49 protein-coding genes (1 of these 49 running past the window's edge) are annotated in these 57,344 nt (G+C 71.1%); 9 read left to right on the forward strand and 40 right to left on the reverse strand.

The genetic code is table 11. The annotated features are described in order from the left end of the window. Positions 1–841, forward strand: the 3' end of a protein-coding gene (locus RBJ65_RS25195) for an AAA family ATPase (protein ID WP_372341258.1). Its footprint begins 2,165 nt before the window's first position; only the last 841 of its 3,006 coding nucleotides appear in the window; the start codon falls outside the window, past its left edge; the stop codon is at positions 839–841. A gap of 49 nt (positions 842–890) precedes the next feature. Here the strand turns inward: RBJ65_RS25195 and serA are convergent, their stop codons facing one another. The 6 genes from serA to RBJ65_RS25225 all read right to left on the reverse strand — a co-directional run bounded on the left by serA (position 891) and on the right by RBJ65_RS25225 (position 10,800). Next, positions 891–2,492, reverse strand: a complete 1,602-nt coding sequence (serA, locus tag RBJ65_RS25200; protein ID WP_306318818.1) for a phosphoglycerate dehydrogenase — start codon at positions 2,490–2,492, stop codon at positions 891–893. A 254-nt stretch (positions 2,493–2,746) separates the two neighbouring features. Continuing rightward, positions 2,747–3,748, reverse strand: a complete 1,002-nt coding sequence (gene ilvC / locus RBJ65_RS25205; protein ID WP_306318819.1) for a ketol-acid reductoisomerase — start codon at positions 3,746–3,748, stop codon at positions 2,747–2,749. A gap of 99 nt (positions 3,749–3,847) precedes the next feature. Continuing rightward, entirely contained in the window at positions 3,848–4,372 is a 525-nt protein-coding gene (gene ilvN, locus RBJ65_RS25210) for an acetolactate synthase small subunit (protein WP_306318820.1), read from the reverse strand. Between the two features lie 33 nt (positions 4,373–4,405). After that, positions 4,406–6,256: an acetolactate synthase large subunit gene (locus RBJ65_RS25215; protein WP_306318821.1), complete on the reverse strand. Its 1,851-nt coding sequence runs from the start codon at positions 6,254–6,256 to the stop codon at positions 4,406–4,408. A 265-nt stretch (positions 6,257–6,521) separates the two neighbouring features. Then, positions 6,522–9,383 (reverse strand): putative bifunctional diguanylate cyclase/phosphodiesterase, encoded by a 2,862-nt coding sequence (locus RBJ65_RS25220; RefSeq protein WP_372341259.1) that lies wholly within the window; start codon positions 9,381–9,383, stop codon positions 6,522–6,524. 478 nt (positions 9,384–9,861) lie between these two features. Next, positions 9,862–10,800 carry a 2-hydroxyacid dehydrogenase gene (locus RBJ65_RS25225; protein ID WP_306318822.1) on the reverse strand — a complete coding sequence of 313 codons (939 nt, stop codon included), beginning with the start codon at positions 10,798–10,800 and terminating at the stop codon, positions 9,862–9,864. A 156-nt stretch (positions 10,801–10,956) separates the two neighbouring features. On the opposite strand from RBJ65_RS25225, the gene RBJ65_RS25230 reads away from it, so the two are divergent. Both RBJ65_RS25230 and RBJ65_RS25235 read left to right on the forward strand, forming a co-directional pair. Beyond that, positions 10,957–11,898, forward strand: coding sequence for an aldo/keto reductase (locus RBJ65_RS25230; protein ID WP_372341267.1), 942 nt, complete (start codon positions 10,957–10,959; stop codon positions 11,896–11,898). A 96-nt stretch (positions 11,899–11,994) separates the two neighbouring features. Beyond that, positions 11,995–13,170, forward strand: a complete 1,176-nt coding sequence (locus tag RBJ65_RS25235) for a sorbosone dehydrogenase family protein (protein ID WP_372341268.1) — start codon at positions 11,995–11,997, stop codon at positions 13,168–13,170. A 96-nt stretch (positions 13,171–13,266) separates the two neighbouring features. Here RBJ65_RS25235 and RBJ65_RS25240 read toward each other — a convergent pair whose 3' ends face one another. The 17 genes from RBJ65_RS25240 to RBJ65_RS25320 form a co-directional block, all read right to left on the reverse strand. After that, positions 13,267–13,455, reverse strand: a complete 189-nt coding sequence (locus RBJ65_RS25240) for a DUF6191 domain-containing protein (RefSeq protein ID WP_306318825.1) — start codon at positions 13,453–13,455, stop codon at positions 13,267–13,269. A gap of 39 nt (positions 13,456–13,494) precedes the next feature. Continuing rightward, entirely contained in the window at positions 13,495–16,623 is a 3,129-nt protein-coding gene (locus RBJ65_RS25245; protein WP_306318826.1) for a helix-turn-helix transcriptional regulator, read from the reverse strand. Then, positions 16,620–16,811: a hypothetical protein gene (locus tag RBJ65_RS25250; RefSeq protein ID WP_306318827.1), complete on the reverse strand. Its 192-nt coding sequence runs from the start codon at positions 16,809–16,811 to the stop codon at positions 16,620–16,622. The genes RBJ65_RS25245 and RBJ65_RS25250 overlap by 4 nt, the downstream gene beginning before the upstream one ends. A gap of 150 nt (positions 16,812–16,961) precedes the next feature. Continuing rightward, on the reverse strand, positions 16,962–17,603 hold the full coding sequence (locus RBJ65_RS25255) for a hypothetical protein (RefSeq protein WP_306318828.1): 642 nt from the start codon (positions 17,601–17,603) through the stop codon (positions 16,962–16,964). Positions 17,604–17,638: 35 nt separating this feature from the next. Next, positions 17,639–18,208, reverse strand: a complete 570-nt coding sequence (locus RBJ65_RS25260; RefSeq protein ID WP_306318829.1) for a GNAT family N-acetyltransferase — start codon at positions 18,206–18,208, stop codon at positions 17,639–17,641. Then, positions 18,186–20,447, reverse strand: coding sequence for an MMPL family transporter (locus RBJ65_RS25265; protein WP_306318830.1), 2,262 nt, complete (start codon positions 20,445–20,447; stop codon positions 18,186–18,188). The genes RBJ65_RS25260 and RBJ65_RS25265 overlap by 23 nt, the downstream gene beginning before the upstream one ends. Before the next feature lie 180 nt (positions 20,448–20,627). Further along, positions 20,628–21,401: an ABC transporter permease subunit gene (locus tag RBJ65_RS25270; protein ID WP_306318831.1), complete on the reverse strand. Its 774-nt coding sequence runs from the start codon at positions 21,399–21,401 to the stop codon at positions 20,628–20,630. A 96-nt stretch (positions 21,402–21,497) separates the two neighbouring features. Beyond that, positions 21,498–22,736, reverse strand: coding sequence for an arsenic transporter (locus tag RBJ65_RS25275; RefSeq protein ID WP_372341269.1), 1,239 nt, complete (start codon positions 22,734–22,736; stop codon positions 21,498–21,500). Positions 22,737–22,886: 150 nt separating this feature from the next. Then, entirely contained in the window at positions 22,887–24,407 is a 1,521-nt protein-coding gene (gene gatB / locus RBJ65_RS25280; protein WP_306318833.1) for an Asp-tRNA(Asn)/Glu-tRNA(Gln) amidotransferase subunit GatB, read from the reverse strand. Between the two features lie 19 nt (positions 24,408–24,426). Continuing rightward, positions 24,427–24,666 (reverse strand): hypothetical protein, encoded by a 240-nt coding sequence (locus RBJ65_RS25285; RefSeq protein ID WP_306318834.1) that lies wholly within the window; start codon positions 24,664–24,666, stop codon positions 24,427–24,429. Next, a complete protein-coding gene (gene gatA / locus RBJ65_RS25290) occupies positions 24,663–26,156 on the reverse strand; it encodes an Asp-tRNA(Asn)/Glu-tRNA(Gln) amidotransferase subunit GatA (protein ID WP_306318835.1) in 1,494 nt (497 codons plus the stop codon). The genes RBJ65_RS25285 and gatA overlap by 4 nt, the downstream gene beginning before the upstream one ends. 6 nt (positions 26,157–26,162) lie before the next feature. After that, on the reverse strand, positions 26,163–26,459 hold the full coding sequence (gene gatC, locus RBJ65_RS25295; protein ID WP_016432511.1) for an Asp-tRNA(Asn)/Glu-tRNA(Gln) amidotransferase subunit GatC: 297 nt from the start codon (positions 26,457–26,459) through the stop codon (positions 26,163–26,165). A gap of 441 nt (positions 26,460–26,900) precedes the next feature. Beyond that, positions 26,901–28,943: a bifunctional diguanylate cyclase/phosphodiesterase gene (locus RBJ65_RS25300; protein ID WP_306318918.1), complete on the reverse strand. Its 2,043-nt coding sequence runs from the start codon at positions 28,941–28,943 to the stop codon at positions 26,901–26,903. 1,332 nt (positions 28,944–30,275) lie between these two features. Beyond that, positions 30,276–32,477, reverse strand: a complete 2,202-nt coding sequence (gene ligA, locus RBJ65_RS25305) for an NAD-dependent DNA ligase LigA (protein WP_306318836.1) — start codon at positions 32,475–32,477, stop codon at positions 30,276–30,278. 42 nt (positions 32,478–32,519) lie between these two features. Next, complete coding sequence (locus RBJ65_RS25310; RefSeq protein WP_306318837.1) at positions 32,520–33,539, reverse strand: methionine synthase; 1,020 nt, start codon at positions 33,537–33,539, stop codon at positions 32,520–32,522. Positions 33,540–33,581: 42 nt separating this feature from the next. Next, positions 33,582–34,280: an SDR family oxidoreductase gene (locus RBJ65_RS25315; RefSeq protein ID WP_306318838.1), complete on the reverse strand. Its 699-nt coding sequence runs from the start codon at positions 34,278–34,280 to the stop codon at positions 33,582–33,584. A gap of 7 nt (positions 34,281–34,287) precedes the next feature. Continuing rightward, complete coding sequence (locus RBJ65_RS25320; protein WP_306318839.1) at positions 34,288–34,833, reverse strand: TIGR00730 family Rossman fold protein; 546 nt, start codon at positions 34,831–34,833, stop codon at positions 34,288–34,290. Positions 34,834–34,978: 145 nt separating this feature from the next. Between RBJ65_RS25320 and RBJ65_RS25325 the strand changes: the two genes are divergently transcribed. Together RBJ65_RS25325 and RBJ65_RS25330 are read left to right on the forward strand one after the other, a co-directional pair. Next, positions 34,979–35,308, forward strand: coding sequence for a DUF427 domain-containing protein (locus tag RBJ65_RS25325; protein ID WP_306318919.1), 330 nt, complete (start codon positions 34,979–34,981; stop codon positions 35,306–35,308). A gap of 57 nt (positions 35,309–35,365) precedes the next feature. After that, positions 35,366–35,824 carry a hypothetical protein gene (locus RBJ65_RS25330; protein ID WP_306318840.1) on the forward strand — a complete coding sequence of 153 codons (459 nt, stop codon included), beginning with the start codon at positions 35,366–35,368 and terminating at the stop codon, positions 35,822–35,824. Positions 35,825–35,843: 19 nt separating this feature from the next. Here the strand turns inward: RBJ65_RS25330 and mnmA are convergent, their stop codons facing one another. Beyond that, a complete protein-coding gene (mnmA, locus tag RBJ65_RS25335; RefSeq protein WP_306318841.1) occupies positions 35,844–36,980 on the reverse strand; it encodes a tRNA 2-thiouridine(34) synthase MnmA in 1,137 nt (378 codons plus the stop codon). 84 nt (positions 36,981–37,064) lie between these two features. Here mnmA and RBJ65_RS25340 point away from each other — a divergent pair, with 84 nt between their 5' ends. After that, positions 37,065–37,760, forward strand: a complete 696-nt coding sequence (locus RBJ65_RS25340) for an N-acetylmuramoyl-L-alanine amidase (protein WP_306318842.1) — start codon at positions 37,065–37,067, stop codon at positions 37,758–37,760. 25 nt (positions 37,761–37,785) lie between these two features. Here the strand turns inward: RBJ65_RS25340 and RBJ65_RS25345 are convergent, their stop codons facing one another. The 3 genes from RBJ65_RS25345 to RBJ65_RS25355 all read right to left on the reverse strand — a co-directional run bounded on the left by RBJ65_RS25345 (position 37,786) and on the right by RBJ65_RS25355 (position 39,532). Next, the gene (locus RBJ65_RS25345) at positions 37,786–38,955 is read right to left on the reverse strand and encodes a cysteine desulfurase family protein (protein WP_306318843.1); all 1,170 of its coding nucleotides are present in this window, start codon (positions 38,953–38,955) and stop codon (positions 37,786–37,788) included. A gap of 97 nt (positions 38,956–39,052) precedes the next feature. Further along, positions 39,053–39,349, reverse strand: coding sequence for a hypothetical protein (locus RBJ65_RS25350; protein ID WP_372341260.1), 297 nt, complete (start codon positions 39,347–39,349; stop codon positions 39,053–39,055). 27 nt (positions 39,350–39,376) lie between these two features. After that, positions 39,377–39,532, reverse strand: a complete 156-nt coding sequence (locus RBJ65_RS25355) for a hypothetical protein (RefSeq protein ID WP_306318844.1) — start codon at positions 39,530–39,532, stop codon at positions 39,377–39,379. A 100-nt stretch (positions 39,533–39,632) separates the two neighbouring features. Between RBJ65_RS25355 and RBJ65_RS25360 the strand changes: the two genes are divergently transcribed. After that, entirely contained in the window at positions 39,633–40,256 is a 624-nt protein-coding gene (locus RBJ65_RS25360) for a TetR family transcriptional regulator (protein WP_306318845.1), read from the forward strand. A gap of 18 nt (positions 40,257–40,274) precedes the next feature. Beyond that, complete coding sequence (locus tag RBJ65_RS25365; RefSeq protein WP_306318846.1) at positions 40,275–41,129, forward strand: alpha/beta fold hydrolase; 855 nt, start codon at positions 40,275–40,277, stop codon at positions 41,127–41,129. A gap of 6 nt (positions 41,130–41,135) precedes the next feature. Here the strand turns inward: RBJ65_RS25365 and RBJ65_RS25370 are convergent, their stop codons facing one another. From RBJ65_RS25370 to RBJ65_RS25385, 4 genes are read right to left on the reverse strand one after another with little or no spacing between them, the layout of a single operon-like run. After that, a complete protein-coding gene (locus tag RBJ65_RS25370) occupies positions 41,136–42,023 on the reverse strand; it encodes a thioesterase family protein (RefSeq protein ID WP_306318847.1) in 888 nt (295 codons plus the stop codon). A gap of 25 nt (positions 42,024–42,048) precedes the next feature. Continuing rightward, a complete protein-coding gene (locus RBJ65_RS25375; protein WP_306318848.1) occupies positions 42,049–42,978 on the reverse strand; it encodes a citryl-CoA lyase in 930 nt (309 codons plus the stop codon). Next, positions 42,978–44,186, reverse strand: coding sequence for a CaiB/BaiF CoA-transferase family protein (locus RBJ65_RS25380; RefSeq protein ID WP_306318849.1), 1,209 nt, complete (start codon positions 44,184–44,186; stop codon positions 42,978–42,980). Before RBJ65_RS25380 ends, RBJ65_RS25375 begins: the two co-directional genes overlap by 1 nt. Next, positions 44,183–44,944, reverse strand: a complete 762-nt coding sequence (locus RBJ65_RS25385) for an IclR family transcriptional regulator (protein ID WP_306318850.1) — start codon at positions 44,942–44,944, stop codon at positions 44,183–44,185. The genes RBJ65_RS25380 and RBJ65_RS25385 overlap by 4 nt, the downstream gene beginning before the upstream one ends. A gap of 158 nt (positions 44,945–45,102) precedes the next feature. Between RBJ65_RS25385 and RBJ65_RS25390 the strand changes: the two genes are divergently transcribed. Then, positions 45,103–46,551: an MFS transporter gene (locus tag RBJ65_RS25390; RefSeq protein ID WP_306318851.1), complete on the forward strand. Its 1,449-nt coding sequence runs from the start codon at positions 45,103–45,105 to the stop codon at positions 46,549–46,551. Here the strand turns inward: RBJ65_RS25390 and RBJ65_RS25395 are convergent. The 9 genes from RBJ65_RS25395 to RBJ65_RS25435 all read right to left on the reverse strand — a co-directional run bounded on the left by RBJ65_RS25395 (position 46,445) and on the right by RBJ65_RS25435 (position 57,145). After that, a complete protein-coding gene (locus RBJ65_RS25395) occupies positions 46,445–47,116 on the reverse strand; it encodes a trimeric intracellular cation channel family protein (protein ID WP_306318852.1) in 672 nt (223 codons plus the stop codon). The two genes, RBJ65_RS25390 and RBJ65_RS25395, sit on opposite strands and share 107 nt — an antisense overlap. A 43-nt stretch (positions 47,117–47,159) precedes the next feature. Further along, complete coding sequence (locus RBJ65_RS25400) at positions 47,160–48,557, reverse strand: M1 family metallopeptidase (protein ID WP_306318853.1); 1,398 nt, start codon at positions 48,555–48,557, stop codon at positions 47,160–47,162. Positions 48,558–48,822: 265 nt separating this feature from the next. Continuing rightward, positions 48,823–49,935, reverse strand: a complete 1,113-nt coding sequence (locus RBJ65_RS25405) for an ABC transporter ATP-binding protein (RefSeq protein ID WP_306318854.1) — start codon at positions 49,933–49,935, stop codon at positions 48,823–48,825. Between the two features lie 26 nt (positions 49,936–49,961). Further along, on the reverse strand, positions 49,962–51,059 hold the full coding sequence (locus tag RBJ65_RS25410) for an ABC transporter ATP-binding protein (RefSeq protein ID WP_306318855.1): 1,098 nt from the start codon (positions 51,057–51,059) through the stop codon (positions 49,962–49,964). Continuing rightward, a complete protein-coding gene (locus RBJ65_RS25415) occupies positions 51,056–52,057 on the reverse strand; it encodes an ABC transporter permease (protein WP_306318921.1) in 1,002 nt (333 codons plus the stop codon). Before RBJ65_RS25415 ends, RBJ65_RS25410 begins: the two co-directional genes overlap by 4 nt. A gap of 148 nt (positions 52,058–52,205) precedes the next feature. Continuing rightward, on the reverse strand, positions 52,206–53,978 hold the full coding sequence (locus RBJ65_RS25420) for an ABC transporter substrate-binding protein (protein ID WP_306318856.1): 1,773 nt from the start codon (positions 53,976–53,978) through the stop codon (positions 52,206–52,208). Positions 53,979–54,107: 129 nt separating this feature from the next. Then, positions 54,108–55,112, reverse strand: a complete 1,005-nt coding sequence (locus tag RBJ65_RS25425) for an ABC transporter permease (protein ID WP_306318857.1) — start codon at positions 55,110–55,112, stop codon at positions 54,108–54,110. 277 nt (positions 55,113–55,389) lie between these two features. Continuing rightward, the gene (locus RBJ65_RS25430) at positions 55,390–56,187 is read right to left on the reverse strand and encodes an enhanced serine sensitivity protein SseB C-terminal domain-containing protein (protein WP_306318858.1); all 798 of its coding nucleotides are present in this window, start codon (positions 56,185–56,187) and stop codon (positions 55,390–55,392) included. A 133-nt stretch (positions 56,188–56,320) separates the two neighbouring features. After that, complete coding sequence (locus RBJ65_RS25435; protein WP_306318859.1) at positions 56,321–57,145, reverse strand: enhanced serine sensitivity protein SseB; 825 nt, start codon at positions 57,143–57,145, stop codon at positions 56,321–56,323. Positions 57,146–57,344 lie beyond the last annotated feature (199 nt).

Below are 57,344 nucleotides of genomic sequence, written 5' to 3' on the forward strand. Positions count from 1 at the left end.
CTTCGACTGGATGGCGGCGCTCGTCTCCGCGATCGTGCTGACCGACGCGGCGGCAGTGCGCGGGGACGTCGAGGAATGCGTACGACAGTTGCACACCTCGGTCGACTCACTCACCGACGTCTCGGGCGGCACGCGGCCCGACGCCGTCGTGCGGCTCGCCGCCCTTGCGCTCGCCGCCGTCGCGGACGCGGCCGAGGCGGCCCGCCTCTCCGGCGACACGGCGGGCGCGGGCCGCTGGGCGGCGACCGCCGCCGAACTCGCCGAACTGGCCCGCGACACGGCCGCCCAGGCGAAGGCCGAGGACGGCGCCGAACAGGGCCCCGAGGGCCTCGCCTGGCTGGCCCGCGCCGAGGCCGAGACGGTGCGCGCCACCACAGGGCCCGACGTCGCAGCCTGGCAGCGCACCGTGACGGCGTTCGACTACGGCGAGCCGTACGAACTCGCCCGCTGCCGACGCCGGTTGGCCGAGGCCCTGCTCACCGCAGACCGCCGCGACGAGGCCGCCGAGCAGGCGTACGCGGCCCGCGACACGGCCGAACGGCTCGGCGCCGTCCCCCTGCGCGAGGCCCTGGACGCCCTCATCCGGCGCGGCCGCCTCTCCGACGCCCCGGCCGCCGAGGAGCGGATCGCCGCACTGACCGCCCGCGAGAGCGACGTACTGCGGCTGCTCGGCCGGGGCCGCACCAACCGTCAGATCGGCGAGGAGCTGTTCATCAGCGGCAAGACGGCGAGCGTCCACGTCTCGAACATCCTCGCCAAACTGGGCGCGTCCAGCCGCACCGACGCCGTCGGCATCGCGTACCGCGAGGGCCTGATCGAGCCCGCGCAGGGCGGAGAATGACCGAGGGCCGGGCCACCCGAAGGTGACCCGGCCCTCAACTGCCCAGCTGTCAGACGAGGTTGACGGAGCGCGCCGAGGTCGCGCCGATCTCGGCGGCCAGCTCGTTGAGCACACCCTGCGGCACGGTGTCGTCCACGGTGAGCACCGCCAGCGCCTCGCCACCGACGTCCGCACGCGAGACCTGCATGCCGCCGATGTTGACGCCCGCCTCACCGAGCACCCGGCCGACCGTGCCGACGACGCCGGGACGGTCCTCGTAACGCAGCACGACCATGTGGTCGGCGAGCGCCAGGTCCACGTCGTACTCGCCGACCGCGACGAGCTTCTGGAGGTGCTTGGGGCCCGCGAGCGTGCCGGAGACCGAGACCTTCTGGCCGTCGGACAGCGTCCCCGCGACGGTGACGACGTTGCGGTGCTCGTGCGACTCGGAGGACGTCGTGAGGCGGACCTCGACGCCGCGCTCCTGCGCGAACAGCGGGGCGTTGACGTACGAGACCGTCTCGTCGACGACGTCCTCGAACACGCCCTTGAGCGCGGAGAGTTCGAGCACCTTCACGTCGTGCTGGGTGATCTCGCCGTACACCTCGACGTCGAGCCGGACCGCGACCTCGCCCGCGAGCGCGGTGAAGATCCGGCCGAGGCGCTCGGCGAGCGGCAGACCCGGCTTGACGTCCTCGGCGATGACGCCGCCCTGCACGTTCACCGCGTCCGGCACGAGCTCACCGGAGAGCGCGAGGCGCACCGACTTGGCGACGGCGACACCGGCCTTCTCCTGCGCCTCGTCCGTGGAGGCGCCGAGGTGCGGGGTGCAGACGACCTGGTCGAACTGGAACAGCGGGGAGTCCGTGCAGGGCTCCTTCGCGTACACATCGAGGCCGGCGCCCGCGACGCGGCCCTCCTTGATCGCCGAGTAGAGGGCCTCCTCGTCGACGATCCCGCCGCGCGCAGCGTTGACGATCCGCACGTTCGGCTTGACCTTGTGCAGCGCCTCGTCGCCGATCAGGCCGAGGGTCTCGGGGGTCTTCGGGAGGTGGACGGTGATGAAGTCCGAGACCTCGAGCAGCTCGTCCAGCGAAAGCACCTTCACGCCCATCTGCGCGGCGCGCGCGGGCTGCACGTACGGGTCGTACGCGACGACCTTCATGCCGAAAGCGGACATGCGCTGCGCGACGAGCGCGCCGATGCGGCCCAGTCCGACGACGCCGAGGGTCTTCTCGGCGAGCTCGACGCCGGTGTACTTGCTGCGCTTCCACTCGCCGCCCTTGAGGGCCTGCGAACCCTGCGGGATGTTGCGCGCGGTGGCGATGAGGAGACCGCAGGCCAGCTCGGCGGCGGTCACGATGTTGGAGGTCGGGGCGTTCACGACCATCACGCCGGCCTTGGTGGCGGCGGACACGTCCACGTTGTCGAGGCCGACGCCGGCGCGCGCGACGACCTTCAGCTTCTTCGCGGCGGCGATCGCCTCGGCGTCGACCTTGGTGGCCGAGCGGATCAGGATCGCGTCGACGTCGGCGATGGCCGGGAGCAGCTCGCCCCGGTCCGCGCCGTTGCACTGGCGGATCTCGAAGTCCGGGCCCAGGGCGTCGACCGTCGCGGGCGACAGCTCCTCGGCGATGAGTACGACAGGTTTGCCGTTGGCAGCAGTGCTCACGTGAGTCCTCACAGGTCCAATGCGGACGGCCGTCCCGACGGCCGCAGGCGGTGGAGGGTGCTTGTGCCGCGTGGAAGACGCACGACGCTGTGGGCCCAACGCGAATGTGTTCTGCAGTGTAGTGCCGCCAGGGAGGTGCGCTTGCGCCTCCCTGGAAGGATCACTCGTCCGAGGCTGTACACCGTGGACAACGGTGTGGACGAGCCATGGAGAACGGGGTCGCGGCGTGTGCCGCGACCCCGTTCCGTGGAGACTTACGCCTCCTCGTCGTTCACCCAGCTCATGAGCTTGCGCAGCTCGGCGCCCGTGGTGGCGAGCAGGCTGTCCTCGTCCTGCTTCTTGTACTCGTTGTACTTCTTCAGACCGCCGTGGTACTCGTCCATCCAGTTCTTGGCGAACGTGCCGTCCTGGATCTCGGCGAGGACCTTCTTCATCTCGGCCTTGGTGGCGTCCGTGATGATCCGCGGGCCGGTGACGTAGTCGCCCCACTCGGCGGTCTCGGAGACCGACCAGCGCATCTTCTCCAGGCCGCCCTCGTACATGAGGTCCACGATGAGCTTCAGCTCGTGCAGGCACTCGAAGTACGCGATCTCCGGCTGGTAACCGGCCTCGGTCAGCGTCTCGAAGCCGGCCTTGACCAGCGCCGCCGTGCCACCGCAGAGGACGGCCTGCTCACCGAACAGGTCGGTCTCGGTCTCCTCGGTGAAGGTCGTCTTGATGACGCCGGCACGCGTGCCGCCGATGCCCTTCGCGTACGAGAGGGCCAGCTCGAAGCCCTTGCCGGAGGCGTCCTGCTCGACGGCCGCGATGCACGGAACGCCACGACCCTCCTCGTACTGACGGCGCACGAGGTGACCCGGGCCCTTCGGGGCGACCATGCAGACGTCGACACCCTCCGGCGGCTTGATGAAGCCGTAGCGGATGTTGAGGCCGTGACCGAAGAAGAGGGCGTCGCCGTCCTTCAGGTTCGGGGCGATGGTCTCCTCGTAGACCTTGGCCTGGATCGGGTCCGGGACCAGGATCATGATGACGTCGGCCTCGGCCGCGGCCTCGGACGGCGTGACGACGCGCAGGCCCTGCTCCTCGGCCTTGGCCTTGGACTTGGAGCCCTCGTGCAGGCCGACGCGGACGTCGACACCCGAGTCGCGCAGCGAGAGCGCGTGGGCGTGGCCCTGGGAGCCGTAGCCGATCACCGCGACCTTGCGGTTCTGGATGATGGACAGGTCGGCATCGTCGTCGTAGAACAGCTCGGCCACTGGGGTTCTCCTTGGTGTGCTGGTGTTGCGTCCCACCGTACGGCGGGGTGCGGAAGGGAAGTTATTGGGTCTCGCTATGCGAGAGGTTCTTTACGGTGCTCAGGCCGTGCGGTCGAGCGCCCGCAGGCTCCGGTCGGTGATGGAGCGCGAGCCGCGGCCGACCGCGATGGTGCCGGACTGGACGAGCTCCTTGATGCCGAAGGGTTCGAGCATCTTGAGCATCGCTTCCAGCTTGTCGCTGCTGCCCGTGGCCTCGATGGTGACGGCCTCCGGGGAGACGTCCACGGTCTTGGCGCGGAACAGCTGGACGATCTCGACGATCTGGGAGCGCGTCTCGTTGTCGGCGCGGACCTTGGCGAGCACCAGCTCGCGGGCGACGGCCGAGTCGGGCTCCAGCTCGACGATCTTCAGGACGTTGACCAGCTTGTTGAGCTGCTTCGTGACCTGTTCGAGCGGCAGGTCCTCGACATTCACCACGATGGTGATGCGGGAGATGTCGGGGTGCTCGGTGACGCCGACGGCGAGCGAGTCGATGTTGAAGCCGCGGCGCGAGAAGAGGGCGGTGATCCGGGCCAGGACACCGGGCTTGTTCTCGACCAGGACGGAGAGCGTGTGCTTGGACATATCTCTTGGTCTCTCTCTACGTCTCGTCGTCGCTCAGTCGTCTTCGGAGTCGCCGAAGTCGGGGCGGACGTCCCGAGCGGCCATGATCTCGTCGTTGGAGGTGCCGGCGGCGACCATCGGCCACACCATGGCGTCCTCGTGGACGATGAAGTCGACCACGACCGGGCGGTCGTTGATCGAGTTCGCCTCCTCGATGCACTTGTCGAGGTCCTCGGGGCGCTCACAGCGGATGGCGTAGCAGCCCATGGCCTCGGACAGCTTCACGAAGTCCGGGACGCGCGTGCCCTTGTTGGGCGGGGTCTCGCCGTCGGGGCCCGCGTGCAGCACGGTGTTCGAGTAGCGCTGGTTGTAGAACAGCGTCTGCCACTGGCGGACCATCCCGAGGGCGCCGTTGTTGATGATGGCGACCTTGATCGGGATGTTGTTCAGGGCGCAGGTGGTCAGCTCCTGATTGGTCATCTGGAAGCAGCCGTCGCCGTCGATCGCCCAGACCGTCTTGTCCGGGGCCCCGGCCTGGGCGCCCATCGCGGCGGGCACCGAGTAGCCCATGGTCCCGGCGCCGCCCGAGTTCAGCCACGTCGCGGGCTTGTCGTACTGGATGTAGTGCGCGGCCCACATCTGGTGCTGGCCGACGCCCGCCGCGAAGATCGTGTCCTGCGGGGCGAGTTGGCCGATGCGCTCGATGACCTGCTGCGGGGAGAGCGAGCCGTCCTCGGGCTGGTCGTAGCCGAGCGGGTACGTCTCGCGCCAGCGGTTGAGGTCGTTCCACCAGGCGCTGTAGTCGCCGGTGTGACCGTCCGAGTGCTCCTTCTGGACCGCCTGGATCAGGTCGGCGATGACCTCGCGGGCGTCACCGACGATCGGCACGTCCGCGGCGCGGTTCTTGCCGATCTCCGCCGGGTCGATGTCCGCGTGCACGATCTTCGCGAACGGCGCGAAGCTGTCCAGGTTGCCGGTGACGCGGTCGTCGAAGCGGGCTCCGAGGGCGACGATCAGGTCGGCCTTCTGCAGCGCGGTGACGGCGGTGACCGCACCGTGCATGCCCGGCATTCCCACGTGCAGCGGGTGGCTGTCGGGGAATGCGCCGAGCGCCATCAGGGTGGTGGTGACGGGCGCTCCGGTGAGCTCGGCGAGCATCTTCAGCTCGGCGGTGGCCTGCGCCTTGAGGACGCCACCACCGACGTAGAGAACGGGCCGCTTCGCGTTCGTGATCAGCTTCGCGGCCTCGCGGATCTGCTTGGCGTGCGGCTTGGTCACGGGGCGGTAGCCGGGCAGGTCCTGCTGCGGCGGCCAGCTGAACGTCGTCTGCGACTGCAGGATGTCCTTCGGGATGTCCACGAGGACCGGGCCCGGACGGCCGGTCGAGGCGATGTGGAACGCCTGGGCGATCGCCTGCGGGATCTCCTCGGCCTTGGTGACCAGGAAACTGTGCTTGGTGATCGGCATCGTGATGCCGACGATGTCCGCCTCCTGGAAGGCGTCCGTACCGATCGACTTGGAGACGACCTGACCGGTGATCGCGACGAGCGGCACCGAGTCCATCATCGCGTCCGCGATCGGCGTCACCAGATTGGTCGCCCCCGGACCCGAAGTGGCCATGCAGACACCGACCTTGCCGGTGGCCTGCGCGTAACCGGTGGCCGCGTGGCCCGCACCCTGCTCGTGACGGACGAGCACGTGGCGCACCCGGCTGGAGTCCATCATCGGGTCGTACGCCGGAAGGATCGTGCCGCCGGGAATGCCGAATACGGTGTCGACCCCGACCTCCTCAAGCGAGCGAATGAGGGACTTCGCACCCGTGACGTGCTCGACGGGGGCGGACTGCTGTCCTCCGGAACGGGGCCGCGGCTGCGGATTGCCGGCCCCGGTGGCCTGCTCGGTCATCGGCATTCTCTTCTCGATGCTGAGGGTTTTTGCGAGGGTTCTGCAGGGTCTTACGTGTTTGTCGGGCAAGTGGCGGCGGGTCTGAACCGGCACCCGTGCAACAAAAAACCCCTCGTGCCGTGAGGCAAGCGAGGGGAGCGCGCCGGGTGCGGTCGCCGGGTTTCCGGAAGTCTTACCGGTGGTCCCAGCTTCAGCCGACGCGCTTTCCAAGTACGAGAATTCGGGTGCGCATGGCATTGACCCTCCCCCCAGCGCACATGGCGTGTCAAGTGGGTGGGACGGGCGTCTCATGATGTGAGCGGAGCGCGGGAACGCCCGCGAACACCGGCTCGGCGGGCCCGGTCGGCACCGGGTAATCCCCCGAGGCCAGCGCACGGCGCAGCCGGTACTCGTCCAGCGGCCCGGAGAACGCCATGCCCTGCCCGTGCGTGCACCCCATCGCGCGCAGCGCGGCGACCTGCTCGGGCAGGTCGACGCCGTCCGCCACGGAGTTGAGCCCGAGGTCGCCGGCGATCCGCAGCAGACCGCTGGTGATCTTGTGCAGGCGCGCGGACTCCACGACGCCCTCGACCAGCGAGCGGTCCAGCTTCAGTACGTCGACGGGGAGGCGGCGCAGCGCGGTGATGGCCGCGTAGCCGCTGCCGAAGCCGTCGAGGGCGATCCGGACGCCGAGCCGCCGCAGCCCCGTCAGGCGCCGCTCCAGCTCGTCGAGCGGGACTCTGGGGTCGCTGTCCGCCAGCTCGATGATGAGCGCGCCGGACGGCAGCCCGTGCCGGGTCAGGAGCGCCTCTATCGAGCCGAGCGGCATGGCCCGGTCAAGGAGTCGACGCGCGCTGATCCGCACGGAGACCGGCGTGGCATGCCCGCTGTGCCCGCGCTCGGCGGCCTGCTCGACGGCCTCCTCCAGCATCCAGCGGCCGAGCTCGGCGGTGCGCTCGCTGTCGTCGGCCACCCGCAGGAACTCGGCGGGCGTGAACAGAATCCCTTGCGCGCTTCGCCATCTCGCCTGCGCGGCGACCGCCGTGATCCGGCCGTCGTCGAGCGAGACGACGGGCTGGTGGAGCAGCGCGAACTCGCCCTCGTGCAGCGCCGATCGCAGCCTGGTCGCCAGCTCCGCCTTCCGTACGACATCGGCCTGCATCTGCGGCGCGTACAGCTCGACGCGCCCCTTGCCCGCCGCCTTCGCCCGGTACATCGCGAGGTCGGCATTGCGCAGCAGTTCGCCCGCCGTGATGTCCGGCTCGGCGAAGGCGACGCCGATGGAGGCGGCGACCCGCACATTGTCGTGCCCGTCGATCGTGTAGGGCTGCGACAGGGTGATTCTGAGCCGGTCGGCCAGCTCGTAGATCTGCTGTTCTCTGGCGGTGTGGTCGCGCCCTCCGTCGCCGACGATCAGTGCCGCGAACTCGTCACCGCCGAGACGAGCCGCGGTGTCTGAGGCACGTACGGAGTCGGCCAGCCTTCTCGCCGCCTGCACGAGCAGTTCGTCGCCCGCCTGGTGGCCGATCGTGTCGTTGACCTGTTTGAAGCCGTCGAGGTCGATGAAGAGCACGGCGGTGCCCAGATCGCTGGCCCGCCGTCCGGCGAGGGCCTGTCCGACCCGCTTGGTGAACAGTGATCTGTTGGGCAGGTCGGTCAGCGGGTCGTGCTCGGCGTTGTGCTGCAACTGGGCCTGGAGGCGCACCCGTTCGGTCACGTCTCTGCTGTTGAGGATCAGACCGCCGTGGTGGCGGTTGATCGTCGACTCCACGTTCAACCAGGCTCCGGTGCCGGACCGGAAGCGGCATTCGATGCGCGTAGTGGGCTCCTCGACCTGGCTCGCGGCGAGGAATCTGCGCACCTCGTGCATGACCCGCCCGAGGTCCTCGGGGTGGATGATCGAGGCGAGCTCGGAGCCGACCAGCTCCTCCGCGTCCCGCCCGTAGACGCCCGCGGCGGCCGGGCTGACGTATCTCAGCGTCCCGTTCGGCGCGGCGATCATGATGACGTCGCTCGACCCCTGGACCAGGGAGCGGAAGTGGTTCTCCTTCTGCGCCAGTTCCTGGGTGAGCGTGATGTTGTCGAGCAGCATGATGCCCTGGCGCATGACGAGCGCGAGGACGACGGTGCAGGCCGTGAAGAGCACGACCCGGTCCACCCGGTGCCCGTTCAGCACGTTGTAGAGAATGCCCAACGTGCAGACCGCGGCGGCCAGATACGGGGTGAGCGCCGCGAGCGAACCGGAGATCGGGCGCGTGTAGCTGACCTGGTAACGGCCGCCGGGCCCGAGCGAGCGGTCCTCCTCCGCCCCGCCGCGCCGCGCGCCCACCCACGGCGCGTACGCGAGCAGCAGCGAACCGGCGAACCAGCCGGCATCGAGGATCTCGCCCGAGCGGTAACTGGCGTGCAGCAGCGGCGAGGTGAACAGGGCGTCGCACATCACAGTGAGGGCGAGTGCCCCGATCGCGGTGTTCACCGCCGTGCGGCTGCCGGGCGAGCGGCGGAAGTGCAGCGCGAGCACCATGCTGACTAAAGCGATGTCGAGCAGGGGGTACGCGAGGGAGAGCGCGGTGCGGGTGACGCTCTGGCCGTCGTACTCGGCGGTGTGCGCGAGGGCGAGGCTCCAGGAGAGGGTGACCAGGGACCCGGCGATCAGCCACGCGTCCAGCGCGAGGCAGATCCAGCCGGCCTTGGTCACGGGCCGCTTGGCGAGCACGAGCAGGCCGATGATGGCGGGCGGCGCGAAGCAGAGGAAGAAGAGGTCGGCGAGGCTCGGCGTCGGCACCGGGGCGCGCAGCACGACCTCGTACCAGCCCCACACGCCGTTGCCGAAGCTGGCCATGAGCGAGGAGAACGCGAACAGGAGCCAGGCGGGTCGAAAGCGGCTGCGGCTGCTGCGCGCGTACACGAAGTTCGAAACGGCGGCGATCGCCGCCGCGAGGCTCAGGCCGAAGTCGCCCATGATCAGGGCGAGTCGGTCGGATCCCCAGCCGACCGCGGATCCCGTGGCGTACCCGGCGCAGAGCAGGGCCAGGATCAACTGGGCCCCCGTGCCGCCGCGCTGCGGCGCGCGGGCAGGCGCGGGGGCCTGGCCGCCGGAGTACATCGAGGTTCCCAGCGCTGTCGTCGGCGTGGGGTGCGTGCTCACCGGGCCGCCTCGGTCCGTCGGGGGGCTCCCGCGTCCCGCCCCCGCCGTCCCGTCTGCGGAGTCCTTCTGCGGCCCGCTCGCTGGCCCGTTCGGTGCGGAAGCACCCTGCGGCAGCCCGGACTTCGGCCGCGCGTCGATGCGCGGGTCACCGCACAGGACCGCCGTCGGCGGCCCCGCCGCGTCGGATCGTTCGCCCATAGGCCGTGCATCGCCCGTCGCCCCCCTCGCAGTCCGTCACTCGTCCCCGGCGCCGTGTGCCGACGCTTCCCCAGTCGGGACGATACACCAGTCTCGTCACTCAGGGACATAGTTCCTCTACTCTCCGTGACGACCAGGCACGATGCGGGCGCGAAGCGGGCACGGGGTGCATTCGGACGGGCGCACAGCGTGCCCGAAGAACCCCGCGCGACCGTACGGGAGTTGCCCGTGGGGCGTGTGTGGTTTTCGGGGTCCGGGGGTCAGTCGATGGTTCCGGGGGTCAGTCGATGGTGAGGACGACGTTCTCGAGCGGTTCCCCGGCGGCGAACCGCGTGACCTGAGCGGCGAGGAGGCGCTTGGCGCGCGGCATGAAGGCGGATGTGGGGCCGCCCACGTGCGGCGAGATCAGCACCCCCGGAGCCTGCCACAACGGGTGCTCCTGGGGCAGCGGTTCGGGGTCGGTGACGTCGAGGGCGGCGGTGATGCGGCCGGTCTCGAGTTCCGCGAGGAGCGCCTTGGTGTCGACGACGGGGCCGCGGCCGACGTTCACGAGCAGCGCGCCGTCCTTGAGGCGGGCGAGGAACTCGGCGTTCACGAGGCCGCGGGTGTCCTCGGTGAGCGGGGTCACCATGATGACGACGTCGGCCTGGGGCAGCAGCTGAGGCAGCTCGGTGAGCGGGTGCACGGGGCCGCGCTCCGTTGTACGGGCGGAGCGCGCGACGCGGCTCACCCGCGCGACCTCGAACGGAGTGAGCCGGTCCTCGACGGCCGAGCCGATGGCGCCGTACCCCACGATGAGCACGTGCTTGTCGGCGAGCGCGGGCCGGAACCCGCCGCGCCACTCGCCGCGGTCCTGCCCGCGCACGAAGTCCGGGATGCCGCGCAGGGAGGCGAGGATCAGGGTGAGCGCGAGCTCGGCGGTGCTGGCGTCGTGCACCCCGCGCGCATTGCACAACTGGACGCCCGGGCGCAGGTACTTCAGGCCGCCCTGTACGTGGTCGACGCCCGCGGAGAGCGTCTGTACGGCGCGTACGGACGTCATCTCGGGCATCGGCCGCACGCCGACACCCGGGGGCTTCATGTAGGGGACTACGTAGTACGCGCACTCGGCGGGGTCCGCCGGGAAGTCGGGTTCGCCGTTCCAGTAGCGGTAGTTGAGCCCCTCGGGAAGGCCCGGGATCTCGTCGGCACGGAACGGCAGCCACACATCGTCAGTCATGGTCAGGAGGCTATGTCAGCCGAGTGAAGGTGCAGAGGTTAGGTTGGGGACCTCGTCAGGAGGGGCCAGGGAGGGTCACGGCCGGTGAAGCAAGGTGGTGCGCGCAAGGCGCTCGGTGCCGCGGGGCTCGACGTGGGCGCCGTAGGTCTCGGATGCATGCCGATGAGCTGGGCGTACACCGGCTCCCGGCAGCGCGGCGAGGAGTCCCTGCGTACCGTGCACGCCGCCCTGGACCAGGGGTGCGGCCTCGTGGACACCGCGGACATGTACGGGCCGTTCACCAATGAGCTGTTGCTCGGCCGGGTGCTCAAGGAGCGGCGGGCGGACGCGTTCGTGTCGACGAAGGTGGGGCTGCTCGTCGGCGAGCAGCACATCGTCGCCAACGGCCGCCCCGGCTATGTGAAGCGGGCCTGTGACGCCTCGCTGCGGCGCCTGCAGACCGACGTCATCGACCTGTACCAACTGCACCGCGCGGACCCCGAGGTGCCCGTCGAGGAGACGTGGGGCGCGATGGCGGAGCTGGTGAGCGCGGGCAAGGTGCGCTCGCTGGGGTTCTGCGCGGTGGGCGCGCGGGCCTCGCGGCGCGGTGGGCGGGCGGCGATGCACGCCGGAACGATTCGCCAGTTGGAGCGGGTGCAGCAGGTGTTCCCGGTGAGCGCGGTCATGGCCGAGCTGTCGGTGTGGTCGCCGGAGGCGCTCGGGGCGCTGCTGCCGTGGTGCGCGGCGCGCGGCGTCGGGTTCCTCGCCGCGATGCCGCTCGGCAGTGGCTTCCTGACCGGCACGCTCACCCCCGGCGGGGGCTTCGAACCGGACGACGTACGGGCCCGCCACCCCCGCTTCACCGCCGACATGATGGCCGCGAACCAGCCGATCGTGGCGGGCCTGCGCCGGATCGCCGCGCGGCACGGCGAGCACGTCACTCCGGCCCAGGTGGCGCTCGCCTGGGTGGCGGCGCAGGGCGGGAACGTGGTGCCGGTGCCGGGCGCCAAGCGGGAGCGCTGGGCGCTGGAGAACGCGGCGTCGGCCGAACTGGCGCTCACGCCCGAGGACTTGGCGGAGATCGCGGGGCTTCCGGCGGCGCAGGGATCGTGGGACTGAGCGGCCGGGCGCGGGGATTCGGGAACCCGAGCGGCGCGAGCGGTGTTTGAACTGTAGAGCGGTGTGTGAACGGCAGAGCTTCGCGTCGAAGGGATTCTGATCGTGCAAAGTCCAGCTGTGCGGCCCGCGTTGGCTCTCGCCGCCTGTGCCGCGCTCCTCCTCACGGCCGGCTGCTCCTCCGGTGACGACTCCCCGGAGCCGAACAAGGACGAGACGTCCGCGCCGAGTGCGAGCGGGTCGAAGGGCTCCTCTTCCCCGAAGGGGGACGTACCGGCGGCGAAGGGCTCGGTGCGCGTCGAGCGGACCGTCACGAAGGGCCTCAAGTCGCCCTGGGGGCTCGCCCCGCTGCCCGGCGGCGACCTGCTCGTCTCCTCCCGCGACGAGGGGACGGTCACCCGCGTCGACACGAAGACCGGGAAGAAGACCGTGCTCGGCGAAGTGCCCGGGGTGGCGCCGGGTGGCGAGGGCGGGCTCCTCGGCCTCGCGCTCTCCCCCGACTACGCCTCCGACCACATGGTCTACGCGTACTTCACGACGGAGTCGGACAACCGCGTCGCGCGGATGGGATACGACGAGAAGAAGCCTTCCGGTGAGCAGTTGGGCGCCCCGGACACCGTCTTCCGCGGCATCCCCAAGGGCACGAACCACAACGGCGGGCGCATCGCGTTCGGCCCCGACGGGCTGCTCTACGTAGGCACGGGCGAGACGTACAAGACGGAGCTGGCGCAGGACAAGAGCTCGCCGGGCGGCAAGATCCTGCGGCTCACCCCGGACGGCGATCCGGCGCCGGGCAACCCCTTCGACGACTCCCCCGTGTACTCGTACGGGCACCGCAATGTGCAGGGGCTCGCCTGGGACAAGGACAAGCGGCTGTGGGCCTCGGAGTTCGGGCAGGACACCTGGGACGAGCTGAACCACATCGTGGCGGGCGACAACTACGGGTGGCCGGACGTCGAGGGCCGCGGCGACGACGACAAGTACCACAACCCCATTGCCCAGTGGCGCACTTCGGAGGCATCGCCCAGCGGGATCGCGTACGCGAAGGGGTCGATCTGGATGGCCGGGCTGCGCGGCGAGCGGCTGTGGCGGATCCCGCTCGACGGCGCGAAGGCGGCACACGACCCACAGGCGTTCCTGGAGGGGAAGTACGGGCGGCTTCGTACGGTGGTTCCGGCGGGCGGCGACAAGTTGTGGCTGATGACGAGCGAGACGGACACGCGCGGGACGCCGGAGAAGGGGGACGACCGGATCCTGGAGCTGCGGGTCGGCTGAGGCCTCCGGCCGGGGCCGGTCCACCGGGGTTACGGACTCGGGGCTCTGCCCCGGACCCCGCTGCTCAATCGCCGCAGAGGCCTGAATGGCGGCGACTCAGTCGTCGTCGGCAGCGGTTGGAGGGGGCTGGGGTGGGCGTACGACGACCTTGCCCGACGTGAGGTCTATCGGGCCGCGGCCCGGGTCGCCGTCGTTCAGGTCGACGCGGGTCAGTTCCAGGCGCTTGCGCTCGTCGTTGGTGTGCTTGCGGCCGGGCGCGAACAGTTCCTCGAACATGTTGAACACGGCGCCTCCTGGTGGCGTGGCCCGACCGGGCCCTCCCCCTCAGCGTACGGGAGCCCTCCCCGCCGGGAGCAGGTGCAGGCGGTGGGCCAGGGCGGCCGCCTCGCCGCGGCCCGCGACGCCCAGCTTCCCGAGGATGTTCGAGACGTGGACGCTGGCCGTCTTGGGCGAGATGAACAGCTCCTCGGCTATCTGACGGTTGCTGCGGCCCGCCGCGACCAGGGCCAGCACGTCCCGCTCGCGGCTGGTGAGGCCGAACTCCTCGGCGGGGTCGGCCGGAACCCGTTCGTCGGTCTCGGTGTCGTGGTGCAGGCTGAGCCGGGCGCGGCGGGCCAGCAGGGCGACGGACTCGGCGAGCGGGCGCGCGCCCACGTGCTCGGCGACGGCGCCGGAGAGCCGCAGGAGTTCGGTGGCGCGGTCCCGGTCGTCCTCCTCGCCCCGCGCGGCCAGGGACTCGGCGAGGCGGAGCCGGACGCGGGCCAGGTCGTAGGGGCGGTCGAGGGGTTCGAACGCGGTGACAGCGGCGGACCAGTCGTCCGGGGTGTCGCGGTCCTCCGCGCGCCGGAGCTCGGCGCGCACCCACTGCTCGTACGCCTGCCAGACCGGGACGGCGGTGGCCTGTTGCTTGGCGGCGTCCCGGATCCGGGTGAGGGCTTCGGCGCGGCCCGCGTCGGCGGCGGGCAGCCCGCGCGCGTCCGCCTCGGCCTCGGCGGCGGTGTGCAGGAGCGGCCACACGTAGCGGTGCGTGGAGGGCGGCAGCCCCGCCGCGACGAGGCGGTCGAGTTCGGCGCGGGCGTCCAGGACGCGGCCCTGGGCGGCGGCGAGCGCGAGGGCGAGGTGGGCGCGGGGCAGCGTGTACTGCGGCTGCGGGTCGTGCGCGCCGTACAGCGTGTCGGCCTCGGCGATGTGGGCGGCCGCTTCCTGGAGGGCGCCGCGGCCGAGGGCGATCATCGCGAGGACCGCGCAGCCGCCGGAGCGGGGCTTCGGGCTGAGGCCGGGGCTCCGGACCCAGCCGGCGGCCTCGACCGCCTCGTCCCAGCGGCCGAGGGAGACGAGCGACTCCGCCATGTTGGAACGGATCCAGACCAGGTTGTCCGTGAGGCCGTAGCGCCGGCCAAGGGCGATGCCCTCCTCGCAGACGCGGACGGCCTCGGCGGAGCGTCCGACGCTTTCCAGGAAGGAGGGCAGATTGACGTTGGCCGTGTTGATGCGGGCGACCAGGCCCAGTTCCGTGGCACGCGCGCGTGCCGCGTACAGCTCGCCGAAGCCCTCGTCGACGGCGCCCGCGTCCACGAGGAGGCCGCCGCGGATGAGGCGGGCGGCGAGCTCGATCTCCTCGGCGCCGACCATGCGCGCGTACTCGACCGCGCGCTCGGCCGCGGCGAGGGTTTCGGCGCCGGGGCTGTGCAGCATCCACCAGTTGGCGACGTGGGTGAGGACCTCGGCGTGCACGGCGGACGGCGGCAGGCCGCGGACGAGCTCCTGCGCCGTGGCGATCTCGTCCCAGCCGTCGCCGCGGCCGATGTGCGGGACGATCCGGGAGCGCTGGATCCAGAACCAGGCGGCCCGCAGGGGGTCCGCCGCGCCGCGCTCCGCGGCCTCGTCCAGGAGGCGGATCGCCCGCTTGCCGATCTTCAGGGCGCGCTCCCGCTCCCCGCACAGCCGGCCCGCGGCGGCGGCCTCGGCCAGCAGGTCCACGTAGCCGAGCGGCGTGGTCGCCGGATCGCTTCCACCGGCCGGGTACGTCCCTGGGTAGTCGGCCAGGGTCAGCGCCGCGCGGATGTCCTCCGGGGCCGCGTCCCACAGCTCCATCGCCCGCTCCAGGAGCCGCAGTTGCTCGGAGTACGCGTGCCGGCGGCGGGCCTCCACGGAGGCGTCGAGGACGGCGGGCAGGGCCTTCGCCGGGTCATGGGCGTGGTACCAGTAGCTGGCCAGGCGCGTCACGCGCGCGTCGGCGGGGACCAGCGCCGGATCGGCTTCCAGGGCCTGTGCGTAGCGGCGGTTGAGGCGGGAGCGCTCGCCGGGGAGCAGGTCGTCGCTGACGGCCTCGCGGACCAGGGAGTGGCGGAAGCGGTAGCCGTCGCCGTCCGGCGAGGCGAGCAGGATGTTCGCGCCGACGGCCGCGCGCAGCGCCTCGATCAGCTCGTCCTCGCCGAGCCCGGCGACGGCGGCGAGCAGCGGGTACTCGACCGTGGAGCCGCCCTCCGCGCAGATCCGGGCGACGCGCTGGGTGGACTCGGGCAGCGATTCGACGCGTACGAGGAGGACGTCGCGCAGCGAGTCGGACAGGGCCGTGGCGCAGCCCTCGGCGGCGGCCACGGCGAGTTCCTCGACGAAGAACGCGTTGCCGTCCGAGCGCTGGAAGATGTCGTCCACGACGGCCGGTTCGGGCTCGGCGGCCATGATTCCGGCGACCTGGCGGGCCACCTCGTCCCGGCTGAGGCGGCCGAGGTCGATGCGGGTGACGGTGCGCAGCCGGTCGAGCTCGGCGAGCAGGGGGCGCAGCGGGTGGCGGCGGTGCACGTCGTCCGCGCGGTAGCTGGCGATGACGGTGAGGCGGCCGCGGCGCAGCGTACGGAACAGGTACGTGAGCAGGTGCCGGGTGGAGGCGTCGGCCCAGTGCAGGTCTTCGAGGACGACGACCACGGTGCGCTCGGCGGCGACGCGCTCCAGGAGCCGGGTGGTGAGGTCGAAGAGGCGGGCCGTGGCGCTGTCGTCGCCGCGCCCGTCGAACCCCCTGCCCTCGGGGAAAGCGCGACCCTCGGGAGCGCCCAACTCCGGGAGCAGCCGCGCCAGTTCGTCCTCGCGGCCGGCCGTCGCCTCGGCCACCTCGTCGGGCAGCTTGCGGCGCAGGGCGCGCAGGGCGGCGGAGAAGGGGGCGAACGGCAGCCCGTCGGCGCCGATCTCGACGCAGCCGCCGGTGACGACGACGGCGCCGCGCGCGCGGGCCGCCGCGCCGAACTCCTCGACGAGGCGCGTCTTGCCCACGCCCGCCTCGCCGCCGAGCAGCAGCGCCTGCGGCTCGGCGGCCCCGGCCCTCGCAAGGGCCTTGTGCAGTACGCCCAGTTCATCGGCGCGGCCGACGAACACCGGGCTGACGGACCTGGTCTCCACATCGCCGAGCATCGCACACGGCTCTGACAACGAGGCGGGGGTCACGGCGCCGCTCATGCGGTGCGCGGGGCGCGCTGCCCACGCGTGCCCCCGGAACTCACCCGCCCCTCGGCGTCCCGGTCGTGTTGCCTGCGCTCCGCGCGGCGGGCCTTGGCCTGCGTACGGGCGGAGCGTGCGAGGCGGAAGCGCTCGGCCTCCTTGATGAGTTCGGCGGAGCGGATCTGGTGCAGTTCGTACTCGAACATCTCGTCCTCCTGGTGACGTTGTCGATGCCTCGACTCTCGTCTCCCAGGGGGGTGCGGCACATCGGGAGAGTGCCGCATGTTCGTGGGCCGCGCCTCCTTAGGCGCGGCCCACGTGGTGCCTTAGGCGGCCGGGCCGCCGGGTAAGTGGCCTCAGCCGGTGCTGGGCATGCCCAGGATGAGGTCGGTGTACTTGGCGACGGCGAGCAGCAGCCCGATGACGCCGACGACGAGACCCGCCCAGGCCGTCGACTTGATCCACAGCGGCTGCGGCTTGCCGGGCGCGCCGAACGCGGGCCGGGCCAGGACGGCCGCGCCGATCACCAGGGCGATGAGCGAGAAGACCCCGCCGACCAGGGCGGCGGAGTGCCAGGCGTCGCCGTACATCGCGTCGACCTGCTTGGCGATGCTCGCGTTCTGCGCCGTGGTGAGCTGGCCCTTGAGCTGCGCGCGGGCCGAGGCGATGGTGCCGAGCCAGCCGCCGCTGAGCCCGACGATGCCGAGGGCCACGGAGACGATGGCGCCCGCGCCCTGCCCGACACCGGACGGCTTGTCGTCCTCGGCCTTGGCGAGGGCCGCGAGCTCCGCCTCGGCGGCGGCTTCGGCGGCGGCCTCGTCCGCGTCACTCGCGTCGCTCGCGTCGTCGACCTCGGCGCCCTTGGCGTCCTTGGCCTTCGCCTCCGTGGTGGTCTCCTCGGTGGCCTCGGTGGCCTCCGTGGTCGCCTCGGGGGACGTGGCCTCCGTGCCCTCCTCCCGCTTCTCGGCGTCGCGCTGCGCTTCAGTCTTCGTAGTCATGCTGGGCACCGTAGGGGTGGAGTCTGAGAGGTGTCTTAACGTTCCCTGTGCTCGTCGCGTGCGCTACGCCACTCGGGCGCGAGCACGGACCAGATCTCCTCGTCGTGGCGTACGCCGTTGTACAGGAACGCCTCGCGGAGCACGCCGTCACGGCGCATTCCGAGCCTGCGGGCGACGCTGGTGCTGGGCTTGTTGCCGGCGGCGGCGATCCACTCGACACGGTGAATACCGCGCTCGTCGACGGCCCAGTCGATGAGGACGCGGGCCGCGCGTGTGACGAGTCCGCGGCCGGTGGCGGAGGGTTCGAGCCAGCAGCCGACCTCGCAGTTGCCCGCGGCGGCGTCGAAGACCCGGAAGAGGACGCCGCCGACGAGCTTTCCGTCCAGCCAGATTCCGTGCAGGCCGCCGCTGTCGGTGGCGCGCTTGTCGGCGTACCGCTGGATCAGCGCGCGGGCGCCTTCGGGGTCGCGGGCGTCCTGGCCGAACGGGATGAACTGCCCGATGAACTCCCGGCCCCGGTCCAGGTGGGCGAGGAACTCCTCGGCGTGCCAGGTCTCCAGGGGGCGCAGCTCGGCGTCTTCCTCACCCAGCGGGATCGCGTACATCGGTCTCCTTCGGCACTACTGCGGCATCGGCGGCATCGGCGGCATCGGCGGCATCGGCACGCTGCCCCGGAATCCTCGCACCAGCGGCGGCGGCCCGGCACTCCGGTGGCTCGATGCTGAGGCGCGGCAGCCGCCGCTCCAGCCACGTGGGCAGCCACCAGTTGGCGCCGCCGAGCATGTGCATCAGGGCGGGGACCAGCAACGTACGCAGGATGAACGCGTCGACGGCGACGGCCACGGCGAGCGCGATGCCGAACATGGCGATCACCCGGTCCCCGCTGAGCACGAACGCCAGGAACACCGAAATCATGATCACGGCGGCCGAGTTGATGACGCGGCTGGTCTCGGCGAGCCCGACCCGGACGGCCCGCCGGTTGTCGCCGGTCTCCAGCCACTCCTCGTACATCCGGCTCACGAGGAACACCTGGTAGTCCATGGAGAGCCCGAAGAGGACCGACACCATGATCACGGGGAGGAAGGGCTCGATGGGCCCGGACGCCCCGAGGCCGAGCAGCTCGCTCCCCCAGCCCCACTGGAAGATCGCGACGACGACTCCGAAGGCGGCGGCCACGGCGGCGACGTTCATCGCGGCGGCCTTGAGCGGTATCCCGATGGACCGGAAGGCGAGCAGCAGCAGTACGCAGCCGAGTCCGACCACGACGCCGACGAAGAGCGGCAGCTTCCCGACGATGACCTCGGCGAAGTCGTCGTAGCTGGCGGTGACGCCGCCGACCTGCGCGTCCAGGCCCGTGTCCGGGACGACGTCGGTACGCAGCCGGTCCACCAGCTCACTGGTCTGCTCGGACTGCGGCGACGACTTCGGTACGACGGTGAGGTAGGCGGCGCTGTCGTCGGCGTTATACGTAACACGTGAGACGGAGGCGACCCCGTCGGTGTCCCGCAGCGCGCCGGTCAGCTCGCCGAGCGCGGCCTTGTCGTGCGCGCCGTCGACCTCGGTGACGAGGGTGAGCGGCCCGTTCACGCCGGGCCCGAAGCCGTCGGCAAGAAGGTCGTACGCCTGCCGGGTGGTGCTGCTCGCCGGGTTGTTGCCCTGGTCGGACGTGCCCAGGTGGAGGAAGAAGGTGGGCAGCGAGAGCACCGCGATCACGCCGATCGCGAGCGCGCCGAGCAGCTTCGGCCGGCGCTCCACGAAGGCGGCCCAGCGGGCGGCGAGCCCGGTCGGCAGCTCGGGTTCGGGACCGTGCTCGGCGAGCCGCCGCCGCTCACGCCGCGACAGGGCGCGCGTCCCGATGTACGAGAGCAGCCCGGGCAGCAGCGTCACGGACGCGGCGACGGTGAGCAGCACGGTCACGGACGCGGCGATCGCGACGCCGTTGAGGAAGCTCAGCCCCAGCATCAGCATGCCGAGCAGCGCGATGCACACGGTGGCACCCGCGAACACGACGGCCCGCCCGGTGGTCGCCACGGCCCGCTCGGCGGCCTCCGCCACCGGAAGCCCCCGCTTCAGCCCCTTGCGGTGTCTGGTCACGATGAACAGCGCGTAGTCGATCCCGACGCCGAGCCCGACGAGCATGCCGAGCATCGGCGCGAAGTCCGCGACCGTCATGGCGTGCCCGAGCAGCACGATCCCCGCGTACGCGGTGCCGACGCTGACCAGCGCGGTGGCGATGGGCAGCGCGGCGGCGGCGAGCGAGCCGAAGGCGAGGAAGAGCACGACGGCCGCGACGACGACGCCGATGACCTCCGACAAGTGCGCGGACGTCGACTCGGTGAGCGCGACGGCGCTGCCGCCCAGCTCCACCTGAAGCCCGTCGGGCCCGTGCGTCTCGGCGTCCTTGGCGGTGTCGACGAGGGCCTGCGCCTGGGAGACCGGGATGTCGTCGGCCTGCTCGTCGAAGGTGACCGTCGCGTACGCGGTGTGCCCGTCGGCGCTGATCCGGCCCGCTCCCCCGCCCTCGTACGGCGACGCGACGGACGCGACGCCGGGCAGCTCGGCGATGTCACCGAGCGTGTTGCTCATCGTCTTCTCGACGTCCGCGGCGCGCACGGTGGAGCCCTCGATGTGCCAGACGACGGTGTCGCTGTCGCCGCCGAGCCCGGCGAAGTTCTCGTTCAGGAGCTGCGTGGCGCGGCCGGACTCCGTACCGGGCGCCTCGTAGTCGTTCGAATACGCGGAGCCGACCGCGGCCGCTGCCGCGCTCGTACCACCGAGGGCGAACAACCACAGCAGGACGACCACGAGCCGGTGCCTGACACACCAGCGGGCAAGTGCGGCCACGGAGGGGCTCCCTGAGTCATTGGTTGATCTTTGACTGGGAACATCCGCGTTAATGCGTGAACCGCCTGCAAAGAACACATGAGCAATGGCGAGCCACTCTTACAGGCACAAGTGATCCTTTGTCGCTTTCGTGTCCTTACTCACAAGACCCCACAAGGGGAACCATTGGGCACAGTGCGCCTATTTGCCCACTCCGGCCGACAGGCCGCGCACGAAGTGCCGTTGCCCTATGAGGAACACCACGATCATCGGCAACGCCGCGATCGTCAGCCCCGCGAACAGCATGGGCCAGTCCGAGTTGAGCCGCCCCGCCATGTCGGCGAGCCCCACCGGCAGCGTCTTGAGCCGGTCGTCGGTGATGAAGACCAGGGCGAAGGCGTACTCGTTCCAGGAGAACAGGGACTGGAGCACGGCCGCCGACACGAGGATCGGCCTGGCCATCGGGACCACCACGCGCCAGAACGTCTGCCAGCGGCTCGCCCCGTCGATGAAGGCCGCCTCCTCCACCTCCACGGGTTGGCCGAGCAGATAGGCCCGGATCAGGAAGGTGGTGAACGGGATCTTGAACGCCGTGTAGAGGACGATCAGCGCCCAGTACGTGTCGTAGAGCCATGTACCCAGTACCTGGCTGGAGTTGGAGGGGCCGCCGCCGGTCATCACCATCACCTCGTTGAAGACGAGGAAGGCCCCGGACACGGTGAGGATGACCAGGAGCGTCGTCATCTCGCGGACCATCGGCACGGTCACGGTGAAGAACGTGCGGACGCGCCCCGCGCCGTCGACGGTCGCCGCTTCGTACAGCTCGCGCGGAATGCGCTGCATGGCGACGGTCAGGAGCATGGTGGTGTAGCCGAAGGACTGCCACTGGCTCATGTTGATGACGCCCCAGATGGACGTGGCCGCGTCGCCGAGCCAGTCGAACGTATCGAGGGCAGCGCCTCGCGCCCCCGGCACATCACGCTGGACACGGAGTTCGTGGCGCGCGACTCGGTGGCACCGCCCCGGCGGTGAGGCGGGGTCTCGGGACCTCGGAGCTTCGGGCCCCGGAGGTCACATCACGGCAAGCCCGGCCCACAGCGCCACCGTCGCCGCCACCACCGTCGCGGGGACGGTGAGCAGCCCGAGTCGCGTGAACTCGCCCAACTCCGGTTCCGTGCCGTGGTCGTGCACGATGCGGCGCCACAACAGGGTCGCCAGGGAGCCGACGTACGTGAGGTTGGGCCCGAGGTTGACGCCGATCAGGGCGGCGAGCACCGGGCCCGCGCCCATCGGGGAGACGACCGGGAGCAGGGCGAGGATCGCCGGGAGGTTGTTGATGACGTTGGACAGGAGTGCGGCGGCGCCGGCGATCGCGAGCAGCGTGGGCAGGGACGAACCGTCCGGCAGGAAGCGGGAGATGGCGTCGCCGAGCCCGTTGTCGACCACGGCCTTGACCACGATGCCGAGCGCGAGGACGAAGAGGCAGAAGGGGAGGTTGGCCGCCTTGAGGAGTTCGCCGGGGGTGCTGTGGCGGCGGGCGAGGGCCCGGGTGCCGAGCACGGCGGCGCCCGCGAAGGCGGCCCACAGCGGCTCGATGCCCGCGAACGACGTGACCACGAATCCGGCGAGGGTGAGCGCGAGCACCGTGAGGGTGAACAGCGGGACGCCGGGCGGCTCTTCGGGGTCGGGATCGTGCGCGGGCGCGGCCAGGTCGTCCGCGAAGTAGCGGCGGAACACCGCGTACTCGATGCCGATCGCGACCAGCCACGGCAGCGCCATCAGCCCCGCGAAGTGCGTGAACGTGAGCCCGCTCGCCGTGAAGGCCAGCAGGTTCGTGAGGTTGGAGACCGGGAGCAGCAGGGACGCCGAGTTGGCGAGGTGGGCGCTCGCGTAGACGTGCGGGCGCGGGCGCGCGCCGATGCGGGCCGCGGTCGCGAAGACGACCGGGGTGAGCAGCACGACGGTGGCGTCCAGGCTGAGTACGGCGGTGATCCCGGCGGCCACCGCGAAGACGCCGCCGAGCATGCGTTTCGGGCTGCCGTGACAGGCGCGGGCGACCGCGTCCCCCGCCGCCTTGAACAACCCTTCGTCCGCGCAGAGCTGGGCGAGGAGGAGGATCCCGGCGAGGAAGCCGACGACCGGGAGGAGGTCCTGGGTCTCGGCCCAGGCGTGGGCGGGCGTGACCTCTCCTGTGGCCACGGCCACGGCTGCCGCAGGCACCGCGACCACGGCCTCCGGCCATTTACGGGGACGGAGGACCGCGAAGACGAGGGTGACGGCGAGAAGGGCGAGGGAGACGAGCACGTTCAGGCCCTTCCGGGCAAATCAGGCCTCCGCGGGGACCCGCATTTCAAGCCCCTGCGGCGTTTGAGCAGCGGGGTCCGGGGCGGAGCCCCGCGACGTGGACACAGGAAGGCGGCGGGGCACCGGCTGACCGATGCCCCGCCGCCCAAGAACGGCTCAGCCGTCGGAGACGCCCAGCTTCTCCAGGATCAGCTCCTTGACGCGCGCCGCGTCGGCCTGACCCCGGGTCGCCTTCATGACCGCACCCACGAGGGCCCCGGCCGCGGCCACCTTGCCGCCGCGGATCTTGTCCGCGATCGCCGCGTTCCCGGCGATCGCCTCGTCGACGGCCGCGGTGAGCGCGCCCTCGTCCGAGACGACCTTCAGGCCGCGCTTCTCGACGACCTCGTCCGGCGTGCCCTCGCCCTTCAGGACGCCGTCGATCACCTGGCGGGCCAGCTTGTCGTTGAGGTCACCGGAGGCGACCAGCTCGGACACGCGGGCCACCTGCTCCGGGGTGATCGGCAGGGCGCCGAGCTCGACGCCCTGGTCGTTCGCGGAGCGGGCCAGCTCGCCCATCCACCACTTGCGGGCGGACGCCGAGTCGGCGCCGGCCGCGATGGTGGCGACGATCGGGGCGACGGCGCCGGCGTTGCGGATCGACTGCATGTCGTGGGAGCTGATGCCCCACTCCTCGATCAGCCGGTTGCGCTGGGCCAGCGGCATCTCCGGGAGCTCGGCGCGCAGCGCCTCGACCCACTCGCGGGACGGGGCGACGGGCACCAGGTCGGGCTCCGGGAAGTACCGGTAGTCCTCGGCGTTGTCCTTGATGCGGCCGGAGGTGGTGGAGCCGTCCTCCTCGTGGAAGTGCCGGGTCTCCTGCACGATCGATCCGCCGGAGGACAGCACGGCCGCGTGGCGCTGGATCTCGTACCGCGCGGCACGCTCGACGGAACGCAGGGAGTTCACGTTCTTCGTCTCGGAGCGCGTGCCGAACTCCTTGGTCCCATTGGGACGCAGGGAGAGGTTCACGTCGCAGCGCATCTGGCCCTTGTCCATACGGGCCTCGGACACGTCGAGCGCCTTGATGACCTCGCGCAGCTCGGCGACGTACGCCTTCGCGACCTCGGGGGCCCGCTCGCCCGCGCCCTCGATGGGCTTGGTGACGATCTCGATGAGCGGGATGCCCGCGCGGTTGTAGTCGAGCAGCGAGTGCGAGGCGCCCTGGATGCGGCCCGTGGCGCCGCCGACGTGCGTCGACTTGCCGGTGTCCTCCTCCATGTGGGCGCGCTCGATCTCCACGCGGAAGACCTCCCCGTCCTCCAGCTGTACGTCGAGGTAGCCGTCGAAGGCGATCGGCTCGTCGTACTGGGAGGTCTGGAAGTTCTTCGGCATGTCCGGATAGAAGTAGTTCTTCCGGGCGAAGCGGCACCACTCGGCGATCGAGCAGTTCAGCGCGAGGCCGATCTTGATGGCGGACTCGACGCCGATCTCGTTGACGACCGGCAGCGCGCCGGGCAGGCCGAGGCAGGTCGGGCAGGTCTGGCTGTTGGCGTCCTGCTTCAGCTCGGTGGAGCAGCCGCAGAACATCTTCGTCTTCGTACCGAGCTCGACGTGGACCTCAAGGCCCATGACGGGGTCGTAGGACGCGAGCGCGTCCTCGTACCCCATCAGCTCGGACGTGGTCGTGGCAGTCACGATTTCTGAAACTTCCCTCTCAGCCCAGCAGGACGTCGTCGTCGCCCAGGCGCTTGAGCTCGCGCACGAGCAGGGCGAGGCCGGTGACGATGGCGGCGGCGGACACGACGCCGTCCACGAGACGCAGCGTGTCGTTCTCGGTGCGCGCCTTCTTCATCTGCTTCGCGACGCTGATCGCGCCGAAAGCGGTCGTCCCGATCGACAGGTACGTGCCGGACTTGGACTTCTTGAAGCCCTTGGCCTTGTTGATTGCACTCACAGCGACGGAGCCTCCTCGAGCAACGGGTGTCCCCACTTTTCCACGAAAGCGGCCTCGACGGCGGACCCCACCTTGTACAGGCGGTCGTCCTTCATCGCGGGCGCGATGATCTGGAGCCCGACCGGCAGTCCGTCCTCGGGGGCGAGACCGCACGGGAGCGACATCGCGGCGTTGCCCGCCATGTTCGTCGGGATGGTGCAGACGTCCGCGAGGTACATCGCCATCGGGTCGTCGGTGCGCTCGCCGATCGGGAAGGCGGTGGTCGGCGTCGTCGGGGAGACGATCACGTCGACCTGCTCGAAGGCGGCCTCGAACTCGCGCGTGATCAGCGTGCGCACCTTCTGGGCGCTGCCGTAGTACGCGTCGTAGTAGCCGCTCGACAGGGCGTACGTGCCGAGGATGACGCGGCGCTTCACCTCGTCGCCGAAGCCGGCCTCGCGGGTCAGCGCGGTGACGTCCTCGGCGGAGTGCGAGCCGTCGTCGCCGGCGCGCAGGCCGTAGCGCATGGCGTCGAACCGGGCGAGGTTCGAGGAGCACTCGGACGGCGCGATCAGGTAGTACGCGGACAGGGCGAGGTCGAACGTCGGGCAGTCCAGCTCGACGACCTCGGCGCCCAGCTCCTTGAGCAGCTCGACCGACTCGTCGAAGCGCTGCACGACACCGGCCTGGTAGCCCTCGCCGCGGAACTGCTTGACGACGCCTACGCGCATCCCGGCGACGGAGCCGTTCTTCGCGGCCTCGACGACGGCCGGGACCGGGGCGTCGATGGACGTGGAGTCCAGCGGGTCGTGCCCGGCGATGGCCTCGTGGAGGAGGGCCGCGTCGAGGACCGTACGGGCGCAGGGCCCGCCCTGGTCGAGGGAGGACGAGAACGCGATCAGGCCGTGCCGCGACACGCCGCCGTAGGTCGGCTTCACGCCGACGGTGCCGGTGACGGCGGCGGGCTGGCGGATGGAGCCGCCGGTGTCCGTGCCGATCGCGAGGGGGGCCTCGTACGCGGCGAGGGAGGCGGAGGAACCGCCGCCGGAGCCGCCGGGGATCCGGGTGAGGTCCCACGGGTTGCCGGTCGGCCCGTACGCGCTGTTCTCGGTGGAGGACCCCATGGCGAACTCGTCCATGTTGGTCTTGCCGAGGATGACGACGTCGGCGGCCTTCAGCTTCTTCGTGAGCGTCGCGTCGTACGGCGGGATCCAGTTCTCGAGGATCTTGGAACCGGCCGTGGTGGGGACGCCCTCGGTGGCGAAGATGTCCTTGAGCGCGAGCGGGACGCCGGCGAGGGGGCCGAGCTTCTCGCCGTTCTTGACCTTCTCGTCCACGGCGCGGGCCTGCGCGAGGGCGCCCTCGCGGTCGACGTGCAGGAAGGCGTGCACCTTCTCGTCGACGGCCTCGATCCGGGCCAAGTGGGCCTCGGTGACCTCGACGGCGGTGAGCTCGCCGGAGGCGATCTTCGCCGCGATCTCGGCGGCGGTGAGCTTGATGATGTCCGTCATGGTGGGTTAGTCCTCCCCCAGGATCTGCGGCACCTTGAAACGCTGCTGCTCCTGGGCCGGGGCGCCGGAGAGCGCCTGCTCGGGGGTGAGCGACGGACGGACCTCGTCCTTGCGCATGACGTTCGTCAGCGGCAGCGGGTGCGAAGTCGGCGGTACGTCTTGGTCGGCGACCTCACTGACGCGGGCGACCGCGCCGATGATGTCGTCGAGCTGGCCTGCGAAGTGGTCGAGCTCTTCGGGCTTCAGCTCCAGACGCGCCAGCCGGGCGAGGTGGGCGACCTCCTCGCGCGTGATGCCAGGCATGCGGATCCTCACGGGGTGCGTTTTCTCGGTTTGGGCCCAATCCTATGGGGCGCGGCGCCGTGGTCGGTAAACGGTTTAGGGGGGCGGGGCCCGGTTCCCGCCGAGTACCGGTCACACGTGGCTGGGCGCGCAGTTCCCCGCGCCCCTGAAAGGCGCACTGCGTGCGCCATCTCAGGGTCGGCCTCAGCCACGGGTAGGCGCCCTGGGGGCGCGGAGAACTGCACGACCTCGGCCACGGGTGACCATCTTGGGAGCGCGGAGAACTGCACGACGCCAGCCACGGGTGACCATCTTGGGAGCGCGGAGAACTGCGCGACCTCGGCCACGGGTGACCATCTTGGGGGCGCGGGGAACTGCGCGACCTCGGCCACGGGGGCCCGCACCGCCGGCGGCACCCGCGCCGCCCGCCCAGGGCAGACCCCCACCCCGGTGCGGCACACCTCAGCCGAGGGGCCCGCGCTCATCGACCTGGGACGCCGGAAGCGCCGCAGGCAACCGTTGCCAGCCCCGATCGCCGCGCGCCCGCAGCCACGCCGTCGTCTCGTCCGGCGGCATCGCGGCGGCGACCAGCCAGCCCTGCACCGCGTCGCAGCCCAGGTCCCGAAGCCGCTCCCACGTCTCGTCGTCCTCGACGCCCTCCGCCACGACCAGCAGCCCGAGGGAGTGCGCGAGGTCGACCGTGCACCGCACGATCTCCGCGTCCTCGTTGTCCACGGCGAGCCGCGCCACGAACGACCGGTCGATCTTCAGCTCGCTCACCGGGAGCCGCCGCAGGTGCACCAGCGACGAGTAACCCGTACCGAAGTCGTCGAGCGACATCTTCACGCCGTGCCCGGTCAGCCCGGCCAGGGTGTCCGCGGCGCGCTGCGGGTCCTCCAGGAGTACGTGCTCCGTTATCTCGAGCTGCAACGACCCGGCAGGGACCCCGTGCCGCGCAAGCCGCGCCGCGACCGCTCCCGCGAAGCCCGGCGTGTGGACGTCGCGCGGCGACACGTTCACGGCGACCGGAACGTGCAGCCCCTGCGCCCGCCACCGCGCGACCTGCGCGAGGGCGGTCTCCAGGACGTACTCCGTCAGATGCGGCATGAGCCCGGACGACTCGGCGATGGCGATGAACTCGTCCGGCGGCACCTTCCCGCGCTCCGGATGCACCCACCGTACGAGCGCCTCGAGACCCGCCACCTGTCCGTCGAACCGGACCTTCGGCTGGTAGTGCAGCGCCACCTCGCCCGCGTCGAGCGCGCGCCGCAGGTCGCCCAACAGGCCGAGCCGGTCGGGGGTGTTGGAGTCCCGCTTCGATTCGTACACCTCGACGCCCGTGCGGTCCCGCTTCGCCTGGTACATCGCGACGTCGGCCCGGCGCAGCAGGCCCTCCGCGTCCAGCGCGTGGTCGGGGAAGACGGCGAGTCCCGCGCTCGCCTCCAGTACGAGGGTCAGCCCGTCCAGGTCGAGAGGGGAGCCGAGCGTGGCCACGAGATTGCGGGCCACGCGCGTCGCGGACGTCGTGGAGTCGGCGACCGGCAGCAGCACGGCGAACTCGTCGCCGCCGAGCCGCGCGACCTCCGCGCCGCGCGGCAGCGCCGCTCTCAGCCGATCCGCGACCTGCAACAGGAGCCGGTCACCGGCGAGATGACCGAGCGTGTCGTTGACCGACCGGAACCGGTCGAGGTCGATCAGCATCAGCGCGCTGCGCACCCCGATCCGCTCGGCGTCGTCGAGCGCGGTCCAGGTGCGTTCGAGGAGCCACTGCCGGTTGGGGAGGCCGGTGAGCGGATCGCGCAGCTGCTCCTCGGCGCGGGCCCGGGCGATCCACAGCGTGGAGTCGAGCGCGATCAGCGGGATCGCGAACAGCGGCAGCAGCACCGGAAGCGCGATCGCGACGACGCAGATCAGCGGCGCGATCCCGAGCAGCGCGACGGCGACCAGGCCCTGTCGCACGAGCGCGGTACGGGCGACGGTCGGAAGCCCCGAGTTCGGTGGTGCATGCACGTACCAGAGCAGGGTGCGGGTGATCAGCAGATACGCGATCGCCGCGAGGGCCACCTCCGGCACCGTGGCGAGGTCCCAGTCCTCCGGTTTCCACGGCGTCTCGACGGACGGTACGCGGCCGAACGCGGCGAGGACGAGGGCGCCCGCCCCGATACCGAGGATGTCTATCGCGCCGTGCAGCAGCCCCTGGCGCCAGCAGTGCCTGCGGGCGATGCCGACGAGCACGACGACCGTGAGGCTGACCATGCCCGCGGGCACCCAGCCGTACAGGAGCAGTACGGCGAGGGTGAGGGCGGCGCCGGATCCGGTGCCGCCCCACCAGCGGTCGCGGCCGAGCGCGACGAGGTGGCCGACGATGATCCCGGTCAGGATCGCCAGGCACCAGCCGACCGTGCCGGACGGGAAGAGCGCGTGCTGCTCCGCGAACGCCCAGTAGAAGCCGGCGCCGAGCACCACGGCGGCCAGCGCCACCACCACGCCGGGCAGCAGCGGCACGAGCGCGGCACGCGAGGCCTCCGGCTGCCCGGCGACGTGCTGGTACTGATTGCGCGCGGGCGTCGCCACCCCGACCCGGCCACCCGAGGGAAGGGCTCCTGGAAGCGGCGCGGCCGGCGCCCCCTTCCCCGGCCGGGCGGGCCTGCCGCCGGGACGAACAGGACTGGCGGAGCGGGCGGACACCGCCGCGTGCTCGTCCCGCGCGCCATCGCCGGACGGAAGATCCCTGGAGGGGAGGTTGCCGGACGGACGGTCGCTGGGCGGGAGGGCGCCGGACGGACGGTTGCCGGACGGAAGGTTGCTGGGCGAGAGGTTGCCGGACGGAAGATCCCTGGGCGGAAGGGCGCCGGACGGACGGTCCCGGGACGGCAGGTCACGGTCCCGGGACGGCAGGTCGCTGGAAGGGAATTCGTGGGCGCCGCGGTCGACGGACAGGCCGTCGTTCGTCGCACGCACACCAAAGCGCCCGTCATCGGACGCACCGCCACCAGACGCACCGTCACCGTACGTACCACCACGGGGCGCACCATCACCAGACGCACCACCACGGGGCGCGCCACCACCGGACGTACCACCACGGGGCGCGCCACCACCGGACGCACCACCACCGGACGCACCACCACCGGAGGCACCGTCACCGGCCCCGCCACGGCGGCCGGAAGAAGGCTCGCCGTGCGTGTCCTCGACCTGCGTGGTGCGGCTCGGCAGCGTGTTCGCGGCCGAGGTGTGTTCCGGCTCGTCGGCCGAACTGCCGTTGTCCGCAAGGGGGGTGGGCCCCGGTGCGGCGGAACTCGCCGGGCGGTCGTCCGCCCCGCGCCCCACCGGCCCTTCGTGGCCCGTAACTTCGGCACCGGCCACGCCGGGCACCGCCCTGTTCGCGGCCGGGGCCGCCGCCCCGCCGGTCCGATCGGCGCCGAAGGCGAGTACGCCTCCGCGCCACCATTTGCGCCAGTTCACCACACCACCGCGCTCGTTCTCCCCGTGACCGCTTTCGCTGCCGTCGACTCCGTCGCCGCGGTCGGGACGCCGTGCCGGGTCGCGCCGTGCACGACGACGCGGGCGCAGGCGTGAGTCCGGGGCGGCGCTCTCGGTCGGTTCCATTCCCGTCCCTCTCACTGCCGGCGGCACTCTCCGTCCGCTGCCCGCTTTCCTCGCCTTCAAGTGAGCGAGGATTTGCCCCATCCGCAGCAGGACTCGGCAGGCGCACACCTCAACAGTAGGCCGCAGAAGGCTTCCACGGGCACCAGACGGACGCGCCCGGGCACGGTTGCCCGAATAGGCCCTGGCTTTCCGGCTGCGTCTGGTATGCGCCGTTCGAGTGACCCGCGGCCGCTACTCGGCGGTCTCCTCCTCGGCGGGGAGCGCCACGTCGGCGGCGGCATCGGGCCCCTGTTCCAGCAGGACGGCGAACCCGTCCTCGTCCAGAACCGGAACCTTTACCTGCATGGCCTTGTCGTACTTGGAACCGGGGTTGTCCCCGACGACCACGAACGACGTCTTCTTCGAAACGGAACCCGTCACCTTGGCGCCTCTGCTCTGCAGGGCTTCTTTTGCGCCATCCCGCGTGAACTTCTGGAGCGTTCCGGTGACCACGACCGTGAGTCCTTCGAGCGGTCGCGGCCCTTCGTCCTCACCCGCCCCTTCCTCCTCCATCCTCACACCGGCCTCACGCCACTTCCGCAGAATCTCCCGATGCCAGTCCTCGGCGAACCACTGCTTCACGGAGGCGGCGATGATTCCGCCGACGCCGTCCGTGGCGGCGAGTTCCTCCTCGGTGGCCTGGTCGATGCGGTCGATGGAGCGGAACTCGCGGGCGAGCGCCGCGGCGGCGACCGGGCCGACATGACGGATCGACAGGCCGTTGATGACCCGGGCCAGCGGGCGCGTCTTCGCGGCCTCGATGTGCTCCAGCATCGAGACGGCGTTCTTGCGCGGCTCTCCCGCCTTCGTGGCGAAGATGTCCGCGACCTTCTCCTCGCCCGTCTTCGGGTCGCGCTTGGGAAGTCCGCTGTCCTGGTCGAGGACGTACGCCTTGATGGGCAGGAGCTGGTCCATCGTGAGGTCGAACAGGTCGCCCTCGTCCGTGAGCGGCGGCTGCTCGGGCTCAAGCGGGCCGGTGAGCGCGGCGGCGGCCACGTACCCGAAGTTCTCGATGTCGAGGCACTGGCGGCCGCCCAGGTAGAAGAGGCGCTCGCGCAACTGGGCAGGGCACGTGCGGGCGTTGGGGCAGCGGAGGTCGATGTCGCCCTCCTTCATGGCCCGCAGTTCCGTGCCGCACTCGGGGCACTCGGTGGGCATCACGAACTCGTACTCGCTGCCGTCCCGCAGGTCGGCGACGGGGCCGAGGATCTCGGGGATGACGTCACCGGCCTTGCGGATGACGACCGTGTCCCCGATGAAGACGCCCTTCTTCTTGACGATCTCCTGGTTGTGCAGCGTCGCGAACTCGACCTCGGAGCCCGCGACGGTCACCGGCTCCACCTGCGCGTACGGCGTCACGCGGCCCGTGCGGCCCACGCCCACGCGGATGTTGACCAGCTTGGTGTTGACCTCTTCGGGCGGGAACTTCCAGGCGATGGCCCAGCGCGGGGCGCGCGCAGTGGAGCCGAGGCGGCCCTGGAGGGGGATCTCGTCGAGCTTGATGACGGCGCCGTCGATCTCGTGGTCCACGGAGTGACGGTTCTCCCCGTAGTACGCGATGAACTTCCGTACGCCTTCGAGGTCGTCGACGACCTTGCTGTATTTGGTGGTCGGCAGGCCCCATTCGCGCAGCAGGTCGTACGCCTGCGAGAGGCGGTCGATGTCGAAGCCCTCGCGGGCGCCGATGCCGTGCACCACCATGTGCAGCGGGCGCGTCGCCGTGACGCGCGGGTCCTTCTGGCGCAGTGAACCCGCCGCCGCGTTACGGGGGTTGGCGAAGGGCTTGTCGCCTGCCTCGACGAGCCGCGCGTTCAGCTCCTCGAACTTGTCCATGGGGAAGAAGACTTCGCCGCGGATCTCGACGAGCGGCGGGATGTTCTCGCCCTTGAGGCGGTTCGGGATCTCCGCGATCGTGCGGACGTTGGACGTGATGTCCTCGCCGACCCGGCCGTCCCCGCGCGTGGCCGCGCGCGTGAGCCGTCCGTCCTCGTACGTCAGGTTCACCGCGAGGCCGTCGATCTTCAGCTCGCACAGGAAGTGGTAGCCGGGCGCGCCGACGTCCTTGGCGACGCGGTCGGCCCAGGCCGCCAACTCCTCGTCGTCGAAGGCGTTGTCGAGGGAGAGCATGCGCTCGCGGTGCTCGACGGACGTGAACACCGTCTCGTACTGGCCCGCGACCTTCTGGGTCGGCGAGTCCGGGGTGCGTAGTTCGGGATGCTTCTCCTCCAGCGCCTCCAGGGAACGCAGGAGCTTGTCGAACTCGGCGTCGGAGACGACCGGAGCGTCGTTCACGTAGTACCGGAAGCGGTGCTCCTCGATCTGCTCGGCCAGCTGTGCGTGCTCGTCCCGCGCCTTGGCGGGCACGGAACCCTCGCTCTGCAGTGCGTCAGCCACCGTCTCGTCCTCCCGTTAGCCTTCTTCAGCTTTCGTCCACGGTCACTCAGGGTTGTCCGCAAGTGATCTCGCCGCCCGGACGCAGTGGGCGAGGGCCTCGCGGGCGTACGCGGGTGAGGCACCCGCGAGGCCGCACGACGGCGTGAGCACCACCGAGTCCGCGAGCGAACCCGGATTCAGCCCCAGCCTGCGCCACAGCGTCCTGACACCCATGACGCTACCGGCAGGGTCTGACAATTCGCCGTCCACGCCCGGCACGACACCGGCGACGAGCCGCAGACCGGCCTCGACGGACTCCCCCAGCACGTCGTCGTCACGCTCGGTGAGCAGCGAGAAGTCGAAGGAGACGGCGTCCGCGCCGGCCCGGCGCAGCAGGGCGAACGGGACGTCGGGGGCGCAGGAGTGGACCATGCGCGGGCCGTCGTCGAGCACGTTCATCACGTCGCGCAGCGCGCTCTCGACGAGCTGGCGGTCGACGGCGCGGTGCGTGCGGTACTCGCTGGCGGTCTTGATCTGGCCGCGCAGCACGGCGATGAGGGACGGCTCGTCGAGTTGGAGCATCAGCTGGGCGCCGGGGACGCGGCGGCGTACGTCGGCGAGGTGGGCGCGCAGGCCCTCGGCGAGGGACGCGGCGAGGTCGCGGCAGGCTCCGAGGTCGGAGAGGGCGGCCTCGCCGTTCCTCAACTCCAGGGCGGCGGCGAGCGTCCACGGCCCGACGGCCTGCACCTTCAGCGGCCCCTCGTACCCCTGCGTGAATTCTTCGAGGGCGTCGAGGTCCTCGCCGAGCCAGGACCTGGCGCGCTTGGTGTCCCGGCCGGGCCGGTCACCGATCCGCCAGCCGCTGGGCTCCACGCGCGCGTAGAGGTCGACCAGCAGTCCGGCCGTGCGGCCGATCATGTCGGCGCCCGGGCCGCGCGCGGGCAGCTCGGCGAGGTACGGCATGCCCTGCTCGGGGCCCTCGAAGCTGCCGGTCACGGTCTTGGCGGCCTCGCGGGCGTCGCCACCGGGCATCGAGCCGACGCCCGTGGCCGGCCCCCACCTGAAGTCGCTCTTTTCACTCACGCAGGAAGGGTACGTAACGCCGGCCGCCGGGCGGGCGGCGCGTCAGCGGCCGGGGCGCACCGTGAGGTCGTTGACCTCGGCGTCGCGCGGCAGGTCGACCGCCATGAGGATCGCCGTGGCGATGGACTCGGGGTCGATCCAGCGCTCCGGGTCGTACTCCTTGCCCTCCTGCTGGTGCACCTTGGCCTGCATGGCGCTCGCGGTGCGGCCGGGGTAGACGGAGGTGACGCGCACGCCGTTGCCGTGCTCCTCCTCGCGCAGCGCGTCCGCGAGGCCCTTGAGGCCGTGCTTGGAGGCGCCGTACGCGGACCAGCCCGCGTGCGCGTTCAGGCCGGAGCCGGAGTTCACGAAGACCACGTGGCCCTGGGCGACACGGAGTTGGGGCAGGAAGTGGCGGGTCAGCTCGGCCGGGGCGATCAGGTTGACGTTGAGCTGGTTGCGCCAGGACTTCGGGGTCAGCTCGTCGACCTTGCCCAGGTCGACGACGCCCGCGATGTGCAGCAGCGAGTCGACGCGGTCGGGCAGCGTCTGGTGCGAGAACGCCCAGGACAGCTTGTCCGGGTCGGCGAGGTCGCCGACGAGCGACTTGGCGCCGGGGAACTCGGCGGTGAGCTCCTTGGCGCGGCCCGCGTCGCGCGCGTGGAGGTAGAGCTCGTCGCCGCGCTCGTGCAGACGGCGGGCGACGGCGGCGCCGATTCCGGAACCGGCGCCGGTGATCACATGTGTAGCCATGCCCGCCATGCTCGCACTACTCGACGCCGCGCGACTCCTCGAGGTAAGCCAGGGCGCCGACCGGCTCCTCGGCGAAGAACACGAGGTCAGTGAGGGGCACGGGGAGGAAGCCCTCGTCCTCCATGCGCCGGAACTGCTCCTTGAGCCCGTCGTAGAACCCGGCCGAGTTCAGCAGCACGATCGGCTTGTCGGTCTTGCCGTGCTTCTTCAGCTCCAGGATCTCGGTGGCCTCGTCGAGGGTGCCGGTGCCGCCCACCATGATCACGACGGCGTCGGCCTTCTCCAGGAGCAGCGCCTTGCGCTCGGCGAGGTCCCCCGCGATCACCATCTCGTCGGGCGCGGACACGGCGCGCGCCTTGGCGGCGAGAAAGTCCACGGACACCCCGGTGAGCCGCCCGCCGGCCTCCGCCACCCCGTCGGCGACGACCTTCATGAGCCCGCTCTCGGACCCGCCCCACACGAGCGTGTGCCCGCCCTTGCCGAGCAGTTCGGCGAATTCGCGGGCGGGGCGGGTGTAACGCTCGTCGAGGTCGGCGGCGGAGAGGAAGACGCAGATGTTCATGCCCCTACCGTACGGTCCGCCTCTGACAGCGGACCGCGGCCACCGGCCCCCGAGAGGCACCCGGCGCACGATGTCCTCGGTCCGGTCGGCGGGGTCGAGTGCCATGGCCGGGAAGAACTCGTCCACTGTGAGCGCTGACACAGTCATGACTCAAGGACACACGATCACCGTCGAGCAGGGCTCGCAGCGCGTGCGGGTCGTCCACGAAGGGCGGGTGCTCGCCGAGAGCACGCGTCCCCTGGTGCTGCGGGAGACCGGCTGTCCGGTGCGCTACTACCTCCCTCCGGAGGATGTGCGGACCGAGCTGCTGACTCCCTCGAACACGACTACGCACTGCCCCTTCAAGGGAGACGCCTCCTACTGGTCGGTGCCGGGGGCGCGGGACCTGGTGTGGGCGTATCCGGAACCGAAGAGCGACGTGGCCGCCATCAAGGACCACCTGTGCTTCTACGAGACGCAGGTCGATGCCGCGTAACCACGCGCGCGTGGTCGAATGAGGAGGTACACGGCGCAAGGCGGAGGGTGAGGCGGCATGACTCACGGAGACGGGCAGCAGAACGTTCCGACGGGCGGGTTCGGCGCTCCCCCACCGCCGTTCGCCCCGGCGCCGCCGCCGCACCCTCCGGCGGTCCCGCCCGCTCCGCCCGCTCCGCCCGGTCCACCCGCGGCGCCCGCCGCTCCCCCGATGCCGCCGGGCGTTCCTCCGGCCCAGGCCGCGGGCCCCGAGTTCATCGCGGCCGACGAGTACAACGGCGTGGTCGTGGACGCCGAGGGCGTGCACTTCGAGCAGGGGCCGCACGCCATCGACCTGCCGTGGGCGCAGCTGCGCACCGTGCAGTTCCAGCCGCTGCCGCAGGGCCTGTCCGTGGCGGCGGTGACGGCGCAGGGGCCGGTCTACGAGTGCCGGGTGCGGGCCCGCCGCAAGTCCCAGGCCACGCAGTGGCTCACGGATCTGCCGGGCGTCCTGCACCACTACCTCCAAGGGAGGTAGCAGGCTGCCACGACGGGGCCTACGCCACCGCCGCGGCCCGCTCCGTCGTCGCGATCGTCGCCGAGCCCACCACGCGCGTGCCGTCGTACAGCACGATCGCCTGCCCCGGGGCCACGCCGCGGACGGCCTCCGTGAAGGAGACCCGCAGCTCGTCGTCGACCAGCTCCGCGCGGACCTCGGTCTCGCCTCCGTGGGCGCGGAGTTGGGCGGTGTACGTGCCGGGGCCCGAGGGGGCGGCGCCGCACCAGCGGGGCTTGATCGCGGTGAGGGCCGTGACGTCGAGGGAGTCGACCGGGCCCACCGTGACCGTGTTGTTCACCGGGGAGATGTCCAGGACGTAGCGCGGCTTGCCGTCGGGGGCGGGGGTGCCGATGCGCAGGCCCTTGCGCTGGCCGATGGTGTACCCGTAGGCGCCCTCGTGAGTGCCCAGCTTCGTCCCCGCCTCGTCGACGATGTCGCCCTCCGCCTTGCCGAGGCGGCCGGCGAGGAAGCCCTGGGTGTCGCCGTCGGCGATGAAGCAGATGTCGTGCGAGTCGGGCTTCTTGGCGACCGCGAGGTCGCGGCGCTCGGCCTCCGCGCGGATCTCTTCCTTGGTCGTCTCCGTGTCGCCCAGCGGGAACATCGCGTGGGCGAGCTGCCGGTCGTCGAGGACCCCGAGGACGTACGACTGGTCCTTGGCCATGTCGGCGGCGCGGTGCAGCTCGCGCTCGCCCCGCTCGTTGACGACGACCTGCGCGTAGTGGCCGGTGCAGACTGCGTCGAAGCCGAGGGCGAGCGCCTTGTCGAGGAGCGCGGCGAACTTGATCTTCTCGTTGCAGCGCAGGCACGGGTTGGGCGTGCGCCCGGCCTCGTACTCGGCGATGAAGTCCTCGACGACGTCCTCGCGGAAGCGCTCGGCGAGGTCCCACACGTAGAACGGGATGCCGATGACGTCGGCCGCGCGGCGCGCGTCGCGGGAGTCTTCGATGGTGCAGCAGCCACGCGCGCCCGTGCGGAACGATTGCGGGTTCGCCGAGAGCGCGAGGTGTACGCCCGTCACGTCGTGGCCCGCTTCGGCGGCGCGGGCCGCCGCGACGGCGGAGTCCACGCCGCCGGACATGGCGGCGAGTACGCGGAGCGGGCGGTCGGCAGGGAGCGTCGAGGTCTGCGAAGTCATAGCACTAACAGGGTACGGGCCCGTGGGAACCGAATCGTTCGGTTATCCGTTGTGGATCTCGTACGGGACTGACGGGGGCGTCACATGGGGAAGCAGGGAGCCGGGTCGGGGAAGGGCCGCGGCGGGGACCGGGACCGTGGGGTCAGCCGGCGGACGTTGATCATCGGCGGGGCCGCGTCGGCGGTGGGCGTCGGGCTGCTGGCGCGCGGCGATCTCGCCCGCATGTGGTGGCAGATGCCGGGGGTCGACAAGCCGCGCGAGGCCGGCGCGGTGGACTTCAAGGGCGCGGAGTGGGTGGCCGCGGCGGCGGCGAACTGGCGGCGGGCGGACCGTCCGGACGACTACTCGATCGACCGCGTCATCATTCACGTCACCCAGGGCAGCTACCAGGGGACGCTGAAGGTCTTCAAGGATCCGTGGCACGGGGCGGCCGCGCACTACGTAGTGCGGCAGGACGGCCATATCGCGCAGATGATCCGGGAGTTGGACGTCGCGTTCCACGCCGGGAACCGGGACTACAACGAGCGCAGTGTCGGCATCGAGCACGAGGGCTTCGTGGACCGGCCCGAGGACTTCACCGACGCCATGTACGAGGCGTCGGCGCGGCTCACCGCCCGGATATGCAGGCGCTACGACATGCCGGTCGACCGGAAGCACATCATCGGGCACGTCGAGGTGCCGGGCACCGACCACACCGATCCCGGGCCGCACTGGGACTGGGACCGGTACATACGCCTGGTGAAGGCGGCGTACGAGCGGGACGGCGCCGCCAAGGCGTGACAGCCAAGGCGTGACAGCGCCCGCCCTACGTCAGGCCCGCCGACCGCGCCCGCTCCACCACGGGTCCGATCGCCGTCGCCACCGACTCCACGTCCGCCTTCGTCGTCGTGTGGCCGAGGGAGAAGCGGAGCGTGCCGCGGGCCAGGTCCGGGTCCGTGCCGGTCGCGAGGAGTACGTGGCTGGGCTGGGCCACGCCCGCGGTGCAGGCGGAGCCGGTGGAGCACTCGATGCCCTGCGCGTCCAGGAGCAGCAGAAGGGAGTCGCCCTCGCAGCCGGGGAAGGTGAAGTGGGCGTTGGCGGGCAGCCGGCCGCCGGGCGTGGGGTCGCCGCCGAGGATCGCCTCGGGGACGGCCGCGCGGACGGCGTCCACGAGGGCGTCCCGCAGCGCGCCGATCTCGCGGGCGAACCACTCGCGCCGCTCGCTCGCGATCCGGCCCGCCGTGGCGAAGGCGGCGATGGCGGGGACGTCGAGCGTGCCGGAGCGGACGTGCCGCTCCTGCCCGCCGCCGTGCAGTACGGGGACGGGGCTGTACTCACGACCGAGCAGGAGGGCGCCGATGCCGTAGGGGCCGCCGATCTTGTGGCCCGAGACCGTCATGGCGGCGAGGCCCGAGGCCGCGAAGTCGACCGGGAGCTGCCCGTAGGCCTGGACCGCGTCGGCGTGCAGCGGGATGCCGAACTCGGCCGCCACATCGGCCAGTTCGCGTACCGGCTGGATCGTGCCGATCTCGTTGTTGGCCCACATGACCGTGGCGAGCGCGAGGTCGTCGGGGTCGCGCTCGATCGCCTCGCGCAGCGCGTCGGGGTGCACCCGGCCGTGCGCGTCGACGGGGAGGTACTCGACGTTCGCGCCCTCCTGCTCGGCGAGCCAGTGCACGGCGTCGAGGACGGCGTGGTGCTCGACGGGGCTGGCGAGGACCCGGGTGCGGGCCGGGTCCGCGGCGCGGCGCGCCCAGTACAGGCCCTTGACGGCGAGGTTGTCGGCCTCCGTGCCGCCCGAGGTGAACACGACCTCGCTCGGCCGGGCGCCGAGCGAGGCGGCGAGGGTCTCGCGGGACTCCTCGACGGTGCGCCGGGCGCGGCGTCCCGCGGCGTGCAGGGACGAGGCGTTGCCGGTGACGGCGAGCTGGGCGGTCATCGCCTCGACCGCCTCCGGGAGCATGGGCGTGGTCGCGGCGTGGTCGAGGTAAGCCATGGTGGGCTCGATTCTACGAGCCTCCCGCCGCGCCCCGGCCGCCGCGTGCGGCTCGGCCGGTTACGGCTCGGCCGGTTACCCCTCAGCCGGTTACGGCTCAGCCCGCGATGCTCCACGACATCGTGCCGTCGGCCGCGACGAGGGCGGCGAGCACGACGAGGTCGGCCACGCCGAGGCCGAGGCCCAGGAGGGCCCGGCCGCGCCGTTCGGTGCCGCGCCACAGGGCGAGGGACGCGAGGACGATCGCGACGGGGCCGAGGAAGACGTTCATGACGAGCAGCCCGACGAGGCCGAGCACGAACGAGGCGACGGCCATGCCGTCGGTGTCGCGGCGGCCTGCGGGACGGGTCCGCTCCTTCGGCTGCGCGGCGCGCGGCTGTGCGGTGAGCTGCATGGTTGGTACCCCCTTGATGTGTCGGTGTCAGCCGCGATTGCGGGCGTGACGCTCGCGGACCGCGAAGACGGCCAGCCAGACACCGATGACGGCGGCGGCGACGAGCGTGATGGGCAGCGGGGCGTGGGCCACGGTGCCGAGCGCGAAGCCCAGCAGCAGGAGGGCCGCTACGAGGAACAGCACGAGGACCTCTCAGAAGTAGGGTTACAACTGTTCACTGACTGACGAGTCTAGCTCGCGCCACGACTTCCTCATTACAGAGAACAGTTGTTAACTGGATGACATGAGTCACACATGCGGCACCCGTCAGGCGCGGAAGCAGAAGACCCGGCAGGCACTCCTGGACGCGGCGCTCGAACTGCTGGAGGGCCAGAGCCTCAGCAGCCTCGGCCTCCGCGAGGTGACGCGCGCCGTGGGTGTGACCCCGACCGCGTTCTACCGGCACTTCGACAGCACGGCCGACCTCGGGGTCGCCCTGGTCGAGGAGGCGCTCGGCAGCCTGCACTCGGTGATCCGCGACGCGCTGAACGAGACGTGGGACAGCGACGAACGCATCGCGCGCGCCATCGAACTGATCGCCCGTCATGTGCGCGCGTACCCGGCGCACGTCCGCTTCATCGCGCGCGAGCGGCACGGCGGCGTGCGGCGGGTACGCGAGGCGATCGGCGAGCAGCTCGAACGGTTCACCGTCGAGGTCCGGGAGGCGCTGCGCCACGATCCCGACGCGGCGGGCTGGAGCGACGACGATCTGACGATGCTGGCGAATCTGTACGTCGATCACATGCTGGTGACGGCATCGCTGCTGCTCGGGACGGATGCCGAGGAGTTCGAACGGGTGGCGGCCCGGGCCGGGCGCCAGCTCCGTCTCGTACGGATCGGGAGAAAGCACTGGCTCGATGTGTCATGACCAACTAGCGTTACGGTCATGACAGCAGCCGAATGGAACCTCGACCGCAGCTTCTCCAGCTCGTCCGGCGAGATCCGCTGGACGGCACTCGGGCCGGCCGGAGCGCCGCCCGTCGTCCTCGTGCACGGCACGCCGTTCTCCTCGTACGTCTGGCGGCAGCCGGCCCGCGCGCTGGCGCGCCAACACCGCGTGTACGTATGGGACCTGCCCGGATACGGCGCCTCCGAGAAGCGCCCCGACCAGGACCTCTCACTCGACGCCCAGGCCCGCGTCCTGACCGAACTGCTCGCCCACTGGGGCCTCACCGAGGAAGGGCGCCAACCGGGCGTCGTCGCCCACGACTTCGGCGGCACCATCTCACTGCGCGCACACCTGTTGCACGGCGCCGCGTACGCGCGGCTCGCGCTGGTCGACCCGGTGGCGATCCGGCCGTGGGGCTCCCCCACGTACCGCCTGCTCGGTGAACGCTCCGACGTGTTCAGGCAGTTGCCGCCCGATCTGCACGAGGCGCTCGTGCACCGCTACGTCGCCTCCGGCAGCCACGCCGGTCTGCACCCCGACACGCACGCGCGCGTGGTCGAGCCCTGGCTGACCGAGGCGGGCAAGGACTCCTTCTACCGGCAGATCGAGCAGAACCCCCCGTTGGCCGCCACCGACGACATCCAGGACCGCTACGGGGAGTTGGACCTGCCCGTGCTGGTCGCCTGGGGCGCCGAGGACACCTGGATCCCGGTCGCGCGGGCGCACGAGCTGGCCAAGCTGATCCCCGGCGCCGAGCTGCGGATCATCGAGGGCGCCGGACATCTCGTCCAGGAGGACGCCCCCGCGGAACTCGCCGCCGTACTGGGCGAGTTCCTGCGTACGACCCCCTGAAAAGGATCAGCCGAGGCGTACCCGCGCCAGCTGCCGCGACTGGGCCACCAGGCGGTCCTTCGCGTCCCAGACCTCGGCGTCCTCCTCAAGGAAGCCGCCCGCCAGGTTCCGCGTCGTGATCGACACGCGCAGCGGGCCAGGGGCCGGGCGGCAGCGCACATGGACGGTCAGCTCGACCGTCGGCACCCAGCCCTTGAGGCCCATCTCGAAGGCGGTCGGCGGCAGCGCGTCCACCGCGAGCAGCAGCGAAAGCGGGTCCATGTCGCGGCCGTCGGCGAGGCCGAACCAGGCCCGCATCTCGCCCTTGCCGGACGGCGCGCCGAGCGCCCAGCCGAGGGTGGCCGGGTCGAGCTTCAGGTGCAGCCGGTCGGAGATCGCGTTGCTGCCGGGCACGGCCGGCGCGCCCTCGGGTGCGTCGCCCGCGCCGAAGCACTGCTCGACGGGCGGCATGACGGGCGGCTGGGCGCTCGTGCGTACGTCGTCGGGGAGCGCGTCCAGGTCGCCGTACGAGGCGATGACCCGGATCCGCTCGACCTCGCTGCCGTCCTCCGCGTACTGGAAGAGGGAGGCCTGTCCCGTCGAGAGGGTGCGGCCGGTGCGGGCCACGTCGGTCCTGATCACGGCGGGGCCCGGCGCGGAGGCGGTGAGGTAGTGCGCAGAGACCGAGAACGGGTCGTCGTGCGGCAAGGCGTCCGCGAGGGCGCGGCCGAGCACGGCGAGGAGGTAGCCGCCGTTGAGGGCGTTGATGATCGTCCAGCCCGCGGAGAGGTCGATGTCGTAGACCCCGGGCTCGCCCGCGCGCCGGGTCACGGCGGTGTCGCGGTCGAACTCGCTGTCGCCGATGGTGGCGCCGGCGGTGGCCGCCCGGCCCTGCGTGGATACTGCGTCTGCCATACCGGGAAGGTACAACACGTGACTACTAAGCGGTAGCTTTTGTTGCTGGGACCACAGCCGGGCCGGGTACGGGGCGTACGGGGAGGTCGCGCGGCGCCACCCCGTGGTACCCCGCGAGCAGCGGCCTCGGCAGTGGGCCCTTGATCCGTGCCCCGCCCTCGTACTCCTCCCAGGCGTGCGCGAGGACCCCGACGCTGCGGGAGAGCACGAACAGGCCGCGGCCCAGCTCGGGCGGGAAGCCCAGCTCGGCGTAGATGATCGCGGTCGCGCCGTCGATGTTCATGGGGACCGGCTTCGTACGCCCCGCGCTCAGTGCCTCCTCCAACGCGAGCCCGGCGGCCAGCGCGCGCCCCGGCACCTCCCCGGCGGCCACCGCCTCCCGGACCAGGTCGAGCAGCGGGTCGCGGCGCGGGTCGTGCGGGTGGAAGCGGTGGCCGAAGCCGGGAACGTACGCCTTGCGCTCCTTGAACTCCCGTACGAGCTCGGCCGGTTCGGCGCCCTCGACGATCCGCGCCAGGACCTCCATGCACTGCTGGCCCGCGCCGCCGTGGGTGTCGCCGAGCAGGCCGGCGCCTGTGGCGACCGCGCTGTTCAGGCCCACTCCGCAGGTCGCCGCCATGCGCGCGGCGGCGATGGACGGGGCCTGCGGGCCGTGGTCGACGGCGGCGACGAGGGCGGCCTCAAGGAGCCTTCCCTGTACGGGAGTCGGCAGCTCGCCGCGGAGCAGCAGCCAGATCTGTTCGGCGAAGGTGATCCGGCCGATGAGCTGCTCGACGGGGTAGCCGCGCAGCAGGATCTCGCCGGGGCGGATGCGGCTGACGGCGGTGGACCACCAGTCGGTGACCTTGTCCTCCTCGACGAATCCTGCGCGGTCCTGCTCGACGAATCCCGCGCGGTCCCGCTCGATGAGCCCGGCGGGCTCGTGGGTGTCGCGGGGCTCACTCGGCTCGCTCATCACACCGTTCCCTTCGTCCGGAGTTCCTCGATCTCCCGCTGTCCGTAACCGAGTTCGGCCAGCACCGTGTCCGTGTGCTCGCCGAGCCGTGGCGGCGGGCCGCCAGGGCCCACCGGTCGCCCGTCGACCTGGACCGCGCTGCCGAGGACCTCCAGGGCGCGGTCGCGGCCGTCGGGGAAAGGCAGGCGGTGCACGAAGCCGCGCGCCGCGAGCTGGTCGAGGCCGAGCGCGTCGGGGACGGACAGGACGCGGGCCGCGGGGACGCCGGCGTCGGAGAGGATCTCCTCCCACTCCTTCGCGGTACGCAGGGCGAGGCCCGCCTCGATCTGGTCGCGCAGCGCGTCGCGGTGCGTCTTGCGGTCGGCGGGGTGGGTGAAGCGCGGGTCGGCCAGGAGGTCCTCGCGGTCGATGAGGCGGCACAGGGTGGCGAACTGCTGCTGGCGGTTGGCGGCGATGTTGAGGTGTCCTTCGGCTGTGGTGAAGGTGCCGGAGGGGGCCGCGGTGAAGTTCTCGTTGCCCATGGGCCGCGGAGTGCTGCCGGTGATCAGGTAGTTGGAGGTGACCCAGCCCATCGCGGTGAGCGCGGCCTCCAGCATCGATACGTCGAGGAGCGCGCCCTGTCCGGTGCGGCCGCGACGCACGAGGGCGGCCGCGATCGCGTACGCCGCCGCCATGCCGCCGAGCGTGTCGGCGACCGGGAATCCGGCGCGCAGCGGGGTGACCTCGGGGGTGCCGGTGACGCTCATCATGCCGCTGAGGCCCTGCACGATCTGGTCGTAGGCGGGGCGTTCGCGCATCGGCCCGGTCTGGCCGAAGCCGGAGATGGCGCAGTAGACGAGGCCGGGGTTGTGCCCCTTCAGGACCTCCCAGCCGAGGCCGAGGCGGCCCATGACGCCGGGCCGGAAGTTCTCCACGAGGACGTCTGCCTCGCGCACGGCCCGCAGCAACGCCTCTTTCCCCTCGGGGGACTTGAGGTCGAGGGTGAGGGAGCGCTTGCCCGCGTTCTGCGCGAGGAAGGAGGCGCCGAGCAGCTCTTCGCTCAGGGCCCGGTCGGCGCCCAACTGCCGTGCCAGGTCGCCGGATTCGGGCATCTCGACCTTGACGACGTCGGCGCCCTGGAGGGCGAGCTGGTAGCCCGCGAAGGGGCCGGCGAGGACGTTCGTGAGGTCGAGGACGCGTATCCCGTCCAAGAGTGGTGCGGCGTTCATCGGGCCGTGCCTCCGATGCAGTCGAGGGCGGTGAGTTCGGTGGCGGATTCGACGAGGAGCTTGCCGAAGTCGGCCACGGCCTCGTCCGTGAAGCGGACGGTGGGCCCGCCGAGCGCGAGCGCGGCGACGACGCGGCCGCCCTTGTCGAAGACGGGCGCGGCGACGCCGGACACGCCCGCCTCGCGCTCTCCGTGGCTGGCCGACCAGCCCGTCACCGCGGCCCGCTCGGCCCGCTCCCCCAGCAGCTCCGGCCAGTTCTCGTGCGGCGCCCCGGCCGCGACCGCCTCGATGTCCGCCCGCTCGGCGCGCGAGAGCAGCACATGGCTCGCGGCGCCGGACCACAGCGGCATCTCCTCGCCGACGCGGACCACGTGCCGCAGCGTGCGGGTGCCCTCGTGCCGGGCGATGCAGACGCGGGCGCCCTGCTGACGTACGTACAGGTGCACGGCCTCGCCGCCGCTGGCCTCGCTCAGCCGCTTCATCAGGGCGAGCGCGGACTCGGGCAACTGCCAGGTGGAGGCGGCCAGTTCGGCCCAGCGCAGCAGGCCGGGTCCTGGGACGGTGCGGCCGTCGCCGCGGCTCCACAGCAGGCCGCACTGCTCAAGGGTGTGCACGAGGCGGACGACGGTGGACTTGGCGAGGCCCGTCGCGTCGACCAGCTCGCGGACGGTGCGGGCCGGGTGCTCGGCGTCGTACAGGGCGAGCAGGTCGACCGCGCGCTGGACGCTGCGCACGCCTCCCGCTTCGGACTCGGACATGGTTCTCCTCCCGGCGGCAAACACATGGGCGCCGACCTCTTGCCACGAGGTGGGCCCCTCCATAACATCACCGAACCATTCAGCGGCACAAGAGAACCACCAGGCGGTACGCCGGTGCTTCTGGTCCGCTTCCGGAGTCCGGCGACGAGGGAGTCCCCATGAGCGAAGTGGCAAGCAGGCGACGGCTGTTCCAACCGAGGGTGGCGGTCGCGGCCGTCTTCGGGACGACCGTCGAGTGGTACGACTTCGCGCTCTACGGCACGGCCGCGTCCCTGGTCTTCAACAAGCTGTACTTCCCCGACAGCGACCCGCTCGTCGGCACGATCCTCGCGTACGGCACCTTCGCCGTCGGCTTCCTCGCCCGGCCGCTCGGCGGCGCCTACTTCGGCGAGAAGGGCGACACCCGGGGCCGCAAGCAGGTCCTCGTGGCGACGCTGCTCCTGATGGGCCTCGCCACCACCGGGATCGGGCTGCTGCCGACGTACGGGCAGATTGGCGTGGCCGCGCCGCTGCTCCTGACGCTGCTGCGGTTCGTGCAGGGCTTCGCGGCGGGCGGCGAGAAGACCGGGGCGCTGATCATCCTGTTCGAGAACGCGCCGCCGAAGTGGCGCGGCCTGCTCACCTCGCTGCCCGCGATCGGCACGGGCACCGGCACCCTCCTGTCGACGGGCGTCTTCGCCCTGTGCACCGGGCTGCTGAGCGACGAGGCGTTCCTCGCGTGGGGGTGGCGGGTGCCGTTCCTGCTGAGCGCGGCGCTCACGCTGTTCGGCCTGTGGGTGCGCAAGTCGCTCGACGAGACCGCCGAGTTCAAGGCGGCCCAGGAGAGCGGCGCCCTGGACGCCGCCCGAGACCGCTCCGGCACCTGGCGCGAGCGGCTCGCCCGCACCCGGTTCATGGAGGCGTGGCGGCGCTACCCGAAGGCGATGCTGATCGTGATCGGGGCGGGCGCCGCGGAGAACGCCGGCTACTACGTCTTCGGCACCTTCTCCGTCGCGTACGCCGAGGACCGCGGCCTGTCGACCGCCGCGCTGCTCAGCGGGATCTCGATCGCCGCGGCCGTGAAGCTGGTGACGGTGCCCGTGTTCGGGGCGCTGTCGGACCGGGTCGGGCGGCGGCCCGTGTCGATCGGCGGGGCGCTGGTGCTGCTGCTCGCGGCCTGGCCGTTCTTCGTGATCGTCGACGGCGGCAACACCGCCCTGATCTGGCTGGCCCTGCTCGTCACGCTCGGGATCGGGCAGTCGGCGATCCTCGGCTCGCAGCCCGCGTTCTTCGCGGAGCTCTTCGACACGAAGGTGCGGTTCAGCGCGGTCGGTGTCGCCAACAACATCGGCACGGTGCTCACCGGCGGGCTCGCCCCGATGCTCGCGACGTCGCTGCTGCTCTGGTTCGACCACAACGTGGCGGGCGTCGTCGTCTTCATCGCGCTGATGAGCGGGCTCACGGCGGTGACGGTGGCGATGGCGCGCGAGACGCGGCACACGGGTCACGCCGACTCCGCCGCTACGGCGTCTCCTCCGTCACTTCCACCCCGGCCGACCTCCGGTTCCACGCCCGAGGCGCCCGCCAGTGGTAGCGCATCGCGAGGAGGCGCAGGACGAAGGCGGTGAGGACGGCGAGGGCGCTGGTGACGGCGTCCAGGGCGTCGAGGCGGATGCACAGGACGACGATCCCGGCGCCGACCATGGCGGGCACCGCGTACAGATCGCGGTCCCAGCGCACCAGCGAGGGCACCTCGTTGGCGATGATGTCGCGCAGCACACCGCCGCCGACCGCCGTGGCGAGGCCGAGCGCGGCGGAGGCGGTGAGCCCGAGCCCGTAGTCGTACGCCTTCGTCGTGCCCGTGACGCAGAACAGGCCGAGGCCCGCCGCGTCGAAGACGTTCACCGCCGTCTGGGTGCGCTCGACCTCCGGGTGCAGGAAGAAGACGAGCGCGGCGGCGACCAGCGGCGTCACGAAATAGCCGAGGTCGGTGAAGGCGGACGGGGGCACGGCGCCGATGACCAGGTCGCGGAACAGCCCTCCGCCCAGCGCGGTGACCTCGGCGAGCGCGGCGATCCCGAAGACGTCCCAGTTCTTGCGGACGGCCATCAGGGCGCCGGAGATCGCGAAGACGAAGATCCCGGTGAGGTCGAGCCAATGCTGGACGGAGGGCGTGAACAGTTCCTGGAGCACGGCGACATTGTTACCCGCCGCGTGCGCCCGCGGCCGTACTGGCCTACAGGCTGGGCTTGCCCGTCGTGAACAGCCAGGTGTCGAAGAGGTCGTCGAGCTGCTGCCCGGAGACCCGTTCGGCGAGGGCGATGAAGTCGGCCGTGTCGGCGTTGCCGTAGCGGTTCGCCTGCGCCCACTGCGGGAGCAGCTTGAAGAACGCCTTGTCGCCGATGCGCTCGCGCAGCATCTGGAGCGTCATCGCGCCGCGCTGGTAGACGGCGGAGGCGAACATCGTGTCGCGCTGCGGGTCACCGACCTTGACCTGCCAGAAGGTGGAGGTGGAGGGGCGGGAGTTGTAGGCGTTCAGGAAGGTGTCGTGGGCGGTGGCGGTGCCCTTGTGCTCGGCCCACAGCCACTGGGCGTACGTGGCGAAGCCCTCGTTGAGCCAGATGTCGTCCCACTGCGCGACCGAGACGGAGTCGCCGAACCACTGGTGGGCCAGCTCGTGCACGATCGTCGACTCGGAGCGGACGGCCGAGTAGATCGGCTTGGACTGGGTCTCCAGGGAGAAGCCGGCCTGCGGCATGTCGTCGACGATCGCGCCCGTCTCCTCGAAGGGGTACGGGCCGAAGACCTGCGACCAGTAGTCGGTGGCCTCGGCGGTCACCGCGTACACGTCGACGTTGTTGCTGCCCGCGAGGACCGGGTCGATGGCTACGTAGATGGGGGTGCCGCCCGGTGTGGTGCCGGTCTTCACGTCGAACTTGCCGATCGTGGCGGTCGCCAGATACGTCGCCATGGGCTTCGACTCGCGCCAGTGGTGGACGGTCTGCCGGCCCTTGTCGGTGTCGTACGTGTCGACTAGACGGCCGTTCGATACGCCGGTCAGGCCCTTCGGCGCCTTGATCCTGATGTCGTACGTGGCCTTGTCCGAGGGGTGGTCGCTGGACGGGAACCAGGTGGAGGCGGCGTTCGGCTCGCACGCCACGAAGACGCCGTCCGTGGTCTTCATCCAGCCGTAGTCGGAGCCGAAGACGATGGGCCCGCTGAGGGGTTCGGGGACACCGCCGTACGTGACCGTGGTGGTGAAGGTGTTGCCCTTGCGGATGGAGGCCTTCGGCGTGACGCGCAGCTCGTCGCCGCTGCGGGTGAAGTCGGCGGGTCTGCCGTCCACTTCGACCTTGGTGACGGTCAGCTTCTGCAGGTCGAGGTCGAAGGCGGAGAGGTTCTGGGTGGCGCGCGCGGTGAGGGTCGTGCGGCCGTCGAGGCGGTCGGTGTCCGGGTTGTACGCGACGTCGAGCGCGTAGTGCCGGGCGTCGTAGCCGCCGTTGCCGAGCTGCGGGAAGTACGGGTCGCCGATGCCGTCGGAGCCGGGGGTGGGGGCGGGGGCGGCGGCTATCAGGCAGAAGGAGGCGGCGGCTACGGTGAGCGCGGCCAGGCGTGCCGAACGGGAGAGTGCCATGGGGCGTCCCTTCGAACGGGTTCCGGTGTGACGGACAGCGGAACTCTGCCGCGACGAAGTGTGCGTGTACATGACCCTTTCGGGCCATGTACCCCCACCAAGCCCCTGCGGCGATTGAGCAGGCGGCTCCGCGGCCGACGCCACGGGGCTCTGCCCCGGACCCCGCTGCTCAATCGCCGCAGGGGCTTGATCACTCAAGCCCCGCCGGCGATTGAGGCGCGGGGTCCGGGGCAGAGCCCCGAGAGCGCAACCTTGGAGGGGCTGGTCAGTCCGTGATCAGGTCGATCGCGTCCTTGGCCTCGGCCAGAGGCTTCGTGTCGTCCGGGGCCTGGTCCGGCGCGTTCTCCGGGTGGTGGCAGGCCACTTGGTGGGCCGTGGCGAGCGGGACCAGCGGGGGCTCCTTCGTCTTGCAGATCTCCGTCGCCTTCCAGCACCGCGTGTGGAACCGGCACCCCGTGGGCGGGTCGATCGGCGACGGGACGTCACCGCGGAGCAGGATGCGCTCGCTCTTCGTGCCGCGCCGCTTCGGATCCGGCACCGGTACCGCCGACAGCAGCGCCTTCGTGTACGGGTGCATGGGCGTCGCGTACAGGTCGTCGCGGTCCGCCAACTCGACGATCTTGCCGAGGTACATGACCGCGATCCGGTCGGAGACGTGCCGGATGACCGACAGGTCGTGCGCGATGATCACGTACGTGAGGCCGAGCTCGTCCTGGAGGTCGTCGAGGAGGTTGACCACCTGGGCCTGGATGGAGACGTCGAGCGCCGACACCGGCTCGTCCGCGACCACGAGCTTCGGGCGGAGCGCCAACGCCCGCGCGATACCGATGCGTTGGCGCTGGCCGCCGGAGAACTCGTGCGGGTAGCGGTTGTAGTGCTCGGGGTTGAGGCCGACCTTCTCCAGGAGTTCCTGGACCGTCTTGCGCACGCCGCCCTCGGGCTTGACGCCCTGGAGCTGGAACGGCGCGCCGACGATGGTGCCGATGTTGTGGCGCGGGTTCAGGGACGAGTACGGGTCCTGGAAGATCATCTGGACGTCGCGGCGCAGCGGCCGCATACCGCCGGTGCCGAGGTGCGTGATGTCCTGGCCCTCGAACTCGACGCGCCCGTCCGTGGGTTCAAGGAGCCGCGTGATCAGGCGGCCCATCGTCGACTTTCCGCAGCCGGACTCGCCGACGACGCCGAGGGTCTCCCCCGCTCGCACGTCGAAGGAGATCCCGTCGACCGCCTGCACCGCGGCGACCTGCCGCTTGAGCAGCCCCTTGCGGATGGGGAAGTGCTTGACCAGGCCGTCGACCTTGAGCAGCGGCTCACCGGCCGCGGGGTCCGGGGAGGTCGTCGACTGCTGCGGGATCGTGGGAGGCGAGGAGGGCGTCATGTCGGTCTCAGGTCCTTTGGCGTCCGTCACAGCTTCGGCGCAATCTCTTCGTTCCAGATCCGCTCGCGCTCCTCGGCCGACATGTGGCAGGCCGAGAAGTGACCGGAGCCGACCTCGCGCAGTTCGGGGCGCTCGGTGCGGGTGATGTTGTCCTTGGGCACGTCCGCGTAGGGGCAGCGCGGGTTGAAGGCGCAGCCCTGCGGCAGATTGATGAGGCTGGGCGGGGAGCCCTTGACCGGGGTGAGCCGCTCGGACTGCTCCCGGTCGATGCGCGGCATAGAACCCAACAGGCCCCAGGTGTACGGGTGTTGGGGCGTGGTGAAGACCTGCTCCGCGGTGCCGCGCTCGACGCAGCGGCCGCCGTACATGACCAGCAGCTCGTCGGCCATCTCCGCGACGACACCCAGATCGTGCGTGATCATGATGACGGCGGAGCCGAACTCCTTCTGGAGATCGCGGATCAGGTCGAGGATCTGCGCCTGCACCGTCACGTCGAGCGCGGTCGTCGGCTCGTCCGCGATCAGCAGCTCCGGGTTGTTCACCAGCGCCATCGCGATCATCGCGCGCTGGCGCATGCCGCCGGAGAACTCGTGCGGGTAGGCGTCGACCCGCTTGTCCGGCTGCGGGATGCCGACCCGGTCGAGCATCTCGATGGCCCGCTTGCGCGCGACCTTCTTGTCGACGTCGTGGTGGACCCGGTACGCCTCCACGATCTGCCGGCCGATCGTGTAGTACGGGTGCAGGGCCGACAGCGGATCCTGGAAGATCATCGCCATGTCGCGGCCGCGCAGCTTGCGCACGGTGTCCTGGTCGGCGGTGAGCAACTCGGTGCCGTCCAGCCAGATCTCGCCGCTGATCTGCGCCTTGCGCCGGCCGTACTGCCCGGTGGTGTGCAGGCCGAGGATGCCGAGCGAGGTGACGGACTTGCCGGATCCGGACTCCCCGACGATGCCGAGGGTGCGGCCCTTCTCCAGCGTGAAGGAGAGCCCGTCGACGGACTTGACCAGGCCGTCGTCGGTCGGGAAGTGCACCTTGAGGTCGCGGACCTCGAGGAAGGAGGTAGGGGCGCCGGAAGCGGAGACGGGTTCCCCGACCGCAGCTCCGGACTTGTGCATCTCGGTCATCCCAGCCTCACTCGCGGGTCGATGACGGCGTACAGAAGGTCCACGACGAGGTTGGCGACGGCGATCGCGAGGGCCGCGACGAGCGTCACGCCGAGGATCACGGGCAGGTCCTTGTTGCTGATGGCCTGGACCGCCGCGAGGCCGAGGCCCGGCAGGTTGAACGTGGACTCGGTCAGCACGGCGCCGCCGAGCAGCACGCCGAGGTCGAGCCCGAAGACGGTGAGGATCGGCGTCATCGCGGAGCGCAGCGCGTGCCGGGTGATGACGGCCTGTTCGCCGAGGCCCTTGGAGCGCGCGGTGCGGATGTAGTCCTCGCCGAGGATCTCCAGCATCGTGGCGCGGGTGAGCCGGGCGTACATGGCGGCGTTGAGGAAGGCGAGCACGATCCACGGCAGGATCAGCGTCTCGAACCAGGTGCCGATCGAGTCCTCGGTGGAGAGCGAGTCCGCGATGTGCACCCAGCCCAGGGTGTGCACGAAGATCCCCATGGCGACCATGCCGGTGAAGAAGACCGGCAGGGAGACGCCGGCGAGGGCGGTGGTCATGGCGGCGCGGTCCCAGATCGTGCCGCGCTTGAGGGCGGAGACGACGCCGGTGGCGACGCCGCCGATCAGCCACAGCACGCAGGCGCCGAGGGCGAGCGCGCCGGTGACCGGGAGCGCGTCCTTGAGGGTGTTCCAGACGGGTTCCTCGGTACGGAAGGAGTACCCGAAGCAGGGCGCCGCGCAGTGGGTCACGTCACTGCCGTTGGCGTAGTCGCGCCCCATCGGGATGCCCTTGACGAAGTCCCAGAACTGGACGAGCAGTGGGTCGTTGAGCCCCAGCTTGATCCGGATCCCCGCGAGCTGCTCGGCGCCGGACGACTTGCCGGCGAAGAGCACGGCGATGTCCTGGCCCGCCCATTTGGGCAGCATGAAGAAGATGGTGAAGGTCGCGAGCAGCACGACGAGCACCATGATGACTACGGCGAACAGGCGCCGGATGAGATAAGCAAGCACTGTGCGCGGCCCGGCGGCGGCCGTCGGCTCCTTGTGGGGGCCCACGGCCGCCGCCCGGGGCCATCACCTGCCCTTCGGACTGGCGGGTTTCGGCGGCTGGGCGGGAAGGGGCCGGAAGACGGATCAACTCCGCCTTCCGGCACGGGTGTTACTTGACGACGCCCAGGGAGGCGTAGTCGTAGCGGCCGCTGTAGGCGTCGGCCATCATGGCGTTGGTGAGACGCGGGCCACGCCACGTGATGTTGTTCTCGTAGATGAACGGCATCCAGTCGGCCTCGTCGAGGATCCGCTTGTCGAGCTGCTTGTAGATCTCGCCGGCCTTGTCCGGGTCGGTCTCGGCGATGGCCTTGTCGAACAGCGCGTCGATCTTCGGGTCCTCGATCTGGGACTCGTTGTAGTTACCGGTCTCCGAGAGGAAGCGGCTGTCCCACAGCGGCTGGCCGAAGCCCTGTCCGGACGGGAAGTCCGGGCCCCAGCCGCTCATCGTCATGCCGTAGCCGCGGGCCTTGACGACCTTCGGCGAACCGGTGATCGAGGAGGTCTCGGCGCCGTCGAGGGAGTCCACCGAGAGCTTGATGCCGACCTTGCCGAGCTGCTCCTGCAGCGCCTCGGCGGTGTCGACCTCGCCCGGGTTGTTGTTACGGGCGGTGATCTTCGTGGAGAAGCCGTTCGGCTTGCCGCACTCCTTCAGCTCGGACTTGGCCTTGGCCACGTCCGGCTTGCCCTTGCGGGCGAGGATCCCGTACGGGTCGTAATCGCTGTGGCCCTTGATGGACTTCGGCAGGGTGGAGTTGGCGATGTCGCCGCCGGCCAGCTTGCCGCCGCGGGTCTGCTGGAGGCCCGCGAAGTCCGTCGCGTAGAACACGGCCTTGCGGCAGTGGACGTTGTCGAAGGGCTTGGCCTTGTGGACGAGGGCGACGTAGCGGACGAAGGAGGTCCGCATGTTGTCGACGCTGTCGCGGTGGTCCTGGACGGCGGTGACGCGACCCGACTGGGTCATGCCGGTGCCGTTCAGGTCGACGTCGTAATCGCCTTCCATCAGGCGCTTGTCGTTCTCCTCCAGGTTGGCGGAGATCGTCACGTCGATCTTGTTGGGCAGCGCGGCGCGGATCGGGTCGGAGGCCCGGTCCCACTTGTCGTTGCGTACAAGGACGATCTTCTTGTTGGCCTTGTACGACTGGAACTTGTACGGGCCGGCCGAGAACGGGTGCTGGGTGTACTTGGCCTTCGTGTCCTTCTCCATCTTGACCGGGGATCCGGTCGGCATGGCGAGGAACTGCTCGAAGTCACCGTTGGCCTTGGGCAGTTTGAAGACGACGGTCTTGTCGTCCGGCGTCTCGATCGACTTCAGGCCCAGCTTGTCCTTGGACTTGTCCTTGTACGGGCCCTTGTACTCGCCCTTGGGGTCCAGGTTCTGCTTCAGGTACTGCGGGCCGCCGGTGATGGTGTCGGTCGCCCAGATGCGCTCGATGCCGTACTTGACGTCCTTGGAGGTGATCGGCGAGCCGTCCTCCCACGTGATGCCGTCCCGCAGGTGGTACGTGTACGTCTTGCCGTCGTCGGAGATCGTGGCCTTGGACTTGGCGAGGTCGCCGACGAGTTCGTTGGAGGCGGCACCCGGCTTGGGCGCGTACGTCACCAGTTGGCGCGTGTAGAACCGCATGAAGTCCCACGACATGCCGTAGTAGGCGCGCTGCGGGTCGGCGGAGTCGAGGTCCTGCTTGCCGACCATGCGCAGCGTGCCTCCCTTCTTCTTCGAAGGGTTGGCGATCTTGTTGTACGCGGCGTCGTAACCGGCGCCCTTCGACGAGTTGTTGGAGTCGTCGTCTCCACCGCCACCGCACGCCGTGGTCGACACCAGCGCTGCGACCACGAGGGCGGCGCCGGCGGCGAGCCGTCGTTTCGAGGAACCTGTGGGCATTTTCTCGTAACCTCCGAGATCGCGGTCCCGGACACCTGCCGGAGAACCATGGAGTCAAGCCACCTGACGGTGCTGCAGGGGCAGTTCGGTGAAAGCCAGTTGGACTTGTGAGGTGCGCCGCGCGCGGCGTTACCGAGTGCCCTTCGGGTCGAGGGCGTCGCGCAGCCCGTCGCCGAAGAGGTTGAACGCGAGGACGGTGATGAAGATCGTGACGCCCGGGAAGACCATGAACATCGGGTCGTGCTCGTACGTCTCCAGGGCGTCGCGGAGCATGCCGCCCCAGGAGGCCGTGGGCGGCCGGACACCCGCGCCGAGGAAGCTGAGCGCCGCCTCCGTGAGGATGTTGGTCGGGATCATCAGCGTCATGTAGACGACGATGGGCGCGACCAGGTTCGGCAGCAGTTCACGGAACAGGATGTGCCGGGAGCCACCGCCCAACGACCGTGCCGCTTCGACGTATTCACGCTCCCGCAGGGAGAGCGTCTGCCCTCTGACGATGCGTCCGATGTACGGCCAGCCGAAGAACCCGATGACCAGGACGAGCACGGCGATGCGCACCCCGCTGCCGGTCAGGCCGAGCAGGTCGTCCGGGAGCACGGAGACCAGGGAGATGATGAACAGCAGCTGCGGGAAGGAGAGCAGCACGTCCATCACGCGGCTGATCACCGCGTCGATCCAGCCGCCGAAGTAGCCGGCGATGATGCCGAACAGGGTGCCGAGGGCGACGGCGACGATCGCCGCGAGGAACGCGACGAGCAGCGAGATCCGGGCGCCGTAGACGATGCGGCTGAAGATGTCGCGGCCCTTGTTCGGTTCGAGGCCGAACAGGAAGTCGCCGCTGACGCCGCCGAGCGCGCCCTGCGGCAGGTTCGTCAGCGGGTCGAGCTTGTCCTGGTGGAACTCGTTCGGCGGGTGGCCGAGCAGACTGACGATGAGCGGCGCGAAGACCGCGACCAGGACCAGGAAGACGACAACGATGCCACCGCCGAGGGCGACCTTGTCGCGCTTGAGCCGGTTCCAGGCGATCTGCTTGAGCGACCGGCCCTCGACCTTGCGGTCGCCGTCTCCCTTGGCGGACTCGACCGGGGCGCTCGGTTCCGCTTCCGCGCTCGTGTCGTGCAATGGTGCCGTCATCGTGGCAGGGACCCCTCTCAACCGGCGGTGACCGGCCCGCACTTGCCGCTGTGGCGGCGTGGTTCAGTCCGTCGTACACAGAGGCGAAGCCCCCTTGGAGCGGGAGTCTTCAACCTGGGCGCGATCTGTTGCCAGACTTGGCGGCGAAAGGATGCCTAACCGTGATGCTTGCTGGGGTGTTCCGTTATCCGGACTGGGGTGAACGGGAGGCGGACGGCGGGCAGTTGGGGCGTAATGGGTCTTTACCAAGCCCGTCCGGCGATTGGGGACATCTGTTTCAGTACGTCGCGCCGTACGGCGGCGGGTAGCCGTAGCCACCGCCCGCCGGGGCCGGAGGCGCCGCATGGGCCTCGCGGTCGTAGAACGGACGGGCCTGGCGCAGCCACATGGCCACCGGGTCGTACTCGTCCGACATCGCCACGGTCGAGACCGGAAGGCCCTCCGGCACCGCGGGGATGGACTGCTGCATCATCGCGCGGACCGCGTCCACGGAGGCCGGGGACGTGTCGTAGACGTCAAGGCCGATGGCCAGGTAGGGCGCGCCCAGCGTCGGCTGCACCCAGGCGCGGCGCAGCGAGCGGATCGCCGTCGTGCGGTGCGCGTTCTGCGTCAACACGGCGTAGAACTGGGGGATTTCGATGGTCGGCTCGGAGAGCCGCAGGGGGCCGGCCGGCTGGCGGTCCAGGCCGCCCGCGATGCGCCGCAGGTCGAGCCACGGGACACCGACGCCGCCGCCCGGCGCGTGCGGGTTCAGCCAGAGCCCGTAATGGTCCGGGTACAGCGTGCGCGCCGCGTCGACGCCGCTCACCACCTCGTACGCCCGCGACCAGCCGGAGGCGGAGAGCTCCTGCGCGGAGGTGACGCAGGGGGCGTACGAGAAGCCGTCCACCTCCATGTTCCCGTACTGGGCGTCCGGGGATCCGGCCTGGCCGTGCCAGAGCAGCATCCAGACCTGGCCGGCCGCGGGATCTGCGAGGGCCTTGAGGAGCGCCTCGTACGCGTCGTAGCGTCCCGGCGTCACCTGGCGCAGCATGTGCTCGACCTGTCCGGCCGCGGCCGTGCCCGACGCACTCACCCGTAACCGCCCCTTCGGCTCTTCGACTCTCAAAACGTCCGTGTTCCGCACGTGGCCGGAAAGCGAACCGCCGACCGGTCACGTCATGAAACCAGCTTAAGCGGCGATACTGACACCGACTTGACGGACGTCGTCACCCTTGCCGTACGTAGAACGGCCGTACGTGCGTGCGCAGCCAGTCCGCGACCGGGTCCTGCGTCACATCCAGGAACACGAGGTTGACCGGCCAGGCCACCGGCGCCCGGCCCAGCGCCCGCCCCAGCGCGTCCAGCGGAAGGTCGCGGGCGGGCCCGGTGGCGCCCCCGCCGTCCGTCAGCTCCACCCCGATGAACAGCGAAGGCTCCGCGTCCTCCACGGCCGCGAGGCAGCGCCGTGCGCTCAGCACCGTGCCGAGCGCCTCGAACTCCTCGCGCACCGCGGCCAGGAAGTCCACCGGGTCGACCTGCCAGTCGGGCTCGCTCAGCACCACGCGGCCACCCGTCGCGGGCCCGTCGAGCGGCGTGCGCCCGCTGCGGGCCAGCTCCGCCACGGCCGGCGGGGGCAGCGGCACGCCGACCGTGCCGTCCGGGTTCACGGCGATGCCGACCTGCGGCGGAAGCCCGCGCGCGAACTCCACGGCAGGCGCCACCGTGCAGTCCATCCGGCCACCGGTGACCGCCATGAACTGCTGCTCGGAGCTGAACACGGGAACGTAGGCCTGGCCCTGGATCTCCAGGGTCGGCAGGTCGAGGTCCCGGCTGGCGTTCGAGCCGCCCTTGGGCAGCGGGATCCACACGTGACTGCGGCCGAGGGCCTCCACGATCCGGCCGCCCGCCGCGGCGCCCGCCTCCTGGCCGAGGGCCGCGGCGAGGATCTCCTCCAGCTCGTTCGCGGGCCAGCCCTGCGCGGGGTGGGCGTACGCGCCCTCGTGCCCCTGCGCGTGGCCGTGCCCCGGCTCGGGGGTCCCTGGGAACTCCATGACTGCCATCAAACCTTTGCTGCTCTGTGCTGCTGTGTGACCGCTGCGTGTGACCGCTGCTGTGTGACCGCTGCTGCGCGCGCCCGACGATAGCGCGTGCACCCGAATGGACACGGAGCGGCTCCGTCTGTTTGCGGAGGGTGGTCGCGGCTTCGAGGGTGGCGATACGGGAGCGCTCCCCCGATACCGGGGCGCTCCA

Origin of the sequence: Streptomyces sp. KL109B (assembly GCF_030766935.1) — a bacterium.
GTDB lineage: Bacteria > Actinomycetota > Actinomycetes > Streptomycetales > Streptomycetaceae > Streptomyces.

Coding starts and splice junctions, on each gene's coding strand:
- ilvN (WP_306318820.1), bottom strand. CDS start 4,372: ATGTCCAAGCACACGCTCTCCGTCCTGGTCGAGAACAAGCCCGGTGTC.
- RBJ65_RS25215 (WP_306318821.1), bottom strand. CDS start 6,256: ATGACCGAGCAGGCCACCGGGGCCGGCAATCCGCAGCCGCGGCCCCGT.
- RBJ65_RS25225 (WP_306318822.1), bottom strand. CDS start 10,800: ATGACTGACGATGTGTGGCTGCCGTTCCGTGCCGACGAGATCCCGGGC.
- RBJ65_RS25230 (WP_372341267.1), top strand. CDS start 10,957: ATGCCGATGAGCTGGGCGTACACCGGCTCCCGGCAGCGCGGCGAGGAG.
- RBJ65_RS25245 (WP_306318826.1), bottom strand. CDS start 16,623: ATGAGCGGCGCCGTGACCCCCGCCTCGTTGTCAGAGCCGTGTGCGATG.
- RBJ65_RS25250 (WP_306318827.1), bottom strand. CDS start 16,811: ATGTTCGAGTACGAACTGCACCAGATCCGCTCCGCCGAACTCATCAAG.
- RBJ65_RS25255 (WP_306318828.1), bottom strand. CDS start 17,603: ATGACTACGAAGACTGAAGCGCAGCGCGACGCCGAGAAGCGGGAGGAG.
- RBJ65_RS25260 (WP_306318829.1), bottom strand. CDS start 18,208: ATGTACGCGATCCCGCTGGGTGAGGAAGACGCCGAGCTGCGCCCCCTG.
- gatA (WP_306318835.1), bottom strand. CDS start 26,156: ATGACGGACATCATCAAGCTCACCGCCGCCGAGATCGCGGCGAAGATC.
- gatC (WP_016432511.1), bottom strand. CDS start 26,459: ATGCCTGGCATCACGCGCGAGGAGGTCGCCCACCTCGCCCGGCTGGCG.
- RBJ65_RS25315 (WP_306318838.1), bottom strand. CDS start 34,280: ATGGCGGGCATGGCTACACATGTGATCACCGGCGCCGGTTCCGGAATC.
- RBJ65_RS25320 (WP_306318839.1), bottom strand. CDS start 34,833: ATGAACATCTGCGTCTTCCTCTCCGCCGCCGACCTCGACGAGCGTTAC.
- RBJ65_RS25325 (WP_306318919.1), top strand. CDS start 34,979: ATGACTCAAGGACACACGATCACCGTCGAGCAGGGCTCGCAGCGCGTG.
- RBJ65_RS25330 (WP_306318840.1), top strand. CDS start 35,366: ATGACTCACGGAGACGGGCAGCAGAACGTTCCGACGGGCGGGTTCGGC.
- mnmA (WP_306318841.1), bottom strand. CDS start 36,980: ATGACTTCGCAGACCTCGACGCTCCCTGCCGACCGCCCGCTCCGCGTA.
- RBJ65_RS25340 (WP_306318842.1), top strand. CDS start 37,065: ATGGGGAAGCAGGGAGCCGGGTCGGGGAAGGGCCGCGGCGGGGACCGG.
- RBJ65_RS25345 (WP_306318843.1), bottom strand. CDS start 38,955: ATGGCTTACCTCGACCACGCCGCGACCACGCCCATGCTCCCGGAGGCG.
- RBJ65_RS25350 (WP_372341260.1), bottom strand. CDS start 39,349: ATGCAGCTCACCGCACAGCCGCGCGCCGCGCAGCCGAAGGAGCGGACC.
- RBJ65_RS25360 (WP_306318845.1), top strand. CDS start 39,633: ATGAGTCACACATGCGGCACCCGTCAGGCGCGGAAGCAGAAGACCCGG.
- RBJ65_RS25365 (WP_306318846.1), top strand. CDS start 40,275: ATGACAGCAGCCGAATGGAACCTCGACCGCAGCTTCTCCAGCTCGTCC.
- RBJ65_RS25370 (WP_306318847.1), bottom strand. CDS start 42,023: ATGGCAGACGCAGTATCCACGCAGGGCCGGGCGGCCACCGCCGGCGCC.
- RBJ65_RS25375 (WP_306318848.1), bottom strand. CDS start 42,978: ATGAGCGAGCCGAGTGAGCCCCGCGACACCCACGAGCCCGCCGGGCTC.
- RBJ65_RS25380 (WP_306318849.1), bottom strand. CDS start 44,186: ATGAACGCCGCACCACTCTTGGACGGGATACGCGTCCTCGACCTCACG.
- RBJ65_RS25385 (WP_306318850.1), bottom strand. CDS start 44,944: ATGTCCGAGTCCGAAGCGGGAGGCGTGCGCAGCGTCCAGCGCGCGGTC.
- RBJ65_RS25390 (WP_306318851.1), top strand. CDS start 45,103: ATGAGCGAAGTGGCAAGCAGGCGACGGCTGTTCCAACCGAGGGTGGCG.
- RBJ65_RS25400 (WP_306318853.1), bottom strand. CDS start 48,557: ATGGCACTCTCCCGTTCGGCACGCCTGGCCGCGCTCACCGTAGCCGCC.
- RBJ65_RS25405 (WP_306318854.1), bottom strand. CDS start 49,935: ATGACGCCCTCCTCGCCTCCCACGATCCCGCAGCAGTCGACGACCTCC.
- RBJ65_RS25410 (WP_306318855.1), bottom strand. CDS start 51,059: ATGACCGAGATGCACAAGTCCGGAGCTGCGGTCGGGGAACCCGTCTCC.
- RBJ65_RS25420 (WP_306318856.1), bottom strand. CDS start 53,978: ATGCCCACAGGTTCCTCGAAACGACGGCTCGCCGCCGGCGCCGCCCTC.
- RBJ65_RS25425 (WP_306318857.1), bottom strand. CDS start 55,112: ATGACGGCACCATTGCACGACACGAGCGCGGAAGCGGAACCGAGCGCC.
- RBJ65_RS25435 (WP_306318859.1), bottom strand. CDS start 57,145: ATGGAGTTCCCAGGGACCCCCGAGCCGGGGCACGGCCACGCGCAGGGG.